The organism is Gracilibacillus oryzae, assembly GCF_009498735.1.
GTDB classification, from domain to species: Bacteria; Bacillota; Bacilli; order Bacillales; family Amphibacillaceae; genus Gracilibacillus; species Gracilibacillus oryzae.
In genome coordinates this window covers 458383-510350 of record NZ_ML762424.1, presented here as the reverse complement: position 1 = coordinate 510350, position 51968 = coordinate 458383, and the positions used below count along the sequence as shown (strand labels likewise).

55 protein-coding genes and 1 pseudogene are annotated in these 51968 nt (G+C 37.1%); 45 read left to right on the top strand and 11 right to left on the bottom strand.

All coding sequences use genetic code 11. From position 1 onward, the window contains the following. Positions 1-560 precede the first annotated feature (560 nt). From F9U64_RS02550 to F9U64_RS02485, 14 genes are all read left to right on the top strand, one after another. Positions 561-1094, top strand: a complete 534-nt coding sequence (locus tag F9U64_RS02550; protein ID WP_153401329.1) for an LOG family protein — start codon at positions 561-563, stop codon at positions 1092-1094. 323 nt (positions 1095-1417) lie between these two features. Continuing rightward, positions 1418-2488 carry an undecaprenyldiphospho-muramoylpentapeptide beta-N-acetylglucosaminyltransferase gene (locus tag F9U64_RS02545; protein ID WP_153401327.1) on the top strand — a complete coding sequence of 357 codons (1071 nt, stop codon included), beginning with the start codon at positions 1418-1420 and terminating at the stop codon, positions 2486-2488. Between the two features lie 90 nt (positions 2489-2578). Next, positions 2579-3409, top strand: a complete 831-nt coding sequence (locus F9U64_RS02540) for an aldo/keto reductase (RefSeq protein ID WP_153401325.1) — start codon at positions 2579-2581, stop codon at positions 3407-3409. 587 nt (positions 3410-3996) lie between these two features. Further along, the gene (gene cpaB / locus F9U64_RS02535) at positions 3997-4701 is read left to right on the top strand and encodes a Flp pilus assembly protein CpaB (protein ID WP_153401323.1); all 705 of its coding nucleotides are present in this window, start codon (positions 3997-3999) and stop codon (positions 4699-4701) included. 18 nt (positions 4702-4719) lie between these two features. Beyond that, positions 4720-5892 (top strand): CpaE/TadZ family protein, encoded by a 1173-nt coding sequence (locus F9U64_RS02530; protein WP_153401322.1) that lies wholly within the window; start codon positions 4720-4722, stop codon positions 5890-5892. 13 nt (positions 5893-5905) lie between these two features. Next, positions 5906-7276 (top strand): TadA family conjugal transfer-associated ATPase, encoded by a 1371-nt coding sequence (locus F9U64_RS02525; RefSeq protein ID WP_153401320.1) that lies wholly within the window; start codon positions 5906-5908, stop codon positions 7274-7276. Further along, positions 7254-8180, top strand: coding sequence for a type II secretion system F family protein (locus F9U64_RS02520; RefSeq protein WP_153401318.1), 927 nt, complete (start codon positions 7254-7256; stop codon positions 8178-8180). Before F9U64_RS02525 ends, F9U64_RS02520 begins: the two co-directional genes overlap by 23 nt. A gap of 4 nt (positions 8181-8184) precedes the next feature. Further along, positions 8185-9126, top strand: a complete 942-nt coding sequence (locus F9U64_RS02515; protein WP_153401316.1) for a type II secretion system F family protein — start codon at positions 8185-8187, stop codon at positions 9124-9126. A gap of 223 nt (positions 9127-9349) precedes the next feature. Beyond that, the gene (locus tag F9U64_RS02510; protein WP_153401314.1) at positions 9350-9580 is read left to right on the top strand and encodes a hypothetical protein; all 231 of its coding nucleotides are present in this window, start codon (positions 9350-9352) and stop codon (positions 9578-9580) included. Positions 9581-9784: 204 nt separating this feature from the next. Further along, complete coding sequence (locus F9U64_RS02505; RefSeq protein WP_194287257.1) at positions 9785-11155, top strand: vWA domain-containing protein; 1371 nt, start codon at positions 9785-9787, stop codon at positions 11153-11155. Between the two features lie 87 nt (positions 11156-11242). After that, on the top strand, positions 11243-11623 hold the full coding sequence (locus F9U64_RS02500) for a hypothetical protein (protein ID WP_153401310.1): 381 nt from the start codon (positions 11243-11245) through the stop codon (positions 11621-11623). After that, positions 11620-12276 (top strand): hypothetical protein, encoded by a 657-nt coding sequence (locus tag F9U64_RS02495; RefSeq protein ID WP_153401309.1) that lies wholly within the window; start codon positions 11620-11622, stop codon positions 12274-12276. The genes F9U64_RS02500 and F9U64_RS02495 overlap by 4 nt, the downstream gene beginning before the upstream one ends. Before the next feature lie 37 nt (positions 12277-12313). Beyond that, positions 12314-13627 carry a vWA domain-containing protein gene (locus tag F9U64_RS02490; protein WP_153401308.1) on the top strand — a complete coding sequence of 438 codons (1314 nt, stop codon included), beginning with the start codon at positions 12314-12316 and terminating at the stop codon, positions 13625-13627. A gap of 22 nt (positions 13628-13649) precedes the next feature. Continuing rightward, positions 13650-13973, top strand: coding sequence for a hypothetical protein (locus F9U64_RS02485; RefSeq protein ID WP_153401307.1), 324 nt, complete (start codon positions 13650-13652; stop codon positions 13971-13973). Between the two features lies 1 nt (position 13974). Here the strand turns inward: F9U64_RS02485 and F9U64_RS02480 are convergent, their stop codons facing one another. Then, positions 13975-14412, bottom strand: coding sequence for a prepilin peptidase (locus tag F9U64_RS02480; protein WP_153401306.1), 438 nt, complete (start codon positions 14410-14412; stop codon positions 13975-13977). A 97-nt stretch (positions 14413-14509) separates the two neighbouring features. Between F9U64_RS02480 and F9U64_RS02475 the strand changes: the two genes are divergently transcribed. The 3 genes from F9U64_RS02475 (at position 14510) to F9U64_RS02465 (ending at position 17557) form a co-directional block, all read left to right on the top strand. Continuing rightward, complete coding sequence (locus F9U64_RS02475) at positions 14510-14983, top strand: hypothetical protein (protein WP_153401304.1); 474 nt, start codon at positions 14510-14512, stop codon at positions 14981-14983. 33 nt (positions 14984-15016) lie between these two features. Beyond that, entirely contained in the window at positions 15017-15976 is a 960-nt protein-coding gene (locus F9U64_RS02470; protein WP_153401302.1) for a vWA domain-containing protein, read from the top strand. 123 nt (positions 15977-16099) lie between these two features. Then, the gene (locus tag F9U64_RS02465) at positions 16100-17557 is read left to right on the top strand and encodes a vWA domain-containing protein (RefSeq protein WP_153401300.1); all 1458 of its coding nucleotides are present in this window, start codon (positions 16100-16102) and stop codon (positions 17555-17557) included. Positions 17558-17858: 301 nt separating this feature from the next. Here F9U64_RS02465 and F9U64_RS02460 read toward each other — a convergent pair whose 3' ends face one another. Next, positions 17859-18407 (bottom strand): beta-class carbonic anhydrase, encoded by a 549-nt coding sequence (locus F9U64_RS02460; protein ID WP_153401440.1) that lies wholly within the window; start codon positions 18405-18407, stop codon positions 17859-17861. 117 nt (positions 18408-18524) lie between these two features. Between F9U64_RS02460 and F9U64_RS02455 the strand changes: the two genes are divergently transcribed. The 4 genes from F9U64_RS02455 to F9U64_RS02440 all read left to right on the top strand — a co-directional run bounded on the left by F9U64_RS02455 (position 18525) and on the right by F9U64_RS02440 (position 23149). Then, positions 18525-19340, top strand: coding sequence for a S1C family serine protease (locus tag F9U64_RS02455; RefSeq protein WP_153401298.1), 816 nt, complete (start codon positions 18525-18527; stop codon positions 19338-19340). A 345-nt stretch (positions 19341-19685) separates the two neighbouring features. Then, positions 19686-20417: an RNA polymerase sigma-I factor gene (gene sigI, locus F9U64_RS02450; protein WP_153401296.1), complete on the top strand. Its 732-nt coding sequence runs from the start codon at positions 19686-19688 to the stop codon at positions 20415-20417. After that, positions 20414-21544, top strand: a complete 1131-nt coding sequence (locus F9U64_RS02445; protein WP_153401292.1) for an anti-sigma-I factor RsgI family protein — start codon at positions 20414-20416, stop codon at positions 21542-21544. Before sigI ends, F9U64_RS02445 begins: the two co-directional genes overlap by 4 nt. Before the next feature lie 63 nt (positions 21545-21607). Next, complete coding sequence (locus F9U64_RS02440; protein WP_153401289.1) at positions 21608-23149, top strand: bifunctional GNAT family N-acetyltransferase/carbon-nitrogen hydrolase family protein; 1542 nt, start codon at positions 21608-21610, stop codon at positions 23147-23149. A gap of 86 nt (positions 23150-23235) precedes the next feature. Here F9U64_RS02440 and F9U64_RS02435 read toward each other — a convergent pair whose 3' ends face one another. Continuing rightward, entirely contained in the window at positions 23236-23460 is a 225-nt protein-coding gene (locus tag F9U64_RS02435) for a YhdB family protein (RefSeq protein ID WP_153401287.1), read from the bottom strand. A 203-nt stretch (positions 23461-23663) separates the two neighbouring features. On the opposite strand from F9U64_RS02435, the gene F9U64_RS02430 reads away from it, so the two are divergent. The 8 genes and pseudogenes from F9U64_RS02430 (at position 23664) to F9U64_RS02395 (ending at position 31301) form a co-directional block, all read left to right on the top strand. Beyond that, positions 23664-24371 carry a YhcN/YlaJ family sporulation lipoprotein gene (locus F9U64_RS02430; RefSeq protein ID WP_153401285.1) on the top strand — a complete coding sequence of 236 codons (708 nt, stop codon included), beginning with the start codon at positions 23664-23666 and terminating at the stop codon, positions 24369-24371. A gap of 211 nt (positions 24372-24582) precedes the next feature. Next, positions 24583-25050 (top strand): S-ribosylhomocysteine lyase, encoded by a 468-nt coding sequence (locus tag F9U64_RS02425; protein WP_153401283.1) that lies wholly within the window; start codon positions 24583-24585, stop codon positions 25048-25050. A gap of 592 nt (positions 25051-25642) precedes the next feature. Next, positions 25643-27013, top strand: coding sequence for a dipeptidase (locus tag F9U64_RS02420; RefSeq protein WP_153401281.1), 1371 nt, complete (start codon positions 25643-25645; stop codon positions 27011-27013). A gap of 48 nt (positions 27014-27061) precedes the next feature. After that, positions 27062-27433: a rhodanese-like domain-containing protein gene (locus tag F9U64_RS02415; protein WP_153401279.1), complete on the top strand. Its 372-nt coding sequence runs from the start codon at positions 27062-27064 to the stop codon at positions 27431-27433. 121 nt (positions 27434-27554) lie between these two features. Beyond that, a pseudogene (locus F9U64_RS02410) lies at positions 27555-28760 on the top strand (protoglobin domain-containing protein); the annotation flags it as partial. Between the two features lie 181 nt (positions 28761-28941). Further along, entirely contained in the window at positions 28942-30348 is a 1407-nt protein-coding gene (locus F9U64_RS02405; protein ID WP_153401275.1) for a SpoVR family protein, read from the top strand. A gap of 87 nt (positions 30349-30435) precedes the next feature. After that, positions 30436-30723, top strand: a complete 288-nt coding sequence (locus tag F9U64_RS02400; RefSeq protein ID WP_153401273.1) for a zinc ribbon domain-containing protein — start codon at positions 30436-30438, stop codon at positions 30721-30723. 167 nt (positions 30724-30890) lie between these two features. Further along, positions 30891-31301: a hypothetical protein gene (locus tag F9U64_RS02395; RefSeq protein WP_407647268.1), complete on the top strand. Its 411-nt coding sequence runs from the start codon at positions 30891-30893 to the stop codon at positions 31299-31301. A 56-nt stretch (positions 31302-31357) separates the two neighbouring features. Here the strand turns inward: F9U64_RS02395 and F9U64_RS02390 are convergent, their stop codons facing one another. The 6 genes from F9U64_RS02390 to F9U64_RS02365 all read right to left on the bottom strand — a co-directional run bounded on the left by F9U64_RS02390 (position 31358) and on the right by F9U64_RS02365 (position 36571). Then, on the bottom strand, positions 31358-31666 hold the full coding sequence (locus F9U64_RS02390; RefSeq protein WP_228275558.1) for an ArsR/SmtB family transcription factor: 309 nt from the start codon (positions 31664-31666) through the stop codon (positions 31358-31360). A gap of 11 nt (positions 31667-31677) precedes the next feature. Then, positions 31678-32607 carry a cation diffusion facilitator family transporter gene (locus F9U64_RS02385; RefSeq protein WP_153401267.1) on the bottom strand — a complete coding sequence of 310 codons (930 nt, stop codon included), beginning with the start codon at positions 32605-32607 and terminating at the stop codon, positions 31678-31680. A gap of 100 nt (positions 32608-32707) precedes the next feature. After that, the gene (locus tag F9U64_RS02380; RefSeq protein WP_266095231.1) at positions 32708-33697 is read right to left on the bottom strand and encodes a TIGR00341 family protein; all 990 of its coding nucleotides are present in this window, start codon (positions 33695-33697) and stop codon (positions 32708-32710) included. A 50-nt stretch (positions 33698-33747) separates the two neighbouring features. Next, positions 33748-34470, bottom strand: a complete 723-nt coding sequence (locus F9U64_RS02375; RefSeq protein ID WP_153401263.1) for an SDR family oxidoreductase — start codon at positions 34468-34470, stop codon at positions 33748-33750. A gap of 6 nt (positions 34471-34476) precedes the next feature. Further along, complete coding sequence (locus F9U64_RS02370; protein ID WP_153401262.1) at positions 34477-35877, bottom strand: sensor histidine kinase; 1401 nt, start codon at positions 35875-35877, stop codon at positions 34477-34479. Beyond that, positions 35864-36571, bottom strand: coding sequence for a response regulator transcription factor (locus F9U64_RS02365; RefSeq protein WP_228275557.1), 708 nt, complete (start codon positions 36569-36571; stop codon positions 35864-35866). The genes F9U64_RS02370 and F9U64_RS02365 overlap by 14 nt, the downstream gene beginning before the upstream one ends. Positions 36572-36825: 254 nt before the next feature. On the opposite strand from F9U64_RS02365, the gene qoxA reads away from it, so the two are divergent. Genes qoxA through qoxD form a run of 4 tightly spaced genes read left to right on the top strand, consistent with a single transcriptional unit; the run spans position 36826 to position 40680 of the window. Beyond that, the gene (qoxA, locus tag F9U64_RS02360; RefSeq protein WP_153401259.1) at positions 36826-37812 is read left to right on the top strand and encodes a cytochrome aa3 quinol oxidase subunit II; all 987 of its coding nucleotides are present in this window, start codon (positions 36826-36828) and stop codon (positions 37810-37812) included. Positions 37813-37830: 18 nt separating this feature from the next. Beyond that, the gene (qoxB, locus tag F9U64_RS02355) at positions 37831-39777 is read left to right on the top strand and encodes a cytochrome aa3 quinol oxidase subunit I (RefSeq protein ID WP_153401258.1); all 1947 of its coding nucleotides are present in this window, start codon (positions 37831-37833) and stop codon (positions 39775-39777) included. Further along, positions 39768-40370 (top strand): cytochrome aa3 quinol oxidase subunit III, encoded by a 603-nt coding sequence (gene qoxC, locus F9U64_RS02350; protein ID WP_407647267.1) that lies wholly within the window; start codon positions 39768-39770, stop codon positions 40368-40370. Before qoxB ends, qoxC begins: the two co-directional genes overlap by 10 nt. A 1-nt stretch (position 40371) precedes the next feature. Continuing rightward, positions 40372-40680 carry a cytochrome aa3 quinol oxidase subunit IV gene (gene qoxD, locus F9U64_RS02345; protein WP_153401256.1) on the top strand — a complete coding sequence of 103 codons (309 nt, stop codon included), beginning with the start codon at positions 40372-40374 and terminating at the stop codon, positions 40678-40680. A 96-nt stretch (positions 40681-40776) separates the two neighbouring features. Here qoxD and F9U64_RS02340 read toward each other — a convergent pair whose 3' ends face one another. Continuing rightward, entirely contained in the window at positions 40777-41325 is a 549-nt protein-coding gene (locus F9U64_RS02340) for an HAD family hydrolase (RefSeq protein WP_153401255.1), read from the bottom strand. An 84-nt stretch (positions 41326-41409) separates the two neighbouring features. Between F9U64_RS02340 and F9U64_RS02335 the strand changes: the two genes are divergently transcribed. The 8 genes from F9U64_RS02335 (at position 41410) to F9U64_RS02300 (ending at position 47711) form a co-directional block, all read left to right on the top strand. Continuing rightward, the gene (locus F9U64_RS02335) at positions 41410-42414 is read left to right on the top strand and encodes a hypothetical protein (RefSeq protein WP_153401254.1); all 1005 of its coding nucleotides are present in this window, start codon (positions 41410-41412) and stop codon (positions 42412-42414) included. 283 nt (positions 42415-42697) lie between these two features. Then, positions 42698-43540, top strand: a complete 843-nt coding sequence (locus F9U64_RS02330; RefSeq protein WP_153401253.1) for a DegV family protein — start codon at positions 42698-42700, stop codon at positions 43538-43540. Positions 43541-43706: 166 nt separating this feature from the next. Next, positions 43707-44786, top strand: a complete 1080-nt coding sequence (locus F9U64_RS02325) for a trans-sulfuration enzyme family protein (protein WP_153401251.1) — start codon at positions 43707-43709, stop codon at positions 44784-44786. Positions 44787-44798: 12 nt separating this feature from the next. Beyond that, positions 44799-45557 carry an SDR family NAD(P)-dependent oxidoreductase gene (locus F9U64_RS02320; protein WP_153401249.1) on the top strand — a complete coding sequence of 253 codons (759 nt, stop codon included), beginning with the start codon at positions 44799-44801 and terminating at the stop codon, positions 45555-45557. A gap of 87 nt (positions 45558-45644) precedes the next feature. Then, on the top strand, positions 45645-45752 hold the full coding sequence (locus F9U64_RS02315) for a YjcZ family sporulation protein (RefSeq protein ID WP_153401247.1): 108 nt from the start codon (positions 45645-45647) through the stop codon (positions 45750-45752). A 178-nt stretch (positions 45753-45930) separates the two neighbouring features. Beyond that, positions 45931-46695, top strand: a complete 765-nt coding sequence (gene map / locus F9U64_RS02310; protein ID WP_153401245.1) for a type I methionyl aminopeptidase — start codon at positions 45931-45933, stop codon at positions 46693-46695. 12 nt (positions 46696-46707) lie between these two features. Then, positions 46708-47421, top strand: coding sequence for an AzlC family ABC transporter permease (locus tag F9U64_RS02305; protein ID WP_153401244.1), 714 nt, complete (start codon positions 46708-46710; stop codon positions 47419-47421). Beyond that, positions 47418-47711, top strand: coding sequence for an AzlD domain-containing protein (locus F9U64_RS02300; protein ID WP_153401242.1), 294 nt, complete (start codon positions 47418-47420; stop codon positions 47709-47711). Before F9U64_RS02305 ends, F9U64_RS02300 begins: the two co-directional genes overlap by 4 nt. Before the next feature lie 271 nt (positions 47712-47982). On the opposite strand, the gene F9U64_RS02295 is transcribed toward F9U64_RS02300, so the two are convergent. Further along, on the bottom strand, positions 47983-48864 hold the full coding sequence (locus F9U64_RS02295; protein ID WP_153401240.1) for a cation diffusion facilitator family transporter: 882 nt from the start codon (positions 48862-48864) through the stop codon (positions 47983-47985). Between the two features lie 266 nt (positions 48865-49130). On the opposite strand from F9U64_RS02295, the gene F9U64_RS02290 reads away from it, so the two are divergent. From F9U64_RS02290 to F9U64_RS22780, 4 genes are all read left to right on the top strand, one after another. Beyond that, a complete protein-coding gene (locus tag F9U64_RS02290; protein WP_153401238.1) occupies positions 49131-49376 on the top strand; it encodes an IDEAL domain-containing protein in 246 nt (81 codons plus the stop codon). 99 nt (positions 49377-49475) lie between these two features. Further along, positions 49476-50450, top strand: coding sequence for a M15 family metallopeptidase (locus F9U64_RS02285; RefSeq protein WP_228275556.1), 975 nt, complete (start codon positions 49476-49478; stop codon positions 50448-50450). Positions 50451-50546: 96 nt separating this feature from the next. Then, positions 50547-51389, top strand: a complete 843-nt coding sequence (gene yabG / locus F9U64_RS02280) for a sporulation peptidase YabG (protein WP_228275571.1) — start codon at positions 50547-50549, stop codon at positions 51387-51389. Positions 51390-51540: 151 nt separating this feature from the next. Beyond that, the coding region (locus tag F9U64_RS22780; protein ID WP_266095234.1) for a lyase family protein at positions 51541-51968 on the top strand (428 nt) is incomplete at its 3' end.

The following is a 51968-nucleotide window of genomic DNA, read 5'->3' as shown; positions in this document are numbered from 1 at the left end:
GATAAAGCGGAAATCAAAGTGCACGGGGTCCGAGATTTCCCGTTAAACATGAGATAAAGCGGAAATCCAGTTGCACGGGGTCCGAGATTTCCCGTTAATCATGAGATAAAGTGGAAATCCAGGTGCACGGGAGCCGAGATTTCTTGTTAATCATGAGATAAAGCGGAAATCAAAGTGCACGAGAGCCGAGATTTCCTGTTAATCATGAGATAAAGCGGAAATCAAAGTGCACGGGGTCCGAGATTTCCCGTTAAACATGAGATAAAGCGGAAATCCAGTTGCACGAGAGCCGAGATTTCCCGTTAAACATGAGATAAAGCGGAAATCCAGTTGCACGGAAGCCCAGATTTCCCGTTAATCATGAGATAAAGCGGAAATCCAGATCCACCTGTCTCGAGATTCCCTTATTAAATATACATATTTACACCACTTCATATAAAAATTTCTAATCCCAATCGAAAAATATTAGCAATACACAAATTTTAAACCTGAGGTACCTTCCGGGTTTTTCTTTTGTGAAAATTTATATATAATGACAATAGATAGATGGGAGGATTTGTATGAAAGCAATCGCTGTTTATTGTGGTTCTAGTCTAGGCAATTCCGAAGAATATAAACGTGGCGCCATTAAGCTTGGAGAGGAACTAGCCAAGCGAAAGATTAAATTAATTTACGGTGGTTCCAGTGTCGGGCTTATGGGGGTAATTGCAGATACGGTGCTGGAAAATGGCGGAGAAGTAATTGGAGTGATTCCAACGGTATTAAGTGATAAAGAAATTGCTCATCAAAAATTAACACAACTTTATACAGTCAATTCCATGCATGAACGAAAAGCAAAAATGGCTGATTTAGCGGATGGGTTTATTGCAATGCCAGGTGGTGCCGGTACCCTTGAAGAATTATTTGAGATTATCACATGGGCTCAGATTGGCATTCACTCCAAGCCAATTGGATTATTGAATATACATAATTATTACGCACCTTTATCAACATTACTTGACCATATGGTAACAGAAGGATTTATTAAAGCACATTTTCGATCACTTACCATACTGGAAAGTGATCCAGGCACATTATTAAACAGCTTTTCTTGACCTTCGGGTGATTTCGTTGATAGTAGCAGTGGAATACATATAGAGCCAGCACCATATTCAGGAATGGGATTACAATTAAAATTGCTGGGGCAATCAGCTGGTTCAACTTCCCATGAAATATATTAGTGATGAACCTGCACAATCCAGTGTGATAAATTCGAAGATATGTTTCTGAAACATATCTTCGAATTTTTTTGGAATATAAAAGTGAATGACATACTTACTTGCATGAGCGGAATAGGTATAAGTATAATCATAAGTAGTCTTCATAAAAAGCCTATATCATTGGCAGAAGCTTGGATGAAAAAGAGAGGTAGGAATCTATGAAAAACAAACAAATCATATTTACCGGTGGAGGGACGGCGGGCCATGTGATGGTAAACCTTGCGATAATACCGGAATTTATCAGAGACGGCTGGACTGTCGATTATATTGGTTCCAAAAATGGAATAGAGAAAGAACTCATTTCAGGATTGAGTGGTGTAACGTATCATCCTATTTCGACAGGGAAATTACGCCGCTATTTTTCAAAAGAAAACTTTAAAGACCCGTTTAAAGTACTGAAAGGGACATTGCAAGCCTATCGCATTATTGGCAAAAAGAAACCTGCTGTTATTTTTTCCAAAGGAGGTTTTGTTTCTGTTCCTGTTTTAGTTGCAGCAAGGATGCGCGGGGTTTCGGCAGTTATTCATGAATCAGATTACACACCAGGTTTAGCAAACAAACTAGCCATCCCATTCGCCAAGAAAGTGCTGGCAACATTTCCTGAGACAATGAAATACTTACCAGAACAAAAATCTGAATATATCGGTGCAGTAGTTCGGGAAGAGTTATTTACAGGAAATCGAAAGAAAGGGTATGAATTAACTGGACTAAATGCAGAGAAAAATGTGCTGTTAATTATGGGAGGCAGCGGTGGTTCAAAGAAAATTAACCAGGCTGTAAGAGAAGGATTAGACACCTTGTTAAAAGACTTCCAGATTATTCATATTTGCGGGAAAGGAAATTATGATGAACAATATGATCGTCCAGGATATGTTCAATATGAATATGTGAAGGATGAGTTAAAAGACATGCTTGCTGTGACGGATCTTGTTTGTTCGAGAGCTGGATCAAATGCCATTTTTGAATTTTTAGCCTTACATAAACCAATGTTGCTTATCCCCTTATCACTTCAGGCGAGCAGAGGGGATCAGATAGTTAATGCACAATCATTTGAAAAACAGGGATATGCTCATATATTAGAAGAAGAACAACTGACAACAGAGTCACTTCACAAGTCTCTAATCAATTTAAAAAAAGCGAAAATAGATATGAAAGAGAATATGAATCAGTACAAATCAAGTGAAGCAAAAGAACAAGTGATCCAGTCGATCCTTAATGAGGCGAAGTAAATATAACCAGCAATAATCTATGTTTGATGATTTTCTGATAAGGTAATTATATTGGAGAGACAGTACATAAAGCATATGGAGGTAGATAAGATGAGTTTAACGACAACACGTACATTAAATAATGGAACCAAAATTCCTGCAATCGGTTTGGGAGTATATAAAGTTGAAGCAGGAGATGAAGCATATCAATCGGTAAAATCCGCTCTGGAGATCGGCTATCGCCATATTGATACTGCCTCCTTTTACGCAAATGAAGAAGATGTAGGAAAAGCGATTAAAGACAGCGGCATTCCCCGGGAAGATATCTTTGTTACAACAAAAGTATGGAATGATGAGCAAGGATATGAAGAGGCGAAAGCAGCAATTGACCGAAGCCTGGATCGTCTGGGAATGGAATATGTTGATCTTTATCTAATCCATTGGCCGGTACCAGGAAAGTTCACGGAAACATGGAAAGCATTAGAAGAGATCTATCAGAGCGGAAAAGCAAAAGCGATCGGTGTAAGCAACTTTTTGCCACATCATTTGGAAGAGTTACTTCAAGCAGCCGAGACCAAACCAATGGTAAATCAAATTGAACTGCACCCGCAATTGCAACAGGATGAAACAAGAACATTTTGCCAAGAGCATAACATATTGATAGAAGCATGGGCACCATTAGGAAAGGCAAGCTATTTTGATCATCCAGTATTGCAGGAACTTGCAGAAAAACATCAAAAAACACCTGCACAGATTATTGTCAGATGGCAATATCAGAGTGGTATTATCACGATTCCTAAATCAGTACACAAACATCGCCAGGAAGAAAATGTGGATATATTTGATTTCGAGCTGGAAACAGAAGATATGGACAAAATGACTGGTATGAATGAAGAGAAAAGGTTAGGAAAGCATCCAGATGAATTTGATTATGGAGTATAAATAAAATTCTAATAAAACAGGCACATGCTAAATGGCGTATGTGCCTGTTTTATTTTTAATTTTACATAATTTGCATAATGGGGGTCAGAAAATTCGCCAACATTCGGCTAAAATATGACTAACAACCTAAAAACATAAATAAATGGACTTATATAATAATGTTGATAATTGGATATATATCAAATTCTTTTGTAAAGAAATACATATTAATATTACAAGTATATTTCATTAATGTTAAAAATATTAAATTATAGTTATAAATACCTAATTATAAAAATGATTAATACGAATCATATGAAAATAATGTAAAGTAATTTTAATGAATTTTTCAAATTAATCTTTAAATCTCATCAAAAAGTTATATGAATCGACAAAAAAAGATAGCGTGAAACTAAAAAGTTTGAAATTGAATATATTGAATCCGAGATATATATCGACATTTTAGGTATAATTTACCTTTTTGCGGAATTATGCTTATTTTATCATAAAAAGTTTAGTAACATTATTACAGTATGTTACAACGAGTGAGTTTAATAGGCTCTATCAATAATTGAAGAGCAATAGAAAGAAAGAGGGATAAAAAACGAATGTTTGAATCAAAAAGAAGAGCACTCATATTTATTACATTATCTTTTATTCTAGCAATTCTTGCAGGTGTACTTTTTTACAACAATGTCAATGAGCTTAACGCAGATTTGGGTGAGATGTCAGAAGTATTTGTAGTAGAACAGAATATTAACTCGCGGGAACGGATATCTGCAGATCAAATAACCACAATTGAAATCCCCAATCGCTATGTAACAGATGCTCATGTGCTTTCAATGGAGCAAATTGAAGGTCAAGTTTCCATAATTCCCTTACAAGAAGGAGACTTTGTTACACAGAATATATTAAGGCCTTTTACTGAACTGACCGATGAAGGGAACCGGTTGGTGGAGTTATTAGAAGATAACAGCAAAGTTTTTTTTGATGACGAATTGCAGCATTTAGATCGGGTGGATATTGTCGTTTCTCAAAGTTTTGAAGAAGAACCAGTTACGGAAGTATTCATGTCAGATGTTCTTGTCCAAAAAGTTATTTCATCAGATACTGGGCAGGGAGTTGCTTTGGAAGTTTCGAAACAGCAGGCACCTGAACTAATTCATATGCAACATTATGCGGATAATATACATATTTTGAAATCAACGAATGGCAACAGTGAAGTGCCACAATCAGAAACCAAGGAAGAAGTAACCGAAGAAGCAGTGACTGAGGAAACAGAACAAGAACCAGATCAAAACAATGAGGCTTAAGACAGAGGAGGATTAGAAATGGAGCAAGTCAAAATGCTGCTGGTTTGTGATAATAAACAGCTGAAAAGTCAATTGCATGAAGAGCTTCTACCAGTGTATGGACAAGTGGAGACCATAACAAGCTCTGAGGTACGTAAAGAGATTGATCGAATATCTCCACAAATTATTATAATGACAGATGGAGAGAAGGATGAATCAAGTATTGAACTGATAGAGTATATCCAAGATGAGATCGGCGATGCTGAATTGCCGGTATTTATCTATCTATCTCATAAGGCAAATTTTCAGTTATTACGTGATTTAATTCGAATAGGTGTAAATGATTTCTTTGTTTTGCCTGAAGAATTGGCAAATTTCCTGGAAAGATTAGAAAGAATAATACTGACTGTTAAGGAAAGGCAGCATTCTGAGCTTCAGCCATTACCATCAAGTCAGGCAATGAAGAAAGGAAAAGGTGAAATCATCTCCTTTTACAGTGGAAAGGGAGGGGTTGGACGAACGTTATTGTCCACACTTTTTGCGCAAACAATTAAACTAGAATCAACTGCTTCAGTCTTATTTATTGATTTGAATTTACAATATGGTGGGGCAGAGAAGTATCTGGGGGTAGAAAGTGCACGCTCAATTGCGGATTTACTGCCGGTTATTGATGAATTAAATGAAAACCATGTCCACAATGTTGTAATGAAAGAAACCTATTCTAAAATGGATTTATTATTAAGCCCACGGGATGCAGAAATTGCTGAGACAATAACCGAAGAGCATATTGTTCGCCTGCTTCGGACGTGCAGAAGAGCTTACGATATGGTGGTAATCGATTTACCTATAAATATGGATCCGATCACCTTCAGTGCATTAGAAGAATCTGAAGTGATCCATTATGTATTAAGTTTAGATACACCTGCTATAAGCAATTATAAGCAAGTTACTAACCTGCTTAAACGCCTGCAAATGGATACAGAAGGACGGATGAAAGTAATCGTAAACCGGATGGATCGGAGCAGTGAATTGACAACAGCGGATGTTAAAGAATTTATCGTAGATCCTATTGTTGCGAAATTTAAGGAAGACCGAAAAGGGGTACAACCGCTGATTAATAAGGGAGAACCATTAAGAAAAGAAACAAAAGAAAAGAAAATACCAACATTATCTAAGCAAGTTCGTAAGTATGTGCTGACACAGTTAAAGTAAGGGGAGAAGTGAAATGGGTTTATTTAGTAAAAAACAGTTTCAAACAATAACTAAAGAAGCACCAACTTTTTCCGCTTATGATAATCCTTATGTCGAGGAATTAAGTGACCATTACAAAGCAAGATTACTTAATGAGACAAACCTTGATCGATTGACAAGTATGAAGCAAGAAGAAATGAGACAAGCAATTGAACGTATCATCACTCAATTCATGAGTGAAGAGAAAGTAGTAATCTCTCATCGGGACAAAGAACATTTGTTAACCCGAATTATAGATGAATCGGTTGGTTTTGGTCCATTAGAGCCTCTGCTGAATGATCTGGATATAACAGAAATTCTTATTAATGGACATGGGGAAGTATATATCGAAAAAAAAGGTCAATTGACGCAAACGAATTTAAAATTTAGAGACGAGCGACACGTTAGGCATATTATCGACAGAGTCGTTGCACCAATCGGACGTCGAATTGATGAAAGTTCTCCAATGGTTGATGCAAGGCTCCCGGACGGAAGTCGTGTCAATGCAGTAATTCCACCAATTAGTTTAAATGGAACATTAGTATCGATTCGTAAATTCTCCAAAGACCCTTTTACAATGAACAATCTCATCGAATTCAACTCGATGGATGAAGCAATGTCGTCTTACTTACAATCGATTGTTGCAGCAAAGATGAATGTGCTCATTTCAGGTGGTACTGGTAGTGGAAAGACCACTTTGTTAAACGCACTTTCACGGTCCATTCCACCAGGTGAACGGGTAATAACAATCGAGGATTCAGCCGAGTTAAAGCTAGATAGACCGAATGTGGTTGGGTTAGAAGCACGTCCACCAAACACGGAAGGAAAAGGTGCCATCACCATTCGCGACCTTGTTCGAAATGCTCTAAGGATGAGACCTGACCGGATTGTTGTCGGTGAGGTTCGTGGGGCAGAAGCATTTGATATGTTACAGGCGATGAATACAGGTCATGAAGGGTCATTAACAACCGTTCACGCCAACACACCTTTAGATGCAGTTAGACGTTTGGAAGGGATGATTATGATGGCAGGGATGGAATTGCCAAGTTCCATTATCCGGGAATATATTGTTGGTGCATTAGATTACATTGTCCAAATAGAACGTTTGCAAGATGGTCAGCGAAAGACAATGTCAATATCTGAAGTGGTTGTTGATACAAAGACAAAAGGTGTAAAGCTGCAGGAAATATTTAAATATCAACGGACAGGCCTGGGCAAGGATGGCAAAGTACAAGGGTTCTTCACTCCGACAGGAATTATTCCAAAAAATCAATATCGTTTACAAGTGTTTGGTCAAGATGTTCCAGATTCATTATTTGAGGCAGGTGAAGGAGTGAATACAGATGACAGCATCAGTCTTATTTAGTATATCGGCAATGTTCGGGATTTGGGGAGTATTCAGTTATTTGGATTACAGGCTTAACAAGCAAAAATGGAAAGGGAAGACGAGAACAGATTTTGAACATACACAAAACAGAAAGAGTTTTATTGTAATTTGGGGAGAGCGCTTTGACCGAACAGATTATGGAAAAAAACTCGAATTAAGGCTGAGGCGAGTTAATATTATTCTGACTCCATCAGAATTTTGCAGTATGTTATTCGTTGGAGGGTTAGGTTTGACCTTAGTTTTCAATATGCTGTTAAAGTTTAACCTGGCTATGAGTTTTATATTTGCGGTTATTGCTATTGCTGCCATTATTCAATTAATCTTCCTTATCCGGAAAAATAAATATCAAGAAAAATTAAACAATCAATTATCAGAAGTTTGTGTCACATTAGCCAATGCCACACGATCAGGTATGACACTTTCTCAGGGATTTCAATTAGTTGCCAGGGAATTAAGTGAACCTTCCAGAAGTGAGTTTAAACAATTATCTAATGAACTTAGTCTGGGATTGGATTTCGAAGATGCTTTACTTAAATTTCAGAAGAAAATCAAAGGCAGAGAGTATAAATTGTTTATCGTTACATTGCTAACGCAAAAGAAAGCTGGTGGAAATCTTCATGAAACACTGGAAGAAATGGCAAAGGTGCTTGATGAACGGAAATTCTTAGAGCAGGAGATTAAAACCTTAACATCAGAGCAGAAGTTTATTTCATATGTAATTCCATCCATTCCAATTGTTTTGATATTAGGTATTAATATGATGATGGAAGATTTCACCAAGGTGTTGTTTACAATACCAGGGATAATTATATTAATTATCTTTGCAATAGGTACCGTACTTTCATTTATCCTTGTTCAAAAAGTAACCAATATAAGGGTGTAATTATATGACGGATTTAATAACTTTAATAGCTATTCTTTCTATTCTTTTACTAGGGATTTCACTTAGTGCTTGGTATCGCTATATTGGCCAGAAAAATGAAGTGAAGGCGAAATTGCAAGAAACAAATTATGGTGGTAAAGAAGAAAAACAAAAGAAACAGAGGGTATTTCACAAAATCTTCACCAAAGTTCTAGTATTTGCTGATGACTTCTCTGAAATTGGAGAGCGATTTAATTTTTTCAGTGAAACAGATGATGTAGCAAAATGGTTAATACAAGCCAATCATCCATTTGGTTTAACAGTAAAGAGATTTCATGGTCTAAAAATAGTTTTAACATTAATTGGTTTCTTTTCAGGGATTATTGCATTTTTAATTGGATTTCCATTTCGGCAATTTTTAATTGTACTTTTACCTTTTGTCGGTTTCTTTGGTCCGATCATTTGGATTAAAAATAAAGCGAAGAAACGTCAGGATGAGCTAAGTTATGCCTTACCGGATTTTTTAGACATGGTCAGTGTGACATTAAAAGCTGGTGCAAGCTTGGATCAAGCATTTAGGGAAATATCGCGTTATTTTGAGGGACCGATTCAGGAGGAGTTTTCCCGATTTAATCACCGCGCTAATTTAGGAATACCAAGGGAAGAATTGTATTTGGAACTGATTAATAGAACCGATGTACCAGAGTTTCAAACAGTAATTAAATCATTGATTCGGGGAGCTGAGTTAGGAGTACCTGTTGCAACAACCTTTGAGATTCAGTCAGCAGAGATTAGAAAACTTAGGAAAGAAAAAGCAAAGGAACTTGCTGCTAAAGCTTCACCAAAAGTTACGATGGTAACAACGTTTGTTGTTATGCCAACTGCTTTTATTCTGATAGGTGGATTATTATTATTGAACATCGTTTATGATATTTTAGATAGCGGTATACTCGGGTCATTCAACTAATAAAAAAAGACCTTGAGCTGTCAAATGTATGGGCATCGCAGCACAGGTCTTTAGATAAAAACTATTTTAGGGAATAGATTTATCTTTTTTAATTATAATTTAAGGAGGTGGTTAGATTCAAGTAAATTGTTTGTCTGGTTTTAAGTTGTTGTCTCTACATGTTTATAGTTTTAGGGAATAGTTAGAACTAAAAATTTATCTATTATTTAGGAGGAATTTTATTATGACAAAAATAGGTCAGCAATTGTATGTGAAAGGTCAAACTGCAGTAAATCGTTTAAGAAAAGATGAAGAAGGTTCAACAGCTGTCGAATTTATGGGCATCGCAGCAGTAGCAGTAGTAATTATAATGATTGCTATGAATTTCTTTGATGGTGGACAAGGAGAAGGTTTAATTGATGGTTTACTTGGAAGTATTATAGAAGGCGTAACGGGATTATTTTCTTTTAGATAATTATATATAATTATTAATACAGAATAACAAATGAGGAAATTATTTTCCTCATTGTTATTCTACATTATTCTATATTACTTTAAATTATGCTGAGGAAAGTGGGTAGTTCTTATGAATCTTAGGAATATGAATAACTTCATAGTAGTCTTTTTCACTTTTTTTTGTTTTCTCATACTTTCAGGTTGTCTAAGTGGAGAGAAAGAAGTGGAGCAGGATGAACAGAGGGATGATCAGAAATCCCAAGGAATCACAACTGAAGATTCTGAGAGCCAGAATAATGAGGAGAATTCGGAACAAGAGCAAGAAGCGAATGAAGAAACAAGTGATCCTCTTGCAAACTTACTAGAACGAGTACCTGAAGAACCAAGCAATTTAGAGGAAATTATAGCTTATCCAGTTGGACCGCTAGCGGGTAACGGAAGCATCACTGGAAAAGAACCTGTCATGGAAACAGAAGAACTCGTGAATCGTGTAATGGAGGTATTACCACCAATTGAGGAACAACAGGATGAAACGTATTATGATCAATGGTGGCGTGCGTTGCGTTATTTATTTGCAGAGGACTATCCTGATCCAAGACAAGTTATCAAAGAATTGAATTATACCCACTTTGGGAATGATGCATTAGAAGATGAACGTTTTCGCTTTAAAGATCAGATCAACGTTTTGCTTGTTCTTGATGTCAGTGGAAGTATGGCGAATGAAGTGGACGGTAAATCGATGCTTCAAATAGCAAAAGACTCTATCTTGAATTTTGCTTCTGATATACCTGAGGATGCCAATGTTGGTGTTCGTATTTATGGTCATGAAGGAGCAAGTACGGGACTTACAAAAGAAGAATCATGCCAAGCTACTGATTTAATTTATGACTTTCAATCAGCAAATACTAGTGATATCCAAGAGGTAATTGATCCATTGTCACCAACAGGATGGACACCGATTGGCCTAAGTTTAGAAAAGGCGAGGGAGGACTTTTCCAGGTTTCCTGGAGAGAGTAACACAAATTTAATTTATATTGTCAGTGATGGAGCGGAGACATGTGAAGGAAACCCTGCAATGGTAGCAAAGGAGTTAGCAGAGTCCGATATTCAATCAATAGTAAATGTGATTGGCTTCAATGTAGGTATTGAAGGTCAGAATAACTTACGTGAAATAGCCGAAGCTGGTGGAGGAATTTACACCAATTCAGGTGATGAAGAAGAATTAAAAGAAGCGTTAGGGCAAGGAGAAGCATTAATTAAAAAATGGAATGAATGGAAACAAGGGGAAAAAGCTGATATTTATGAGCAGAGAAGAGAACAAGAGGTAAAAGCTATATCTGAAGAGAATGAGTGGCGCTATACAATTTCTGATGAATTTGAAAATCATCGGTCTGTACTTCATGCATTAGCTGAAGAAGGTTACATTAGTCAAGAGGCATATGATTATTTATATGATAGGATGATGGAAAAAAGAGATCTGTATATTGAAATTAGAGATACAAAGTATAAAGAATTATTAGATGAAATAGAAAAGAAATATGAGGAAACATTGGAAAGAATAAATAAGGAATATAATAAAAATATTGAAAGTTGAAACGCTGAATGTTAACTTTTACGGTTACCTTAGGAACTTTTCTCTTAGTTGTGAGAACCTAAAAATATAAACAAAGGAGGAATCCCGTTGAAAGCAAAACAATACCTGAAAGATGACAAAGGCTCCATAAATATTGAGTTTATGGGTCTGCTGCCGTTTATCATTATTATATTTGTCGTATTTGTTCAAGTACTCATTTCAGGGTATTCCATTCTGCTTGCCCAAAAAGCAGTCCATGAATCAGCTAAAGTTTATTCAATCACTGGTAATGAATCAGAGGCAAGGGATGTGTTGGATGAATTTACTTCTACAAGTCTTTTAGGTTATTCCGATTTTGATGTAAAAAATGAAGGAGATAATTATTTCACTGTTAATTTCACAGGGAAACACGGCATATTTATTGGACCAAGTTCATGGCGTGACCTATTTGAGTTACCACATTATACATATAGCAGGATGATAGAATGAGAGCAATAAATATATTAAAAGATGAAAAAGGCAATGCTTCAATTATTACTTTAGGAATTGTATGTTTTGGAATTATATTAATTTTCCTGTTCTTTAATTATGCCAAGATCTTTATCGTGGCGGAACGGTCGAACACATCAGCAGAACAGGCGAGCTTAGCTGCAACATCAGTTGTATATGACGAAATGTTGGATTTAATCAATACATTTCAATACGCCTGTGGAAATATCGCAGGGGTAGATGTGCCCTGCCCTTTGAAAGAAAAGTATGAATTAATGAAAGCGTCCAATCCATCTTTATCTGAACATGAGGCAATTGATAAATTTCTTTCAAACTCAGCAATTCTGTCATTAAGAAAAGCATACAGTGTTTACTTATTGGAATTTGAAGTCCAGCGCAGTTTACTTTCTGCTAGACCAGCAGTGGAAAATGCCGTACAAGAAGTTGTAGAAAAAAATAAAGGTAATGAAAATGACACGATAATTACTTACTTTAATAGCAACAATCGTATAGAAGTAGAGACATCTGCCGAGTATGAGAGTATGGAAGCAAGTTTCTTAGGGGAAATTAATGAAGATATCGAAAACGTTGGGATGGGTCTCGAAATAAAATTTTTAGACAGTTTAAATTTCTTTCCAAATCAAACCTTTTGATTTTCATTTTCACAATTGTCAGAGAGGAGGACGCTAATTGAAGCTAAATCATAAAATCATCCTGCTATTAACATCAATAACTTTCTTGATATTATCTACTGCATGCTCCTCTAATGATGTTCATGAAGTATTTGCGAAAGAAAAGGAATTGGTGGAAGAAATGCCTAAAGATTTGGTGGGAATATTAGAATACCCAAAGGGTTCCTTAGCCGAGCTTTCGTATGATGAAAATAAAGAATCAATGTTAGAAACGGTTAAATCCATCTTACCGCCAATTGATGAAGAGAAAGAGAAAGCGTATTTAGAAGATTGGTGGAATGTTTATTATTCCTTAGTCAAGGAAAACTATCCAGATCCTCGGAATATATATGTTGAACAACAACTAGAACCATTTACCCATCCATTATTACAAGAGAAAGAGACGATTCCACTTAAAGAACAAGTGAATGTACTTATCGTTATGGATGTAAGTGGAAGTATGAAGAAGAAAATTAATGGTAAGAGATTGATAGATATAGCTAGAGACTCTATTATACAGTTTACAGAAGAATTACAAGATGACGCTTATGTAGGACTAAGGGTATATGGTCATGAAGGAGATAGCAGTAAAGATAAAGAGAAGAAATCTTGTGAGAGCTCTGAGCTAGTCTATGAGTTGCAACCTTTAGATGAAGAGGAATTTTATGATGAGATCGAACGATATGAGCCGGCAGGATGGACTCCGCTTGCTTTAAGTATTCAGCAAGCTAGAGAAGATCTGGCAGAGTTCCCTTCCGAACATAACTCTAACATCATTTATGTAGTCAGTGATGGACTAGATACATGTGGAGGTAATCCTGCTGCCGTAGCAGAGTCCCTCCAGGACACCAATATAAAACCGATTATTAATGTAATTGGTCTCAATGTAGATCAGGCTGGACAAAGTGAACTGCAAAAAATTGCAAAGGCAGGACGAGGAGAATATACTGCAGCCGGAAATGAAGAAGAACTACAGAGAGCATTTAAACGGGCAGAACAAATGATTAGCGAGTGGAGGGATTGGCAACAGCTTGCAGGGAATAGGGCTGCCGAACATAAAATTGAACAGTTAGAGGAAGCAGATGCATTTTTAGAAAAGTGGAAAGAAGTGAATCAGCGTGAAGGAAGCAGTGTTTTTTCGATTATTAATGATTTAAGAAGCTCTGGCTATATTACAGACGCTGCCCATAGGTATTTCGCTATTAAACGAACGGAAAGATCCCATTTATTTAATGAAATTGGTGAAAATTCATACATTGAATTAAAAGAAGCAATTAATGGAAATTTCAAAGCCCAATTCGATTTAATCAACAAAGATATTGAGAATAATTAACCATATATTGGAGGGATTATCTTTGAAAACAAGTGTGTCAACCCTTTTTAAATGGATCACTGGAGGCTTGGAAGCGTTCTGGGGCATTCCCATTATTGGTGGTACGATTATTTTAGGATTTGCCTGGCTCCCCTTACTGGTCATGCTAATATTGCATATTGTTACATTAATTTTTTCTATTCAAGAAAAGAAGAGTTTTCACGGTAGTATTATTGGAATTGTTACCTCCTGTTTAGGCTGGATAATTTTCTTAGGTATGATTATGCATATTATTAGCGCAATTTTGCTTCTAATGGATGCTTACAAGAATCAGAAAGAACAAAAAGAGGTTGTAACAGAAATCTAGTCTACGCTATATAAACAATGAAGGTCCCTAGCGCGATAAACGGTGCCATAGGGATTTCTTTTATGTACATTTTATCAGGATTTATTTTCTTCAATATAAGAATAGGAACAGCAATAAATGCGGTTAATAAATAACTATATAATAAAATGTGAAAGCCAGGATCAATTCCAAAGGCTAAACCAAGCAGTGCCAATAATTTTATATCTCCCCCACCTAATGAATTCGTGAACATAGCAATAAGGAAACAAATACCTCCAACAAGTAAAAATCCTAGTATGTAAGCAAGAATTTCTTCAAGATTGAACACAAGATGGAAAAGGCTAAAATAGAGCATGCTTGGGAATGTTATCCAGTTGTATATTTTTTTGCTTTTTAAATCTGTATAAATAGAGATTACCAGAATAATAGCGATTGGAACAATAAATAGAGTAACTTCCATGTGTAAATACCTCCCATTTTATGAAAACATATACATAATTATACCATATTGTGAACACACTTCCTATAACTAAATTTTAAAGGAAGGAGTTAAATCCATGTTACATAGAAAAAATCTCTTATATATCCTCCTAATCTTCTTCCTTTTAGCGGCGTGCCAGGAAGAGGAACCTTCCGATGAATCAATAGAAGAAAGCACAAACCAGAATAGTGTGAATGAAAAAACGGTTAGTACCATTAGTGATTCAGAGAATGCTAATTTAGTTGATGAAGAAGATAATGACCTAGAAGAAGAAGACATTGATCCGCTAGCTGACCTTTTAGAGCGAGCACCAGAAGAGCCCGCTAATCTAGAAGAAATCATCGCCTATCCTGTTGGTCCACTAGCTGGGAATGGAGCGAGAACTGGCATTGAACCGGTAATGAGAGAAGAGGAAATGGCAGAATATGTCATGGAAGTGTTACCGCTAATTAAGGAAGAACAACAAGATGAAGCCTATTTCGATCAATGGTGGCGTGCTTTTCGTTATTTATTTGCAGAAGAATATCCTGATCCTAGACAGATCATTTAGGAATTAAATTATACCCATTTTGGTAATGCTGTGTTGGAAGATGAGCGATTTCGCTTTAAAGACCAGATCAATGTATTGCTTGTCCTTGATGTTAGTGGAAGTATGGCGAATGAGGTCGATGGTAAAACGATGCTCCAAATGGCTAAAGATTCAATTTACAATTTTACGTCCGACCTTCCGGATGAGGCAAATATCGGTGTCCGGGTATACGGCCATGAAGGAAAAAGTACGGGACATACAAAAGAAGAGTCATGCCGAGCTACTGATTTAATCTATGACTTTCAATCAGCCAATACAAGTGATATTCAAGATCTGATTGATCCATTGTCACCAACAGGATGGACACCGATTGGACAAAGTCTAGAACAAGCGAAGGAGGATTTCACTGCATTTCCTGGAGAGAATAATACGAATTTAGTCTATGTAGTCAGTGATGGAGCAGAGACGTGTGATGGAGACCCTGTAACTGCTGCCAAGGAGTTAGCGGATTCGAATATCCAATCAATTGTCAATGTGATTGGATTTAATGTAGGAATCGAAGGCCAAGCCCACTTACGGGAAATTGCCGAAGCGGGAGGTGGGATTTATACAAATGCAGGGAATGAAGAAGAATTAAAAGAAGCACTGGGAAGAGGTGAAGCATTAATTCAACAGTGGAAGGAATGGAAAGAGGGAGAGCGATCGAGTGCCTATGAACAAATGAGTGATCAGCGTTTACAAGCTACAGAAGATAGAAATGAATGGAGTTACATATTGCGAGATGAGTTCTCTAATCATCTAGCGGTTTTGAGGAAACTCCATTATGACGAAGATTATATAAATAGGGATGCCTATGATTATATGTGGACAAAAATGAATGAAAAAAAAGATTTCTATGATGAAGTTAGAAAGACAGCATTTGAGCAACTAAAGAATGATATTGAGAAAAACTATGAATCGCATCTTGAGGAAATAAACAAAGAATACGAACAATTATATGATGAAGAGTTGTAGTCAGCAGATTCTCTTCATTATATCAATAAGGGTTTTTCCAAAGCTTGTAGAATTAATTCAGTACCCTTATTATAATAATTTCAATTTACCTGGTATCTCATTTTAAACGAAGGAGTTCATTATATGTTATTGAAAAAGAATCTCGTATCTGTCCTTATCATTCTATTACTCTTAGTTGCATGCCAAGCAGAGGAACTTTCTGATAAATCGATAGAAGAAAACACAGATCATAATAGTGAGGAAGAAAAGGTAAGTCCAACCGATACAAGCAGTGAAAAAGATGATAGCAACATAGCTGATGAAGAAGAGATGGAGAATTTTAGTGAAGAAGATAGTGACCCATTAAAGAACCTGATAAAACGTGCACCGGAAGAGCCTGCAACTTTAGATGAAATCATCGCATATCCTGTTGGTCCATTAGCTGGGAATGGAAGAATTACAGGGGAGGCTCCATTAATGCCTGTTCATGAGATGGCAGACTATGTGATGGAACAATTACCAGCTCTATCAGAAGAAGCAAGTGAAGAGGAATTGGATCAATGGTTCAAGGCTTATCGTTCATTATTTGCTGAAGACTATCCCGATCCTAATCAAATACTAACGGAGATCCAAGTGGACCAATCCGATTTACCTCAAATAGGTGATCAATCAATATCATTTAAGGACCAATTCAATGTATTAGTAATATTAGATGTAAGCAAAAGTATGATCAATGAGATAGATGGAGAACCAATGATAGATATTGCTAAAAGCTCGATTCACGATTTTGTTACTCAATTGCCGGAAGAAGCAAATGTAGGGTTAAGAGTATATGGACATGAAGGAGAAAATACAGCGGAAATGAAGGCACAATCTTGTCAGGCGTCCGAACTGGTATACTCGCTTCAGCCGCTGGATCAGAGTGCTTTTGGAAATGTACTGGACAGTTTTCAACCAGCTGGCTGGACACCGATAGCCTTAAGTCTCGAACAGGCAAAACAAGATTTTAAGGGCTTTTCAAGTGAGACGAACAACAATTTGGTTTATGTGGTAAGTGATGGTGTGGAAACATGTGATGGAGATCCAGTACAAGTAGCGAAGGAATTAGTAGATTCGAATATTGAACCGATTATTAATGTAATTGGTCTTAATGTAGATGCGGAAGGTGAGCAAGAACTACAGACATTAGCAGAAGCAGGAGAAGGAAGTTATACGGCAGTTGGTAATGAAGATGAGCTCAAGCGTGTGTTTGAAGAAGCGAAGGAACTATTACTGCAATGGAAGAAGTGGAAAAGCTCTGCAGAAGTAGGAGCATATCAGGATAGAGGAGATGTAAGGGGCAAAGTTCTCGAATTGCGAAGCGAATGGCGTTACCTGGCATCTGATGAAAAAAATATAATGGAGAGAGTGTTAATGCAACTTGAGGATGATTACCTTGGCGGGAATTATTCCTACTTGTTTGGTAATATAAACGCATTATCGTCTGTGATAGGGGATTATGGTGATGAGGCGCAACGTTATTTGGAAGAAAAACTCGAAAATAATTATGAAGAAGCAATTGATGAAATTTATGAACAATACAATGATAATGTAGTTAATTAGGATAACTGGGAGTGTAAGGTGGTATGAAACTTTACGCAATTCCTGCTAACAAAGTTTATTACACTCCCTAAAAATGAGGCTCAATTCCTATTGAATGATAAATCAGGCTCTATGTAGGATTATGATAATTTCGAATAAAGGTGATGGTTATTTTACTATGAAAAACGAGATGAAATATGAGGCAATGATGGAGAGGCCTTAATCAAGCATATATAGAACATATAGACGAATAGATATAAAAAATACCTCATCCCGGAGATTTTAACGTCCGGGATGGGGTATTTTCAGAATCAAATACCTGTTAATATCCTTTTTTCACTAAATCCAGTTTACCTGTTGCCGGGTCAATTACCAGTCCATGAACAGGAATACCTTCTGGTAAAAGAGGGTGGTTTTCGATAATCTGTACTGATTTTTCTACAGATTTCGCCGGATCATCAAAGCCGACCAGCCATTTTTCTGCATCTACTTCCATATTATCAATCTCTTTTTGATTGATTCCTCTTTCTTTCATTAAATCAATAAATCCTTGCGTGTCGAAATGATTCATTCCACAGCTGTGATGTGCAATAACAAATACCTCATCTGCTTGTAAAGCATAGATAGCAACGAGAATACTTTTCATAGTACTATCATAAGGATCATTTAAAATGGCACCAGCATTCTTCACCATTTTAACATCACCGTTTTTTAGGTTTAATGCATTTGGCAAGAGCTCGATTAATCTTGTGTCCATACAAGTGAAAATGACAGCCCGCTTATTTGGGAACTTATCTGTTTCGAATACTTGATAGTCTCTATTTTCCACAAACTGCTGGTTAAATGTCAAAATTTCGTCTAATAACATAATTCCCACTCCTTTTCTTGTCTAAATATATAATAAAACAAGTTTGTCGATCAGGCAATGAAAGAAAATGTTAATATGCTATAATAAACAAGAGGATAGTCTGCATTAGTGAGGTGTGGCATGCGAAAATCAGAGGAAGAAAAAGAGCTGGATATTATTGATAAAGATCTCTATGAAGAGATTGATCAAGAGGAAATGTATGAACTTGTGCAGCAGGAAAAACAAAAATTAAAACAAAAACAGCAAGAGGAAGAAAAGCAGAACAAAAGACCATTTCCCAAATGGTTAGGATGGGTTATTGCGATAGCGATGATTATTCAGGTTTTAGCGATTCTGCCACAAACATTTTCCATTCCGGCAATCGAATTTCTAAAAACATCTGCCGCATTATTGCAAAATGATGAAGTGAAAGATTACCGCAAAGCCGTTGTTGTTATTGAAGGTGATGATAACAAGGGGACAGGGTTTGCTATTTCGGAAGATGGCTATATTCTGACAAACCATCATGTTATTGAAGATCAATTCCAACTGACTGTTGCATTTCAAGAGGAAGGATTATTCAGCGGCAAAGTTATCGAGGAATATCCGGATATAGACCTAGCATTAATAAAAGTCGATGGAGACAATCTGCCGCATTTGAAATTGAAAGAGCTACCAACAGACTCCAGTGTAAAAGATGTCCTGTTCATTGGAAACCCGCTGCGTTTTAACGGGATTGCCAATCAGGGAGATCTGATCGGGGAGACACAGCTTGATAGTTGGGCTAAACCAGTATATATGCTGGAAGCACCTGTTTATCGGGGCAACAGCGGCAGTCCTGTCATGAATTCAGAAGGTGAAGTGATTGCTGTCATTTTTGCTACTCAAAGAAATGAGCAGCACGGCAAAGTAGGGCTGGCAGTACCAATTGATTATTTTCATCAATATATGGAATAGAAAGGAGAATGAAACCCATTTTCTCTTTCTATTTCATTTTTTTTATAAAAAGAGGTTTATTTATACGAAGTTTAGGGTATTTATGCAAAATGTGCTGCAACTTATGATATAGCTAAATTTTAAGAAAATATAATCATAGTAGATATATAGAACTATAATTTGAAAATAAATCTTAATTATTTGTAATCATTATATGGTAGATAAATAGTATTGATTCGTATATTCTGAATAAAGTGAAAAATGATAACTGGTGAAAAAGAATAAATAAAATGAAAATTATATTAAATGATACTGACAAAAATAGAGAATATCATACGAATAATATAAGGACTGGTGGTGCAGAAAATGATGGAAAGCAAGTTAATGGATAGAAAATATACATTAGAAGAGCAAATTGAAATTATTCAGCGAGGTGATGAGCAATTACAAGATGAAATAATTAAAGCATACCAGCCATTCATCGCCAAATGTGTATCAGAAGTTTGCAAGAGGTACATAGAGAAAGAGAATGATGAATTCAGTGTCGGGCTCATAGCATTTCATGAAGCAATCCAAGGATTCTCAAGAGAGAAAGGATCGTCTTTCTTATCGTTTGCTCAGGTTATTATTAAGAGAAGAGTCATTGACTATATTCGAAAAGAACAACGTCAAAATGTCTATCAATCATTGGATTCCCATGATAGTGATGAAATTGGAGAAAATCCGCTGGAAGCTTCTGAGGCAAAAAAAGTTTTCCAATTGGAGGAAGATACATGGCATCGGAAACAAGAAATTATCGATCTTTCCCAAAAGCTGGCAGAGTATAAAATTACTTTTCAGGAATTAACCGAGATCTCACCTAAGCATCGTGATGCGAGAGAATCAGCGGTGTTTGCGGCGAAACAATTAGTGGAAGACACAGAATTAAGAGAATACGTAATGGAAAAGAAAAGAGTCCCGATTAAGAAATTACTGAAGCTGGTTTCAGTTAGTAAGAAAACACTTGAACGAAATCGTAAATATATCTTAACGATTTTCATTATCCTAACAGGTGATTATATGTATTTAAGAGAATACCTCGAGGGGGTAGACTTGTGAAAAAAGGAATAGTTGTTGAACGTAAACGCGGCTATATGATTGTTGTTGATCGTCAAGGGATATTCCATAAAGCAAAAACAGTGAAAGAAAGTGAAATTGGTGCGGAAGTAATATTCGAAGAAAAGGAAGGTAAGTGGTCGTCTTTTTTATTGTGGAGTCACAAAAGGAACTTTAGACTTACAGCAATGGTGATACTCTGTCTATCTCTGGTCACACCTTTTTTTTTATGGTCAAATACGAATGAGGCATATGCCATTGTAAGTCTTGATATCAATCCGAGCGTAAATATTGAGATTGATGAAAATTATCGTATTATCGATATTCAGCCAATGAATGAGGATGCTAAAACATTATTAAAAAGCATAAAGGTAGAAAATAAGACATTAACTGAGGTATCAGAAGAAATTATTCAATATTCTCATGAGCAATTAGAATTAAAGAATAATTCCCCTATTTTAATGGCCGTAAGTTATTATAATGATACAAATAATCAAAAACAGGTCGTTCAAAATCTGGAAGAGTACTATATGGAAAAACAATATCCTGTAGCCATATATGAGGTATCCAGATCATTAAGAACAAAGGCTGAAAAAGAAAATATATCCTTAAATAAAATGATGGCAAAAGAGATAGAGGATGAGAGAACTGTCGTGATCTCAGCAGATAATAGTTCAAATAAAGCAGATGAATCCAGAGAAGAGCTTCCGGAATTAAATGAAAAGGAAAGAGAACTAATTTATAATTTTTATTATCCATCTCAACCTGAACAGGAAGAAGCTTCTGAAACAGAGGAATCATCAACAAAAAATCCAACAGCTCCGAGCAGTATAAAGACGGAAGTAAAACAAAGTGTTCAAAATGAGCCAGTAATTAAAACAAAGCCAGCTTTACCCGAACAGGCCAGTGATGTTGCCAAAGAAAACAGAAGGAAGCATTCTGTACAATCCAAGAACGAACATGTAGTCGACAAGCATGCTGAAAAAAAGGATAAAGCTGATAAAAAACATCCAAATAAATCTGATAAGAAGAATGACAAGAACAAAAGGAATAAAGATAAAGGACATGGGCCGGAAAAATCCCCGAATCATCCATCAAATAATCATCCGAATGGAAAAGAAAAGAAGTAAATGGTTAGCCTTTTCCCATTTTGTTCAATATAATCTAGTTAGAAAACAGAAAGGATGAACAACATGTCGAAAATTGAGCTATCTCATTTTGAAAAAAAAATCATTGTGCGGAACATTACATATGATGATTTTGATCAAATTATTGCATTGCAAAAGGTTTGTTTTCCACATATGGAACCATGGAAAATCGAACACTTAGTAAGCCATCTGAAATTATTCCCTGAAGGTCAGTTCTGTGTTGAATATGATGGAGAGATTATTGGAAGTTGTTCTTCTTTAATCATTAATTTTGATGAATATGATGATAAACATACATGGGATGATATAACGGATAAAGGATATATAACCAATCATAATCCGGATGGGTATAATCTCTACGGAATCGAAGTGATGGTTCACCCTGAATACCAGGGAATGAAAATTGGAAAACGTCTTTATGAAGCCAGAAAAGATTTAGCACGACAATTAAATTTAAAAAGTATCATTATTGGCGGCAGAATTCCAAATTATCATAAATATGAAAGTGAACTGTCACCAAGAGAATATGTTGAAGAAGTAACAAATAAAAATATTTTTGATCCTGTTTTGACATTTCAAATAATGAACGGTTTCTCTGTGATGAGAATTAATCCAGGCTACTTGCCAGATGATAAAGCATCAGCCAAGTATGCTACATTAATGGAATGGAACAATATAGATTACCGCCCAACATCCAAGCGCCACTTTAAGACTTCTTATCCTGTACGAATTACGGTTATTCAGTATATGATGAAACAGATTGATTCTTTTGAAGAATTTGCCAAACAGGTAGAATATTATGTTGATGTTGCCTATGATTTTGATTCGGATTTTGCTGTTTTTCCAGAAATTTTCACAACACAGTTAATGTCATTCTTAGATGAAAAGGTACCGTCCAAAGCTATTCGTAAACTGGCAGAATATACAGAAGATTATATTGAACTGTTTACTGATTTAGCTGTTAAATATAATGTCAACATTATTGGTGGATCACACTTCGTGGAAGAAGATGATCATGTATACAATATATCCTATTTATTCAGACGCGACGGTACAATAGAAAAGCAATATAAAATTCATGTAACTCCAAATGAGCGAAAATGGTGGGGAATCCAGCCGGGTGACTTAGTCAATGTTTTTGACACGGATTGTGGCAAAATTGCAATTCAAATTTGTTATGATATTCAGTTTCCGGAACTTACACGCTATGCTGTTGACCAAGGGGCAAATATTATTTTTGTTCCGTTCTGTACGGATGATCGCCAAGGCTATCTGAGGGTTAGATATTGTGCTCAGGCGCGTGCTGTGGAGAATCAGGTGTATACAGTAATCGCCGGAACGGTCGGAAACCTGACACAAGTAGAAAATATGGATATCCAATACGCACAATCTGGTATTTTCACCCCGTCTGACTTTGAATTTGCACGCGACGGTATTATTGGTGAATGTAATCCAAATATTGAGACAGTGGTTGTAGGAGATGTTGACTTAGAAATTCTGCGAAGACAACGCAAGTCAGGAACTGTTAGACAATTAAGAGACCGAAGAAAAGATCTGTTTGAAATAAAATATAACAGGATTGAATGAGAAGAAGCAAGTGGAGCCCAGAAGCTCTGCTTGCTTCTTAAATTGTCATCATTTCTGAGTGTTATGGTGGAGAGACGGTTGTCCATCTACGTATAGAATTCATTAACAAGAGCATGGTCAATATAATGCAGTAATGCGTCATGTGAATTATGGAGCCATTCTCGTGAGATCGGATAATGATAAGCGTGGAGAAAATGTTCAATTTTTTTTGCCAAAATGTCATCCTTCGTACGCACCATTAAAACTAATAAGTCATCCCACTGTCCCCATAAAGTAAAGTATAAGGCTTTATCATAATCAATACTTCTCACCTTTTTTCCCCCTTTTTTTTAGTAAGTAGTGGAGGAGATTTCTCTTTACTTTTGCCATCCTATTTTGAGCGGATTTTATCATTTTTACACTGTTTGTTTTGTGGTGAAATTGCCAATTATTTAGCCATTGATAAGAAGGATAATCCTAAATGAGTTCCTCATACTATAACTGTATCGCCTTATTTTAAGAAGGAGGAATTCAAATGAAGCTTAGAAACCCAGTGATCGTCGTTTCTTTAGCAGCAGCACTATCATTGACTGCTTGCGGCAATAATGAATACGGTCAGGGAGACCAGAGAGACGGTACAAACAATGTTCGTCCTATCGGATATAATCAAACATCTAATCAACCGATGACCGATCGAAATAATAATCGAATGAATAATATCGATCGAGATACTCGCTTAGATGATAATAACCAATATATGTTTGAACGAGGCATGAATGATAATGACGCGACACGGGATATGGCCAATACAGAGGGCAATAACGCTGCACTAAGAGGCAACAATCAGGGTAATAACAACAACACAACGCAAGGGAATACTGAAAATGGCGAATATGAAATAGCAGACAAAGCTCAGGAACAAATCAAAAAAGATATCCCTGAAATCAACAATGTATATGTTTTAACAACAGAGAACAATGCCTATGTTGCAGCATCATGGGACAAAAATAAAAATACAGAGACAAATGAAAATGAATTATCAGATGCGGTCCGCCAGAGAATTGTACAATCTGTTAAGTCAGTAAATAATAAAATTGATAATGTGTATGTATCAACAAATCCTGATTTCCTTGATTTAGTTAACCGCTATTCAGAGGATGTGGAATCAGGTGAACCAGTCGAAGGCATGTTTAATCGAATGGGGAATATGATTGAACGAGTTTTCCCGAACAATGAATCATAAAATACTCTCCTCGCTATTTTTAGCGGGGATTTTTACATAGTTAATGTCTACAGGGGTGCTATTTCGTGACCTCGAGGCATTTATTACCTTAACGCTTGAAAGAAGCGCCCATACCTGCACTCAACAGAAGGCAAATATGTTATACTATATATAGTTTATGTTAACCATTCCGATGATAAATTTTAGAATAGATGCAGGAGAGTGAGCTATTATGGTAAAAAAGATGAATGTGGAAAGCTTTAATTTAGATCACACGAAAGTAGCAGCGCCATATATACGACTAGTTGGTGTGACTACAGGTCAAAATGGGGATAAAGTTTACAAATATGATATTCGTTTCTGTCAGCCAAATAAAGATCATATGGAAATGGCTGGACTTCATTCCATTGAGCATTTAATGGCGGAGAATATTCGTAATCACATGGACAACGTCTTAGATATTAGTCCAATGGGTTGTCAGACAGGCTTTTATTTAGCTATTTTAAATAATGACAGTTTCGATGATGTGGCCGAAGCCCTTGATAAAACATTAAATGACGTATTGAACGCAACAGAAGTACCAGCGTGTAACGAAGTACAGTGCGGCTGGGCAGCCAATCACAGCCTTGAAGGTGCCAAACAAATCGCCAAGGAAATGTTAGCAGGAAAAGACCAATGGCACATCGTATTTGCCGAATAAACAAACCAAACCTATAGCGTAAACAAGTTCTTTAGTTTACGCTATAGGTTTTTTGTTATGATTTATTATGTACTAATAATAAGAGCTTTGCAGCCGCTGATATAGAATAATCGCTTTTCCATCGGGATCTTCAGCTCACGCTATTCTTACTATAGTATTGTCAATAATTCGATGCTCATAGTTTAACCCCTGTAATATCAGCATTTGCAATTTGCAGAGCTGAATTTTAAGCGCAGTTAATTTACGGAACGACATTTTAGCGCTATTTTAATTAGTCAATGATCCTATTTAAGGGAAAACCGCAAACTATTCGTTCCTCTTATCTGTGAAGGACACAATAACTAGCTGGGGAAAAACATGAGACTTCTGTGGGAACAGCGCGAGCTGAAGATCCACTTGTTAAAGTGGGTTTCTTTAACAAGTTAGCTGAAGCCGTGCCCACGAAAAGCGAATGTTTTTCCCCAGCGGCTGCGTTCCCCCATCTGAATTAGTACATTAGTAAGTAGCCAAGCAAAACAAAAATGATGAATATATATACGGTTCCATGTTAAACTATAAAATGGTTAGAAAAGGAAAGGAACGTGAGTATGACATGGATAAAGTATTTCAATATTTAAACGATAATAAACAGGCTAATCTTGATCAGTTACAGCAATTTTTAAAGATACCGAGTGTTAGCACTGATTCTACATATAAAAAAGATGTAAAAAAAGCAGCAGATTTCGTTGCCGATTATTTGAGAGAAGCAGGGTTCAAGCATGTGGAAGTGGAAGAAACAAAAGGTCATCCACTTGTTTTTGCTGAGTGGTTAGAAGCTGGCGAACAGGCACCTACTGTTTTGTTTTATGGACATTATGATGTACAGCCTGCAGAGCCGCTGCATGAATGGAAAAGTGAACCCTTTAATCCGGAAATCAGAGATAATAGAATATATGCCCGTGGTGCAAGTGATGATAAAGGCCAAGTGTTCATGCATCTGGCAGTATTTAAAGCATTTTTACAGACAACTGGCGAGCTTCCTGTCAATATGAAGGTTTGCATTGAAGGAGAAGAAGAAATAGGCAGTGCAAATCTTTATGAATTATTACAAAGCAATAAAGAAAAGTATCAAGCGGATTTTGCGGTTATTTCTGATTCAGGAATGGTAGCAAATGATCAGCCAACAATATTGTACGGCTTAAAAGGATTTACTGGTTTAGAATTTACTATCAAAGGACCGGATAATGATTTGCATTCAGGGATGTATGGTGGTGCCATCCGTAATCCAGCAATGGCAATGGCGCATATACTAACTTCGATGAAGAATGAAGAGGAAGTAGTATTAGTCGATGGTTTTTATGATGATGTAGAGGATATAACAGAGGAAGAGCGTGAACTTATCCGCCAGGCACCGAGTGAAGACTTTGCTGTATCAACTGGTGCAAAGGAGACGGTTTCAGAACAAGGGTATACAGCAAAAGAGCATACTATGGCACGTCCTACCCTGGAAATTAATGGTCTATACAGCGGTTACCAGGGAGAAGGGACGAAAACCATCATCCCTTCCACAGCTACTGCCAAACTAACGTGCCGTTTGGTGCCAGGGCAAGATCCTGATGCCATTCAGCAGCTGTTAGTTAAACATATTGAGGATCATTTACCAAAAGGTGTGACAGTGTCGATTAAGAAGGAGCCACTATCAGCTAAAGCATACCGCGTCGACCCAGACCACCCATTAATAAAAAAAGCTGCTGAAAGTTTTGAGGAGACATTTAATAAAGAGGTCGTTTATGTCAGGATGGGAGGCTCCATTCCTGTTGTAGAATGGTTAGATAGTATTTATCAAGTTCCAGTTGTATTGTTGGGCTTTGGTACACCAGATGACCGTCTTCATTCACCAAATGAGAGTTTTCCACTTGACCATTTTGAAAAAGGGATGCAAACAATTGCGAATTATTGGAATAAAGTGAGTACGAACAGCTAAAGTTTCAACATATGGGCACCATCCACCTTTACTAATGGAGGAAAAATAATGCTATTATTAATTATTGCTGGTTTGGCGATTTTAGCTTTGAGTATACAATTAGTATATGTGAGATATGTTCCAATCAAAGGCATACCATGTCTAGAATCCACAAATAATTCAGATCAGGAGATTGTTACATTAGACATTCGGGATTATCAGTATTCCTTCAGTGATGAAATTGCTCATGCTATCGTAATTCCAGTTCCATATTTAAAGAGATATTATCATGAAATCCCTGCAAGGAAAGTTCATATCGTTGCAACAGATCATTTAGAAAAAAATATCGCTATCCGCTTTCTAAAAAATAAAGGTTTTGAAGTAATAGGCTATACCATAACGAATTGTAAGTGTAAAAAGAAAATAGAGAATTATGCTTAAGAAAATGGAAAAGACTTTGCAAACGATTATGTTTGTAAAGTCTTTTTTTTACCTTTTCTTATGGTATATTAGTAAAAAGGGACTATTATATACATTTAATAGAAAAAAGTGGGGTATTTATATGGGAAGCATCTTTAACAAGAAGAAAAAGGAAAAGAAAATTTTCCGTCCAACAACAGAAGGCAGCAATGTTTATATCAAAGTAGATGCTGGTGGTTCTTTTGATAAACAGATCAAAATGGTGAATTTAATAGAAAATGATTTGATTATACTTAGAACAATTAAACCGTTTGTTACAGAGAATATCGACGAAATTGTCAGCCAATTTTATAAGAATCTGGAGCATGAATGCAGTCTGATGCAGATTATAGAACAGAACAGTTCCGTAGATCGACTGAAACAAACATTGACAAGACACATACAGGAGATGTTTGACGGGCAGATTGATCAGGACTTTTATAACAAAAGAATCAGAATTGCTCATATTCATTTTCAAATCGGTTTAGAACCGAAATGGTATATGTGTGCCTTTCAAGATTTACTCAATTCCTTAATTGAAATATTAAATAGAGTAATAGAGGAAAAAAGCGAATTTTTTCAATCCATTTCTTCTGCAACGAAAATATTGAATCTGGAACAGCAATTAGTGCTCGATGCTTATCATCAGGAAGTCAATCGTGTACACAAACAGCAGGAAGACAGTAAAAATGAGTTGCATCGTCAAATTAAATTAACATCAGAACAATTAGCGGAAATCATTCAGCAATCCGTTGACAATACTTGTTCCCTCGTCAGCCAATTGGACAATATTTTAGCGAATGCTCATAATGGGACAAAGACTTCAGAAGCTGTAGAAAAATCATCAATAGAAAGAAAGAGTGAATTACAGCTTCAAGAGGAGCAGATGATCCAAATGGATAAGAAAATGAAAGGAATCAAAGAAGAAAGTCAAAGCCTTGCAGAAATCTCTGGCAAAATAGAATCAATTGTCAGTATGGTGACAGAGATTGCTGAACAAACGAATCTGCTGGCATTAAATGCTGCTATAGAAGCAGCCAGAGCTGGGGAAGAAGGGAAAGGTTTCGCAGTCGTAGCAGATGAAGTACGAAAACTGGCCGAGCAGACGAAAAGCTCTGTTAGTAATGTGACAGGATTAATTGAGCAAACAAATTCCCAGGTTACAAAGGTAACCACATATGTCGCTGATGTTCAGCAATCTGTGAGAAGTAGTACGGATCAAATGACGGTAATTTCCCAATTCTTTGAAGAGCTTGTCCAGCAAATGAAAGATTCAAAAGGACATAATACAAAAGTGGAGTCAGAAATCAGTGTGTTTTTTAACAATTTAGATGGAATGAACCAATCAATGCAGCAAATCTCGAAGATAATAGATGATTTGGTGGAAATGACCAACAGATAGATTTGTTAGGGCATCTGATAATCGGATGTCCTTTTTTTTATATTCTTTCATATACTATACCAATCCGTATGGTGGAGGTGTAGAAGCATTGCGACGTGAAGATAGTGAGAAATTAGAATATGCAATAAAAGAAATTACCGAAGTGGCGGAAGGCTTTGGACTGGATTTTTATCCAATGAGATATGAAATCTGCCCACCAGAGATCATCTACACATTTGGTGCTTATGGAATGCCGACAAGATTCTCCCATTGGAGTTTTGGGAAGCAATTTCACAGGATGAAGCTGCAGTACGACTTAGGCTTAAGTAAAATTTATGAACTTGTTATTAATTCAGATCCTTGTTATGCTTTTTTACTGAATTCCAATTCTCTTATCCAAAATAAATTAATTGTTGCCCATGTTCTGGCCCATTGTGATTTCTTCAAAAACAATGTCCGTTTTCAGAATACCAAAAGAGATATGGTGGAAAGTATGTCAGCAACAGCTGATCGTATTGCAAGTTATGAGAAGAAATACGGAATTAAAGAAGTGGAAGAATTTCTTGATGCCGTACTTGCTATTCAGGAACATATTGATCCGACCATTTTAAAGCCAAAGTTGAATTGGGATAAAGAAGAAGATGAAGAGAAGCCGCCTAAACGTAGCGAGTTTGATGATTTATGGGAATTAGATGATAAAAACGAGAAGAAACCGGAAAAAGTGAAACGGAAAAAAGCTTTTCCACCAAGCCCGGAAAAAGATATTCTGTTATTTATTGAAGAACATAGTAAAGAATTAGAAGATTGGCAGCGTGATATTTTAACAATGATGCGGGAAGAAATGCTTTACTTCTGGCCACAACTAGAAACAAAAATAATGAATGAAGGCTGGGCATCCTATTGGCATCAGCGAATTCTGCGTGAGTTAGACTTAACGAGTGATGAAATGATTGAATTTGCCTCCCTTAACGCCGGCGTAGTTCAACCAGCCAAAACGCATATAAATCCCTATTATTTAGGTGTAAAGATGTTCGAGGATATTGAAGAACGATATAATCATCCAACCGAAGAAATGAAGCGATTTGGTGCAGAAGAAGGAACCGGGAGAGAGAAGATGTTTGAAGTAAGGGAATTAGAATCAGATATCTCTTTTATGCGAAATTACTTAACAAAAGATTTAGTGGAACGAGAGGATTTGTATATTTTCCAGAAGAAAGGCAACCAATATGAAGTAACGAACAAGAATTGGGAAGAAGTCCGAGATCAATTAATTTCCAGCAGATTAAATGGAGGGTTTCCTTATTTAACAGTAGATAATGGGGATTATCTGCGAAATGGTGAGCTGTATATACATCATCATTTTGAAGGGATAGAACTTGATTTAAAATATTTAGAGAAAACATTGCCATATATCCATCAACTATGGGGACGCGAAGTTCATATTGAGACAATTTTAGATGATAAACCTTGTCTGTTCTCCTCTGATGGTACAAAAGTTGTTAAAAAATATTTATAAGCAGAAGGGCATTTGTATATTTTATCGAAATAAGTAATAAGCAATTTTGCTTGTTGCTTATTTTTTTGAAGAAAGGAGTATGTAATCTTGCCAATATTTTTAAATTTGGTCGCAGGACTATTCTTTCTTACGCTTGCCATTCTCGGTTTGTTAAGCGGTAGTTTTATAACATTTTTGCTTCACATTATCTTTGGATTGACAGGTTCTGCAATATTGTTAGGACTTGCCCATACAATAATAGGACAAGATTGGATTATGTCACAAATTTACAAAGTGGAGGAAAAAGGACCAAAGGAATTTATCCCATGTCCGCAGTGTGGAAAAAAGTTTGAATCAGATAGAAAAAACTGTCCGTTTTGTGCATACAGACCGTAAAGAACACTGGTTATGATAAAGAAATGCTGAAGAATTGTGTGTTTGCCTATTTTCTTTTGGACAAATTACCCAAATAGGCGCACATCATATAGTGGTATGGATAGGAGGTTGTAAAATTGGAATACATTTATCCATCCAACACAGAGTATTATGATTATTATGGCAATATGTATGATGAGCGCCAGTTTCCGTTTTTCCCATTTTTTCAAGGAGGATTTCCAGGTACAGGCGGAGGCTTTCCCCCAGGGCAGGGACCAGGACCTGGACAGCAAGGCTTCCCGCCGTTTGGGCCACCACAGCAGGGACAGCAAGGTGGTGCACCGCTAGGACCGCCGCCACAGCAAATTCCACAGCAACCATTACAGGCACAAGGTGCACAAGTGAAGGCAGTGGACCCAGGTTCCATAAGAGGTTGCATGTATCGTTACACGTATGTTTGGTTAAGCAGATTTAATGCATTTTGGTTCTACCCGACATTTGTAGGCAGAAGATCTGTTGCAGGATACCGCTGGACAGGATTTAACTGGGTATATTTCGGAATCGACCTTGATCGAATCCAATCATTTACCTGTGTATAAAAAATAGCCATAAGGATATTTCCGTTATCCTTATGGCTTATTTAATCTTCTTGCACTTAATGATGGCTCGCATGGTCGATGGATTGCTGCAGGATTTTCATAACATGCTCATCATCTTGCGAATAATAGATCGTTTTCCCATCACGACGGTATTTTACCAGCCTGAGATTTTTTAGAAAACGTAATTGATGAGAAACATTAGACTGGTTCAAATCCAATGTTTCTGCAATATTGGAGACACTTAGTTCGCCATTAAACAATAGATGGAGAATACGAATACGTGTCGGATCTGCCAGGGCCTTGAATGTTTGAGAAACTAAAAAGAGTGTTTCTTCATCCAGTTCTGCAATTTTGTTCTCTTCCACAATGATTCCTCCTAATTACAGCAATCTTCATCCTTCTCAATATTTGCATGAATCCCTTCAATTTGAATTGTCGAGTGATGGATCGAAAATTCATCATGAAGTAGTTTGGCGGCCTGTTTCAATATCATATCACGGTCTGTATTTTCTGAAACAACCATGTGACAGCTGAATGCAGGAAAATTAGATGTAATTGTCCATGCATGTAAATCATGAATACCTACAACACCATCTAACTGCACCAGTCTGCTTTCCAGTTCTTCAAACGACAAGTTGTCAGGTGTTCCTTCCATTAAGATGTGAATGGAATCCTTTGTAACACGGTAACCGCTGATCAGTATCAAAATGGCAACTATAATACTTGCAATCGGGTCGGCTATATTCCAGTCAAATAAAAGGATTAATATCCCGGCAACTATCGCACCAACTGAACCAAGTAAATCGCCAAGCACATGTAGTAACGCACTGCGCATATTAAGATTATCTTCGGTATCTCCACTAAACATTAAAATCAGTGCAACGATAATGTTTACGATAAAGCCAATAACAGCAATCCACAGCATTGTGCCACTAACATTAGGCGGTTCTAAAAAGCGGTGATATGCTTCCCAGAAGATATATAAGGATATCGCAATAAGGCTAATCCCGTTAATAAATGCTGCTAATATTTCAAACCGTTTATAGCCAAATGTCTTTTCGCCATTTGCAACCTTTTCACTAAGTTTAAATGCGAATAAGCTCAAACCAAGTGCAAAGGCATCACTAAACATATGACCGGCATCTGATAATAATGCAAGACTGTTTGTAAATATTCCTCCGATTATCTCAATCACCATGAAAGCTGTAATAAACAGAAAACTGATAAAAAGCGCTTTTTTATTGTTTGTGTGATGATGATGGTGGCCGTGGCTGTGTCCATGGTCATGAGAATGTGAGTGTCCCATGCTGAATCCCCCTCATTAAATATATATGAACATATATTCATATTATAATAATAAGCTGCAATATGTGCAAGCTATTTTCCAAAAAGTTAAGGGTACTTATTTAAAAATTAATGAGATAAATCATGACAGCCAAAATAATAATAACACCAGAAACAGAGAGTAGTGCATAGGTTTTGGAAGTGTTGGCAACTTGAATCTCACTCCAATTCACAGGCTGAATTCCGCTTGTCCAAAACACAATAATAGCAGAAAGTAAAATCGCGCTAATATTGACAAGCAACAAAAGAAGCGGTGTAACTGCTGCGGCGAATTCCATCGCACCAATCATCATGCCCAGCACGACTGCAGGAGGTAACAGAGCAACAGATACCATAACACCAACCAATGTTTCAGATACTCGTTTGGCAAAAGACATGGCTCCCGCTGTCCCTGCAGCGATCGCGACAACAATATCCATTAATTCAATGTTCGTTCTTGCCAGAAATTCATGGCTATTAATTGGCAATGGGAAAAGAAATCCGAAGATAACGGCAATTCCGATTGGTACAGCAAGTCCAAATAAAGAAGTCAGCACAGATCTTCTCATTAATTTATAGTCACCTAATATGGCGGAAAATGACAACGCCGTAAAAGGTCCAATTAAAGGAGCAATCACCATTGCTCCAATTACAATAGCGGCACTGTCCTTTACAATGCCTGCTGTCGCCACAATCGCTGAAAGGATAAGCAGCCATGTAAAATTTATACTAGCTTTGCTCGATGTCTGCACAACATTATAGAGTTCATGCCTGCTGGCTCTGGTGATTTCTTTCTGCTTTTCTTCCTCATCGAGTTCCTTATCTTCTTCTTCTGGTTCTATTCGCGGTAAGTATGTCGAAATATTGTAAAGCAGTGCCCGTATTTCTTTTGGGTTTCTATTGTTTATTTCAAGAAAATCTAGGATTTCTTCTGTATTTTTTTTATCAATTAATATTTTCACAAGCTGTTCCTCATCGGATACTTTAGAGTGCCATTTCGCTAGTATGCTGTATTCTTCAATCTCTTTTTGAAAGGCAGTAAATCTGTCAGTAGGAATGTATACTTCGATCAATTGAAGCTCCATGCGTCTCTGTTCCTTCCTCAGGTGCTAGAAACAAAAGATTAGTGTTCATAAATCATTTTCTTTGTCATGCCACCATCAATAGTCAGGTTCTCACCATTAATAAAATTATTACTCGAATTTGTTAAAAATAAACATGCTTTTGCAATATCTTCTGGATTACCGACGCGATTGGAAGGATGCTGCTCATGGTCAATGGATCGCAGCTGATCATAATTAGTTGTCTCGATCCAGCCAGGACTTATCGAATTACTCGTGATACGATCCTCCTGTAATGTCATGGCAAGTGCATGTGTTAAGGCATAGATACCACCTTTGCTTGCTGCATAACTTTCTGTATCAGGTTCTGACATGAATGCACGAGTGGAGGCAATATGAACAAGGCTACCCCCGTTTTTATTGTTCCGCATCCTTCTTGCTGCTGCTTGGGAACATAGAAAAACAGATCTCAGGTTAGTGTTTATTACTTGATCCCATTCTTCTACAGTCAGATCGTAGAAGGAGGAAAATCTTGAGATTCCAGCATTGTTAATTAAAATATCAATTTGATTGAATTGGTTGTCTATTTGTGAAAAGAGTTGCTCAATATCATTCGGGTTACTAACATCTGTTTTAATATAGTACAGATTGGCATGATGGAAAGCTGGCTCCTCTTTATCTGCGTTGATAACAAATGCCCCTTCAGCCAGATATGCTTTGACTACAGCTTCGCCAATCCCATTGGATCCCCCTGTTACAATTACTGCTTTGTTCTGAAACGACATTGCCTGTTAATCCTCCTTTTCAAACTTTGGGAATGTTAGTTTCACTGTTGTTCCTTTATTTAGCTCACTATCAAATTTTATGCTGCCTTCATGAAGTTCCACAAGGTTTTTGACAATCGATAACCCTAATCCAGTACCTCCATTTGCACGTGACCTTGATTTATCTACACGATAAAAGCGTTCGAATAAAAAAGGAATGTCTTCTTTTTTTATTCCTATTCCCGTATCTTGCACAAATACTTCTACATTTTTATCATTTTCTGAAATTTCGACCCTTATCTCACCATTTTCCGTATAACGGACAGCATTTTCGACTAAATTAGTCAGAATCTGTTCCATTCTGCTTTTGTCTGCCATCATCTTAACAGGATGAGGAGGGGTGACTGCATATAAATCCAATCCTTTTTGAGTCGCCCTGATATGAGATCTTCTGACCATTTCCTCCGCAAGATTATTTATATCAAAGCTTTCCTTATTTAAATCAATCTTGCCTTCTTCAATTTTGGAAAGATCCATAAGGTCATCCATCAAATTACTAATATGGTCGGCTTCATTCTCAATAATCTCCAAGAATTCATCCTTCTCACTTTCCGACTGATACATTTCATGTCTGACAGCATTCGCATATCCTTTCACATAGGTTAATGGTGTTTTCAATTCATGCGTAATATTAGAAAAGAATTCATTACGATTCGTCTGATATCGTTCTAATGTTTGAGAAAGGTGATTCACTGCCGTCGCTAAAGAACCAATTTCGTCATTAGCTTTGTAGTCTACTCTTAGGGAGAAATCTTTTTTCTCAGCAATTTGTTTGGCCACTTTTTCCATTGCGATAAGTGGTGCTCCCAGTTTCTTGGAAATGAAAATAGTAAAACCAATGGCAAGTGCGACGGCACCAAGGCTTGCTAAAATTACCAGTATGACAATATTATGGATCGAACTGCTGATTAAACCAAAGGAAGAGAAAAGAACAACACTTGCTCTTTCGCCAGAGTCATCAGAAATAGGCTGAGCCACTTTTAAATACGTGCTGCCATTATTTGTATATTCCTCGATAACGGTGTTCCCATCAGCTAATTGTTGTTTCTGATTAGTTGTTAAGATCTGATCAGTGATACTTTGATCCCAATTTGTTTCAAAAATCATCTCGCCATTTTGATCGATTATGACAGCACTTGTATCTGTCATATCTGTCAGGTGATCCAACAGCTGCAGGTTTTCAGGATCATCAAGATGATGGACTTGTGTTGCATACTTTTCCGATAACTTGACGAGCTGTGACTCCGTTTGGTTAACCGAATAATTTAATAACAATTGCAAAATAATGTATCCTAACGGAATGAGGATAATTAGTTGTAAAAAAAGGATCGTAGCACCTAATTTGAAAATAACACTATTTAACTTCATTGGCACCCTCCCTTGTGAATTTATATCCGACACCCCAAATTGTCTCAATTGGCTGATGGTTAATTCCTGCTTTCTTTAACTTGTCACGAACATACCGGACATGTGAATCAACTGTCCGTATATCAACAACCTCGTCAATTCCCCAGATATTGTCCAATAACTGATCTCTTGTAAATACCCTGTTTGGATTAGAGGCAAATAAATAAAGCAGGTCGAATTCTTTTGGGCTGTATTTTAATTCCTTCCCGTTTGCAATGACTGTTCTTGAGTCAGCATCAATAAACCAGTCCGCAAAACTTAATTTATGGAAGCTTTCTTTGCTGGTATTTGAAAAATGGCGCAGCTGTACACGGATTCTTGCGAGCAGTTCTTCAGGTTCAAACGGCTTCACAATATAATCGTCAGCCCCTATTGAAAGTCCTTCCACTTTATCTGATGTATTATTTAAAGCTGTTAACAAAATAATTGGAATATTTGGTTTTCTTTCTTTGATTTGTTTACATGCTTCGATACCGTCTAAAACAGGCATCATAATATCTAACAAAATAATATCAATATCTTCTTTCATCACCAGATCAATTGCTTCTCTTCCATTAACTGCTTCCATTATATGAAAATCATTTCTCAGATAAAGTTTAAGCATTGTCCGCATTTGGATTTCATCATCAACAATTAAAACAGTTTTTTCCGTCATAATATCACTCTCGTTCATCAATTTTGTTCTCTATTCAAATAGTATAGAAAATCACTAAAATAGTAAAGGATAGCCGTTTGTCAATTGTTGTGTTTGATAGTACGTGAATTTTTGAACTTTTTGTGAAGTAAGTGATTTCATCATAATTTCATCATATTTACATGTAAAAATAAACAATGATGTTGAAAGTTCATTGACTTTTTCATACTAAAAGGTATCTTTACTATAGAAAAGGTTGGAGAGGGGTACGTGATATGAAGGCATTAAAAAGAGGAATGTTATTGTTAACAATGTTAGCCATTCCACTATTTTTAGCTGGATGTGATAGACTGATTGTTTTTGACCCTAAGGGGCCGATTGCAAGAAGTTTAACAGATTTAATCGTTTATTCAATTATTTTTATGCTAGTTATCGTTGTTGTTATATTTGTACTATTCGGCTATATTGTCTGGAAATACCGGGCAAGAAAAGACGATGGTGACTTCGAACCGAAAGAAGAAAAAGGGAATCACACACTTGAGATTATCTGGTTCGCTATTCCTATTGTTATTGTTATTGCACTAATGATTCCAACAACGAAGACGATCTATGAAGTAGAAGATGTGCCTCAGGGATATGAAGAGGAGGAACCTCTTGTTATCCATGTTACATCAGCTGACTGGAAATGGATCTTCAGTTATCCTGACCAGGATATTGAAACAGTCAATTATGTCAATATTCCGGCAGATCACCCAGTACAATTTAAAATGACATCAGCAGGAACAATGCAGTCATTCTGGGTACCTGAACTGGCTGGCCAGAAATATACGATGGCAAATATGCAGACTAAATTGTATATGGTCGCTGATAATCCAGGGTCTTACTATGGACGAAATACGAACTTCAATGGTCGCGGATATGCCCATATGGATTTTGAAGTTCAGGCATTAGAGAGAGACGACTTTAATGAGTGGGTTCAGGAAGTAAAAGATACGGCAAATCAATTAACAGAAGATGAGTATGCAGAGTTATTAAAACCGACCATTATTGGACGGAAAACCTATAATCAGACACACTTGCAATGGATTGATCATGCTCATGGCGGGTCTGAAAAGTATTTAAATCCTGAACTGTATGAGATTCATCACGGTGGGGAAGAACCCGCTGCAGATGAACAGACAGAGAATACTGAGCAAGAGCAGGTAGAGACGGAAGAAAACGCAAGTGAATCTTCCAGTCATGAAGGACATTCACATCATTAATAAAAGGCGGTGAAGAACATGTCATTAGATGAATTTTTTGTCACAGGCGACCCATTGATCCTTGGATCACAAATAGCAATTGGATTGACAATGGTAGGGCTTGTCGCGTTAATCACATATTTAAAAAGATGGAAATGGTTGTGGAGAGAATGGTTCACAACAGTTGACCATAAGAAAATCGGTATCATGTACATCTTAGCAGGTGTATTGATGTTCTTTAGAGGTGGCGTTGACGGTCTCCTTATGAAAGCACAAACGTCAAGACCTGAATTAGGTTTCCTTGATGCCCAGCACTATGATGAGATATTTACAACACACGGTGTTATCATGATTCTGTTCATGGCAATGCCGCTGTTAATCGGAATTATGAACGTTGTTGTCCCACTGCAAATCGGGGCACGTGACGTTGCTTTTCCAAAGTTAAATGCGCTAAGTTTCTGGTTATTCTTTGTCGGAGCAATGTTATTTAACATCTCCTTCGTTATTGGCGGTTCACCTGATGCAGGCTGGACTTCGTACTTCCCGCTAGCAGGGAAAGAGTTTACACCAGGTGTCGGGAATAACTATTATGCTATTGCATTACAGATAGCAGGTATTGGTACACTTGCAACAGGTATTAACTTTGTTGTGACAATTATTAAAATGCGTGCACCAGGTATGTCATGGATGAAAATGCCGATCTTTACATGGACATCATTCGTTACATCCATACTTATTGTTGCAGCATTCCCAATTTTTACTGTAGCATTAGCTTTTATGTCATTAGACCGCTTGTTTGGTACACATTTCTTTACAGTAGCAGCTGGCGGAGATCCAATGTTATGGCTTAACTTATTCTGGTTATGGGGACACCCTGAGGTTTACATTGTAGTATTACCAGCTTTCGGTATGTTCTCAGAAGTTATTGCAACATTTTCCCGCAAGAATCTATTCGGTTATAAATCGATGGTATATGCAGTTGCAGGTATTGCATTCTTAAGTATGCTTGTATGGGTTCACCACTTCTATACAATGGGGAACAGTGCGGCAGTTAACTCTATCTTCTCATTAACAACAATTATGATAGCCATACCGACTGGTGTGAAGATCTTTAACTGGCTGTTCACGATGAGAAAAGGACGAATTGAATTCTCGAATGCCATGCTCTGGTCATTAGCATTTATCCCATGTTTCACTATCGGTGGGGTAACAGGGGTTATGCTTGCAATGGCAGCAGCGGATTATCAGTATCATAATACAATGTTCTTAGTGGCACACTTCCACTATGTATTAATTCCAGGTGTAGTATTCGCTGTATTTGCTGGACTATACTACTGGTGGCCAAAAATGTTTGGCTTTAAATTGAATGAGAAAATTGGTAAATGGCATTTCTGGTTATTCGTAATTGGATTCAATATGACATTTATGCCAATGTTCTTTGTCGGCTTAGACGGTATGTCTCGTCGTATGTACACTTATTCAGAAAGCACAGGCTGGGCTCCATGGTTAGGATTCTCAGCAGTAGGTTCAGTAGTTATGGCGGCAGGTTTTGCTGCATTATGTTATAACATTTACTGGAGCTTCCGTTATGCATCAAGAGATGTAGGAAGTGACCCATGGAATGGTCGTACACTTGAGTGGGCTACAGCTTCACCAGCACCACATTATAATTTTGCGGTAGTTCCTGAAGTGGACCGTATAGATGATTTCTGGTATAAGAAAAAAGAAGGAAAAACAGGGATTAAGAAATCTGATTTAAAACCTGTTCATATGCCAAGCAATAGCTGGACACCAATATTCCTGGGTGTTGCCTTCGGTATTGTTGGTTTCTTCCTTGTATTCGAATGGTTTACATTGGCGGTAATTTCATCGATCTTAATTGTCATTGGTTTAGTTGCCAACAGTTTTGATTATGATGATGGTTACCACATTCCAGTGGATGAATTAGAAGAAGAAGAACGAGAGTGGAGAGGTGAATTGAAATGACACAAGCGAATACGCCGTTAGAATACCGCTCACATCAGAGTCAAATGAATATATTAGGTTTCTGGATATTCCTGGGTGCTGAAATTGTGCTTTTCTCCACATTGTTTGCTTCCTACTTTGTGTTGGAACACAATACAGCAGGAGGTCCTGCAGGTCAAGACATCTTTATTTTGAAGGATGTCTTGATCGAAACCTTCCTGTTATTAACAAGCAGTTTTACGGCAGGCCTTGCAATCCATTTTATGAGAAACAACGCTAAAAATGATATGATCGTATGGACTATCGTTACTTTGTTATTAGGTGCCGGGTTCCTTTATATGGAGATTAACGAATTTATTCATTATGTCCATGAAGGTGCAACAATCCAAACAAGTGGATTTACAGCTGCATTCTTCACACTATTGGGAACACACGGAGCTCACGTAACGTTTGGAATTATCTGGATTAGTTTATTGCTGTTCCAAATAGCAAAACGCGGGATTACAGAAAAGACTTCTAGTAAATTCTTTATTGCAAGTCTATACTGGCACTTCTTGGATGTTGTATGGATTTTCATTTTTACATTCGTGTATTTGAAAGGAATGGTGGGATAAAATGAGCAGTACACACAGCAGTCGTTTTCCGTGGAACCATTTAATTGGCTTTATCCTTTCGATCGCACTAACATTGTTAGCAGTGTTTGTTAAATTCTATACGAGCTTTTCAGATAGTATCGTTGTTTGGATTATCGGTACATTAGCTATTTTCCAGGCATTGATTCAGCTGTTTATGTTTATGCACGTTACAGAAGGTAAAGAAGGCTGGATAAATGTTGTGAACATGATCTACAGTGTATTTCTGGCACTTGTCATTGTGTTCGGATCTATCTGGGTATTAACATCAGGTCATGCTGCAATGCATTAAGAATATAAGTTTATTTAAAAAAGCAGGGGCAACCCTGCTTTTTTTATATAAGAGGAAAAGAATGTTAGCTGATTAGGGCACTCTCCACTTTTGTGATCACTGGTTGCTGGAATCAGCGAGTATTGTCTGCCAGCCGATTTTTCTTGCAGGAACAAGGTTTTCCATCTTATTATCAACAAAAATGACAGGATGTTTGTCACCAATTTGATCCATACATAATTTATAAATCCGTTTGTCGGGTTTTCCAACTCCAGCTTCTGAAGAGATGGTAATACTTGAAAGCAAATGTTTAAATGGCTGAAGAAGTGGGTAAATCCATTCTGCACGGTGGTTACTCAGTATATGAATATCAGCATTACTTGCCCAGCGGTTAAGATAGTTTATTGCTTCTAAAGGAGTTAAACAATTCATTAAACACTCTTTTAAATAATCTTCGTTAATTTTGGGAAAAGTAGTGGTAAGCCATGTCCAAAACTCAGGTTCTGTAATATTTCCACGCCATAAGTCCTGTCTGATTTCTACCTTGTAAATGGACCGAACTTCTTCTAATGGAAGTCTCGCTTCATTAGACAATGTATACCAGAAATCGTCCAGGTCAGTAGCTAATACACCACCTATATCAAGAACAAGTTGGGTTTTGTTCATTAATTATCAAGTCCTTTCACTTAGAAAATTGGTTAGCGCTCTGATAAGTATCAGCATTAATCCTGCATATAAAAGGAGAATAAAATGAAACAAACGAACAAAGGTTTACTGTCCATATTCATAGCATTCACCATCACAGCGCCAATAACTACTTATGCTCATGTAAAGTGGTTTGCTGAAGTAGAGCCAGAGAAAGTCTCTGTGGAACAAATACTAAGTCCATTTTTCATTACGTTTGCACTGATTGTAGCTATCATATTAGCAATATTACCACAAATTATGGGATATTTATTAAAGATTCCGTATGCAAATAAGTTAGATCATTTTTTGAACGGCTTTCGTAAATACTCCCGTTACATTCTTAAATACGGTACGGCATTAGCATTTATTATTCAGTTTTTTTCAGGAACAATGTTTGCACCAGAATTTATTATAACGGATACTTGGCAAACCGTTATGATGGTACTTATCATTGTGGCACTGCTTATACCAATTCATTACAGTACAAAAGTTGCTGCAATATTAATGTCCGTGTTATTTATTACAGTATGGGCTGATTTTGGCTGGTTTTACATGCTGGATTACGGGTTTTATTTAGCCATTATCTTTGTATTACTTATAGGCAGTACAAGATTTGAGAATTGGGGATTTCCCTTTCTTTATCTGGGAACAGGGCTAAGTTTATGCTGGGTAGCTGTGGAAAAATGGGTTTATCCTGGTATGACATTAGATATTGTGATGAATCATAATGTACCTACATTTGGTTTTGACCCGGAGATTTTTATTGTAATGGCAGCATTTGTTGAATTTGTTGTCGGCTATTTATTAGTTGTCGGTATCTTAAATCGTATACTGGGGTTAGTAGTAACAGTCATTTTCATTTTAACAAGTATGTTGTTCGGGATGACAGAAATTGTTGGTCATGCCATGATTCATATTGTGTTATTAATCTTTATAATTGAAGGGGTTTCTTTCTATCACCCGCCAATCAGAATTCATAAAACAAAAGTAGATCAGTTTATTTTTGTCTTTTTAAACTTTCTCTTTGTTTTAGCAACATTTATATTAATATATTATCGATTCGCATAAAGTGAGACTTTGATCAGTGGGGTTGTTTCCACTGATCATTAGCGAAACTTATCAGGATGCATAGAGTCAGTTATGCCCCCAATTACTTTCTATATATAATCGAAATAAAAAGCGGGGGAATTACTGACACTTAGCGCTGTGATAAAGTGAGACTTTGATCAGTGGGGTTGTTTCGATCCTTTGTGAATAATTGTCGAAATCATTTTACTTCCTAATATGCATCCGTTAAAATTAATTCATACACATATAGAGGCACAATTGTGCAGGAAATGGGGCAAGGTCGTTGAAGAAGATTGCATGGATTACAGATAGCTCATCAGGACTTTCAAAAGAGTTTGCAGAGGAAAATGATATTTATATACTACCTTTAAATGTAATTATTGGTGGCAAAACATATAAAGAAGACGTTGATCTATCAAAAGATGAATTTTATCATTTACTTCAGACACATGGCAATAATGCAAAAACAAGTCAGCCTGCTTATGGTGATTTTATTACACTATATGAGAAATTAAAGGAAGAATACGACTGTGGGATTGCACTGCATGCGTCAAGCCAGCTAACAGGAACATATCAAAGTTCTGTTTCAGCATCAGAAATGGTGGGTTTTCCTGTTGAGGTGATTGATTCAAAAATTGGAGATTATGCACTTGGAAAAATGATCGAAAACGGAATTAACATGGCAAAAGATGGTCGTGAACTGGAAGACGTAGTAAAAGTGCTGCAATCCTATACAGATAAAGCGCAAATGTATTTAATGCCACAGAGTTTTGAACAGTTAAGAAGAAGTGGAAGAGTAAGCGCTGCACAGTCTATTTTTGCATCCTTATTAAAGATTCACTTAATATTAGGTTTTGATAATGGCAAAGTAGTTGTAAAGGATAAAGTAAGAATTAAGAAACGGGCAAAACAGAGAATGTTTCAATTGTTTGATGAGGCAATGGATAATTATCATCTAAAAGAGGTATGTATTTTACATGCAGGTGTTAAGGAACATGCACAACAGTGGAAAGAAGAGCTTGAAAAGAAACATCAACAGCTTAAAATCAAAATTCAAACATTAGTCCCTGTTGCAGGGGTCCATACAGGTCATGGAACATTATGTTTAACATGGCTTAGAGATTAGTAAGTTAGCCGGAGAATTGGTATTTTTAAATTTTTCGGCTTTTTTTCCGTTATATTAATAGATATAATAAATAATGGACTCCTGCAAAGGACATTGAAGTCTTTTCATATAAATACAGTTGAATTACGACAAAGTATACTGAGAGAACATAGAAAGGGAGATTAGAATGGGACAAGGGTTTGATACGAAGTCTGTACATATTACAATGAAACGAAATGACCTGGAGGATATTGAAAATTTCTATACAGGTGAGCGGGATTACTTATATACGAGAGTAGGGAACCCAAATACTGATGAATTAGGACAGGCTGTAGCTGATCTTGAAGAGGCACCGGCAGGGATAGCAACTTCTTCTGGCTTATCTGCAATCATGGCAGGAATTTTATCAATAGTAAAGTCTGGTGACCATGTATTAGCTTCACATGATTTATATGGAGGTACATATGAATTATTAGCGAATGAATTAACAGGGTTCGGAATTGAAGTGAGCTTTGTATCATTTGAAGAGGATCTCGAGCAACATATCCAATCTAACACGGTCTTGTTATATACAGAATCTATTACCAATCCATTATTGCGCGTGGAGAATTTGACTAAAGTTATAGAAATCGCTAAAAAATATCAGTTAAAAACAATGGTTGATAATACATTTGCAACACCATATTTAGTTCGTCCCTATACATTAGGTATCGATTTAGTCGTTCACAGTGCAACCAAATATATTGGCGGCCATAGTGATATTACAGCAGGAGTACTGGTTGGAAATGATGACTTAATCGCAAAGGCACGTCAAAAGTGTGTTAATCTTGGCAGCAATTTAAGTCCATTTGAAGCATGGCTTACTGTAAGAGGTTTAAAGACGTTAGCAGTACGAATGGAACGCCATGTTCGGAATGCAGAGAAAGTTGCTAAAGCGTTAGAGGCTCACCCTGCTGTTGATAGAGTCTATTATCCAGAATATGTATCAGAGCAAGGGAAAGGAGCCATTGTTACGATTGATATAACTGAAAATGCAGATATTAAGACATTTCTGCAATCATTAGGCTGGATTAAGATTGTGGCAACATTGGCAGGAGTGGAAACAACGGTATCCTACCCGCTTGGTACATCCCACCGCAGTTTACCGAAGAAAACGCAGGAAAAGCTTGGCATCACCGAAGGGCTGATCCGTATTTCCATTGGTATTGAAGATGTGGAAGACATTATTTCAACATTAAACCACGCATTAGATAATGCAAAAAAGTAGAGGTGAAAAGGAATGAAATATGCTGTCGTAACTGGTACATCTAAAGGATTAGGAGCATCTATTGCAAAGCTTCTGATGGAGGCTTCCTGTCATGTTATTGGTATAGCAAGAAATAATAATCAATCACTCACTGACGCTGAACTTCCCGGTACCTATTCTTATTATCAAGCAGACTTATCAGACCTATCCCAAACGGAGAATATCTTTAAATCAATTATTGATGATGTAAAAGAAAAGGGAGATATGGAGTCATTATTATTAGTACAGAATGCAGCTTTAGTAACACCGATTGAGCAAGCAGGAAAACAAAACACAGGTCAGCTGGTCAATCATGTGCATGTTAATCTTCTTTCTCCGATGATCATAACAAACTTATGGCTGGATTCCTTTCGGGACAGTAATTTTCCATTAGTGATAGCAAATGTAACTTCAGGTGCAGCCAATAGATCTGTTTACGGCTGGAATGCTTATGGCAGTACAAAAGCTGGTCTGGATCGTTATACTGCCACTGTGGCGTTAGAACAGGATGAACTGAATACAGGTAATAAAGTATTTTTATTTGATCCCAGTATTATGGATACAGAGATGCAGGGAGAAATCCGTTCAGCAGACAAAACGCAATTTGCTGATGTAGAGAAATTTAAGGCATATAAGACAAATAACAGCTTACGTGATACTGATGTTGTTGCACAGGTTCTTGTTGATCGTCTGTTAGATGCAGATAATATAAAGAACGGTGAATATTATAGTGTGAAAGATATTTTTAAGTAGGTAAGTACCCATTTTCATGAAATTAATGGACCATTTATCCTCATCCTACATACGTTATAAGTGTACGAAATAAAGGAGGGATAAATGATGGGTGCACAAGCGTGTGGTGGATACGGCTCAGGTTTTGCTTTAATCGTCGTATTATTCATTCTATTAATTATTATCGGTGCTTCTTGGGGTTACGGCGGTTACTAAGCAATTCAACATAAGAGCGATTCAGAAACTGGCGAAGGCAACTGTCCTTCGTCAGTTTTTCCATTCAATCGGTTCATAAAGTTTGCAGGAATACAAGTTAGTCTTGCTTCTCCATCTAAAGGAAATATGATAAACTTGTTAGAAGTGTGAAAAGAAGTGGTAAGAAAGGAAGTTATGAATGATTACAAGAAAAAGCAAACGTGAAATAGAAATGATGCATGAAGCAGGTAAAGTATTAGCAAAGTGTCATAAAGAAATTGCTAAAATGATGAAGCCAGGCATTACGACAAAGGAAATTGATCAATTTGTTGAGAAATTTCTGAAACAGCATGGGGCAACACCTGAACAAAAAGGATATAACGGATATGAATATGCAACGTGTGCCTCCATTAATGATGAGATTTGCCACGGGTTTCCTCGTAATGAGAAATTAGTTCAAGGTGATCTTGTAACAATTGATATGGTGGTAAACCTGAATGGCGGTTTAGCAGACTCTGCCTGGACTTATGTGGTTGGGGAAGCTGATGAAAAGACAGAGAAATTATTAGAAGTGACAAAAACTTCTTTATATAAAGGAATTGAACAAGCGATCCATGGTAACAGAATTGGCGATATCGGCCATGCCATTCAGCAATATGCTGAAGGGGAAGGTTTTTCTGTTGTGAGAGATTTTACGGGTCATGGAATTGGCCGTACTATTCATGAAGAGCCTCATATCCCGCACTATGGACTCCCAGGTAAAGGACCGCGCCTGAAAGAAGGAATGGTTGTAACGATTGAGCCAATGATTAATGAAGGTGACTGGAAAAGCAAAATGGATGACAATGGGTGGACTGCCAGAACCATTGATGGCGGAAGATCTGCTCAGTTTGAACATACCATTGTTATCACGAAGGAAGGTCCGGTTATTTTAACGGATCAAGATACAGAAGAATCAATTTAACGGAGAATGGTTATGGACACAGAAAGAAAACAATTAATAAAAAGCCAGATAAGGGATGGGATGATTGCAGGTGTTCCCATTGCTGTTGGGTATTTACCGATTGCCCTGGCTTATGGTGTACTTGCAAAGCAATCTGGGATGACATTGGCAGAATTAACAGGAATGAGCTTGTTTGTTTATGCTGGTGCATCTCAATTTATGGGAGCGAATATGATTGGACTTGGTGTAAGTGCTGCCGAAATTATTGTCGCCACATTTGTCTTAAATTTAAGGCATTTTATTATGAGTCTTTCTTTTATCAATCAAATAAAAAGGTACAGGATGAGATGGAAGTTTCCACTAGCATTAGGTTTAACAGATGAAACATTTTCGGTAGCTTCCATTTTCCATAAACAAGTTGATAACAAATATGGTTATTATTTCTATGGAACACTGATGCTCACTTCTTATCTGTCCTGGGTTTTAGGATCATTGTTAGGGGGAGTGTTAGGTGATATTATTCCTGCTGTTTTAAGCCAGAGTATGGGAGTTGCTCTCTATGCCATGTTTATCGGACTTTTAATACCATCCATTAAAAAATACCATCGAATTGCTGTTATCAGTATTGTCGCGATGCTTGTAAATTATATTCTTAGTCCTGTTATTGGACAAGGATGGGGCATTGTTGCTGGAACCATAATAGGTGGTTTAGCAGGTGTATTTGTCTTAGAGGAGGAAAGAATATGATCTGGGTGATTATCATTGGGATGGCACTTGTGACAATTATCCCCAGAATAATTCCACCATTTATTGTCGATTACATACGTTTTCCCAAATGGATGAATAAATGGCTTCAGGCAATCCCCTACGCTGCATTAGGAGCATTAGTTTTTCCGGGGATTATGACAGTAGTGCCCGAAAAGCCATACATTGGTTTGATTGCAGGAGCTGTTGCTATCATATTGGCATGGTTGAGAGTCCATATCATCCTCGTTGTCCTAAGTTCCATAATGACTGTTTTGGTATTAACCATTTAACAGTGTATACACAACTAATTCATCGGAAGATTTCGTTTTTGAATGGATATTAATGCGAAATCTTCTTGGTTTTTAAGGAGGTTTTCGTTCTACTCCAGATATTCAATGCAACATTAACGTGCATCCACTTATAAGAAGTACGAATCCTCAAAGAACTTGACCCTCCCCATAAGATTAATTGCTTATAATCACTGAGAATTGATTATAAGGAAACAAAAAATCCGAAATGATCAGATCATTCGGATAATTATACCAGTTTATCCCCATACTCCTAATCAAACCTATTCTGCTCATATGGTTCTATATGAATATGGGCACTTGGAATGTCATGTTCTTCCTTTAATTTCTCTTCAATATCATCTGTAATATGATGGCTTTCTTCTACTGTCAGTTGGGGATCAACAAATATTGTTGCTTCTATCAGTGACTGATTTCCATGAATCCGGCCTTTGACATCTTTTATTTCTAATACATTTGGATGGGAATGAATACTCTTTTTTATTTTCGTTAACTCCTTAGGTTGGAATCCGTCCGTTAATGTATGAGTAGCATCCCGGAATATTTGCCAGGCTGTCTTGCATATAATGAATCCAACAACTGCTCCTGCAAGAGGATCTAACCAGTATAATTCAAATTGAGCGCCAGTTATCCCAATAAAGGCACCTACACTGACTAACGCATCTGATTTGTTGTCTTGTGCTGCAGCGTTCAGTGAAGAACTGTTTATCCGTCTGCTTAAATTCCGATTGTAAAAATATACACCGAACATAACAATCGCAGAACCTAGCGCCACCCATGCAGTTAATAGCTCAGGTTCGCTGAATTCCTGAAGTATAATTGACTTTCCTGTTCCAACTAACACTTGGATGCCGATTGTGATCATAATAAATGCTGCTATCAGAGAAGCAATCATCTCAGCTCGAAAATGCCCGTAATGATGATCTTCATCAGGCGGTTTTCTGGAAATTCTCAACCCAATAAGTACAGCGACAGAGGCGACTATATCTGTTGAATTGTTCAGGCCATCTGCACGCAATGCTGTTGAATTTCCGTATGCAGCAGCTATCAGTTTAATACTGGCAAGAATTAAATAGGCGAATATACTAATCCAGGCACCTTTTTCTCCCTCTTTATATTTATCATATTGATCCATGATTTGTCCCCCGCACTTTCTAAAGAATAGAGACTGAATGTTTGTACTATAAGCTTATCAAATACTGATAGAGGATGTCCAAAAACCGACTTCTTGAACACACACTGAAATGAAAAGTCTAGATATAGTCTGTCCAATTGCAGAAAAAAACACATGAAATAAGTGAACTTGAAATAAATGACAGGCTTTTCAATTAAACATAGGTTTAGACAGGCACCAAAATGGGAATTGCTTAATAAACATATAGTTAAAAGGAGGCGTGCTCCATGAAAAAACAAAAGATTAGTTACCGATTGATTTCGTTTGAAAGAAACCGTAAAAAAGCTATATTAGCAAGAAGGGAAATATCTTATGAAATTAAGCTTGCTTCACAGTTAATGCTAGATGATCTTTGTTTTAACTGGAACAAAGCACGCTTAGAAGAGCAAATCAATCTAGCGATAGATCGCAATGACAAGCCAGCATTTGAGACCCTTAGTAAACAATATAAGCAGTATATCTGGGAAGCTTAATTATAAACCTCGTCTGAAAGTAAAGGACGGGGTTTATTAATTTTTGGCGGAATTTATGATATATTAGAATGAGTAATGAATAGAGAGGATTTTATAGAGATGAGAAAAACAATATATCTTTTGATATTGATGGGGATTATCTTAATCGGCTGTCAGAACGAAACATCAGAACAGCCGGCAGAGGAATCGAGTAATGATGAACAAGTGACTGAAGAGAATACGGAAGATGCTGGTAAAGCAGAGCCGGAACAGGAAACAACAGAGGAAACGGACAAACAATCGGAAGACAATGCGGAAATCCCAGAGACACCAGAATTGGAAGAAGATTCAGAAGCAGACACAACAACTGAAAAACAAGAGGCTGACAAAGAATCCGAATCAAAGGAGACGGAAACTTCAGAGCAAAATAATGATGAAAATCAGTCAGAAGAAAAAGCAGATGAAGCGGTAGCTGTTCCAGACAATAAAACAACTATCGAGAATACACTGACTGTAGTTGAAGATCCGGATAGTGTGGAAGTTATCGTTAATAAACAAAGGAAATTGCCTGATGGATATAAACCAGCTGACTTAGTGGAACCAAATGTATCATTTTATGCGGCAGAAGGGGATCCGAAACGTCTTATGCGACAAGTTGCAGCAACTGCATTGGAGCAATTATTTGCAGATGCCAAACAAAGCGGGTTAGAATTTGTTGCGGTTTCCGGTTATCGTTCATATGATCGCCAAAAAGTCATTTATGAAAATAATGTGGCAAAAAATGGACAGGAACATGCAGATCGATATTCTGCGAGACCAGGTACGAGTGAACATCAAACAGGACTGGCGATGGATGTAGCCTCAGCAGCATTAGTTGCAGTACTTGAACCAGGTTTTATTCAAACAGATGAAGGCCAGTGGCTTGCTGAGAATGCACATAATTACGGCTTTATTATAAGATACCTGGAAGGGAAAGAAAGTATTACTGGGTATAGCTATGAACCATGGCATGTTCGATATGTCGGGAAAGAATTAGCAACAGAAGTATATGAACAGCAAACAACACTGGAAGAGTTTTTCGGACTTTATCCTTAAATAATAAATAAATTTCACAGAATCACCATCCTGATCATAGCCTAGTATTAGAAGGTTATGAAGGTTGGTGATTTGGTGAAAAAACTGACAACAGGAATGCTGGTTACCCGTTACTCCCACGAACATGATATCGTATTCCGTATTAAGAAGATTACAGGGGAAACGGTAATTTTACATGGAGAAGATTTGCGATTAGAAGCAGATGCACCAATTGATGATGTTAGGGAATTGCCTGAAGATCTCTTAAGGGAAAGGCAAGAGGAAATGAAGGATAAGGAAGAGTATTCTTACCGTCTTTTTCGCCAGGATTATCAATTAATGAAAGATAAAAAAGAATATGAACATAGAAAAAATGAACCGAGAGACATTCAGCGATTTCAGTTGCCTGTAAAAGTACTGCACATTGACGGTGACCGACTCTACTTAAAAAAGTGTATTGATTTATATCAAAGGCTGGGATTGCAAGTTCATGGAGTCTATTTACAGGAAAATGAATTTCCATTAGAAATTGATGACATTATACGAAAGATTCAGCCGGAGATTTTAGTGGTGACAGGTCATGACGCTTATTCAGAGGCGAAAGGATCGAAAAAAGAGTTAGCTGCCTATCGTAACTCCAAGTATTATGTAGAAACAGTCAGAAAGGCTAGGAATTGGGAGCCGAATCTTGATCAGTTAATTATTTTTGCTGGTGCTTGTCAATCACACTTTGAGTCGATTATCCGGGCAGGCGCAAACTTTGCAAGTTCCCCAGACCGTGTCAATATTCATGCATTAGATCCAGTCTATGTTGTGGCAAAAGTAGCCTACACTCCGTTTATGGAGAAAGTGAATGTTTATGAAGTGTTAAAAAATACCCTGACAGGTGAAAAAGGGCTGGGCGGAATGGAAACAAAAGGTCTTTTCCGCACAGGCCTGCCATATGTAGAGACAAAATAGCGACAAATTGTCGCTATTTTTTATTGTAAGAAACAGGCGAGTTTGAATGAGTCTGACATAATTGTTTGCACATAAGTATTATTTTTATTACTACTTTGCCCGCATTTTTTGATACAATATAGGGGAAATCAGATTAAAGGGGGAGACTGTGATGGATTATCGTATCGAACGTGATACTATAGGTGAAATAAAAGTAGCAAATGACAAATACTGGGGGGCGCAAACACAGCGCAGTAAAGAAAATTTTCCAATTGGAAATGAATTAATGCCGGCAGAAATTATTGAAGGATTTGCCATTCTAAAGAGAAGTGCAGCAATTGTAAACAGCGAACTAGGATTAATGGAAAAAGAAAAAGCTGATGCCATTACCTATGCAGCTGACCAGATTCTGGCAGGGGAACTTTTTGACCACTTTCCATTAGTAGTATGGCAAACTGGCAGTGGTACGCAATCTAATATGAATGTCAATGAAGTAATCGCCTATGCAGGAAACAAGTGGCTGGAAGAAAAAGATAGTGAACTTCGATTACATCCTAATGATGATGTGAACAAGTCTCAGAGTTCCAATGATACATATCC

Bases quoted from the DNA above. Each gene is read 5' to 3' on its own strand.
- F9U64_RS02550 (WP_153401329.1), top strand. From the start codon at position 561: ATGAAAGCAATCGCTGTTTATTGTGGTTCTAGTCTAGGCAATTCCGAA.
- F9U64_RS02545 (WP_153401327.1), top strand. From the start codon at position 1,418: ATGAAAAACAAACAAATCATATTTACCGGTGGAGGGACGGCGGGCCAT.
- F9U64_RS02540 (WP_153401325.1), top strand. From the start codon at position 2,579: ATGAGTTTAACGACAACACGTACATTAAATAATGGAACCAAAATTCCT.
- cpaB (WP_153401323.1), top strand. From the start codon at position 3,997: ATGTTTGAATCAAAAAGAAGAGCACTCATATTTATTACATTATCTTTT.
- F9U64_RS02530 (WP_153401322.1), top strand. From the start codon at position 4,720: ATGGAGCAAGTCAAAATGCTGCTGGTTTGTGATAATAAACAGCTGAAA.
- F9U64_RS02525 (WP_153401320.1), top strand. From the start codon at position 5,906: ATGGGTTTATTTAGTAAAAAACAGTTTCAAACAATAACTAAAGAAGCA.
- F9U64_RS02520 (WP_153401318.1), top strand. From the start codon at position 7,254: ATGACAGCATCAGTCTTATTTAGTATATCGGCAATGTTCGGGATTTGG.
- F9U64_RS02515 (WP_153401316.1), top strand. From the start codon at position 8,185: ATGACGGATTTAATAACTTTAATAGCTATTCTTTCTATTCTTTTACTA.
- F9U64_RS02510 (WP_153401314.1), top strand. From the start codon at position 9,350: ATGACAAAAATAGGTCAGCAATTGTATGTGAAAGGTCAAACTGCAGTA.
- F9U64_RS02495 (WP_153401309.1), top strand. From the start codon at position 11,620: ATGAGAGCAATAAATATATTAAAAGATGAAAAAGGCAATGCTTCAATT.
- F9U64_RS02480 (WP_153401306.1), bottom strand. From the start codon at position 14,412: ATGGAAGTTACTCTATTTATTGTTCCAATCGCTATTATTCTGGTAATC.
- F9U64_RS02475 (WP_153401304.1), top strand. From the start codon at position 14,510: ATGTTACATAGAAAAAATCTCTTATATATCCTCCTAATCTTCTTCCTT.
- F9U64_RS02465 (WP_153401300.1), top strand. From the start codon at position 16,100: ATGTTATTGAAAAAGAATCTCGTATCTGTCCTTATCATTCTATTACTC.
- F9U64_RS02455 (WP_153401298.1), top strand. From the start codon at position 18,525: ATGCGAAAATCAGAGGAAGAAAAAGAGCTGGATATTATTGATAAAGAT.
- sigI (WP_153401296.1), top strand. From the start codon at position 19,686: ATGATGGAAAGCAAGTTAATGGATAGAAAATATACATTAGAAGAGCAA.
- F9U64_RS02440 (WP_153401289.1), top strand. From the start codon at position 21,608: ATGTCGAAAATTGAGCTATCTCATTTTGAAAAAAAAATCATTGTGCGG.
- F9U64_RS02430 (WP_153401285.1), top strand. From the start codon at position 23,664: ATGAAGCTTAGAAACCCAGTGATCGTCGTTTCTTTAGCAGCAGCACTA.
- F9U64_RS02425 (WP_153401283.1), top strand. From the start codon at position 24,583: ATGGTAAAAAAGATGAATGTGGAAAGCTTTAATTTAGATCACACGAAA.
- F9U64_RS02420 (WP_153401281.1), top strand. From the start codon at position 25,643: ATGGATAAAGTATTTCAATATTTAAACGATAATAAACAGGCTAATCTT.
- F9U64_RS02415 (WP_153401279.1), top strand. From the start codon at position 27,062: ATGCTATTATTAATTATTGCTGGTTTGGCGATTTTAGCTTTGAGTATA.
- F9U64_RS02395 (WP_407647268.1), top strand. From the start codon at position 30,891: ATGTATGATGAGCGCCAGTTTCCGTTTTTCCCATTTTTTCAAGGAGGA.
- F9U64_RS02385 (WP_153401267.1), bottom strand. From the start codon at position 32,607: ATGGGACACTCACATTCTCATGACCATGGACACAGCCACGGCCACCAT.
- F9U64_RS02375 (WP_153401263.1), bottom strand. From the start codon at position 34,470: ATGTCGTTTCAGAACAAAGCAGTAATTGTAACAGGGGGATCCAATGGG.
- F9U64_RS02370 (WP_153401262.1), bottom strand. From the start codon at position 35,877: ATGAAGTTAAATAGTGTTATTTTCAAATTAGGTGCTACGATCCTTTTT.
- F9U64_RS02365 (WP_228275557.1), bottom strand. From the start codon at position 36,571: ATGACGGAAAAAACTGTTTTAATTGTTGATGATGAAATCCAAATGCGG.
- qoxA (WP_153401259.1), top strand. From the start codon at position 36,826: ATGAAGGCATTAAAAAGAGGAATGTTATTGTTAACAATGTTAGCCATT.
- qoxB (WP_153401258.1), top strand. From the start codon at position 37,831: ATGTCATTAGATGAATTTTTTGTCACAGGCGACCCATTGATCCTTGGA.
- qoxD (WP_153401256.1), top strand. From the start codon at position 40,372: ATGAGCAGTACACACAGCAGTCGTTTTCCGTGGAACCATTTAATTGGC.
- F9U64_RS02340 (WP_153401255.1), bottom strand. From the start codon at position 41,325: ATGAACAAAACCCAACTTGTTCTTGATATAGGTGGTGTATTAGCTACT.
- F9U64_RS02335 (WP_153401254.1), top strand. From the start codon at position 41,410: ATGAAACAAACGAACAAAGGTTTACTGTCCATATTCATAGCATTCACC.
- F9U64_RS02325 (WP_153401251.1), top strand. From the start codon at position 43,707: ATGGGACAAGGGTTTGATACGAAGTCTGTACATATTACAATGAAACGA.
- F9U64_RS02320 (WP_153401249.1), top strand. From the start codon at position 44,799: ATGAAATATGCTGTCGTAACTGGTACATCTAAAGGATTAGGAGCATCT.
- F9U64_RS02315 (WP_153401247.1), top strand. From the start codon at position 45,645: ATGGGTGCACAAGCGTGTGGTGGATACGGCTCAGGTTTTGCTTTAATC.
- map (WP_153401245.1), top strand. From the start codon at position 45,931: ATGATTACAAGAAAAAGCAAACGTGAAATAGAAATGATGCATGAAGCA.
- F9U64_RS02305 (WP_153401244.1), top strand. From the start codon at position 46,708: ATGGACACAGAAAGAAAACAATTAATAAAAAGCCAGATAAGGGATGGG.
- F9U64_RS02300 (WP_153401242.1), top strand. From the start codon at position 47,418: ATGATCTGGGTGATTATCATTGGGATGGCACTTGTGACAATTATCCCC.
- F9U64_RS02295 (WP_153401240.1), bottom strand. From the start codon at position 48,864: ATGGATCAATATGATAAATATAAAGAGGGAGAAAAAGGTGCCTGGATT.
- F9U64_RS02290 (WP_153401238.1), top strand. From the start codon at position 49,131: ATGAAAAAACAAAAGATTAGTTACCGATTGATTTCGTTTGAAAGAAAC.
- F9U64_RS02285 (WP_228275556.1), top strand. From the start codon at position 49,476: ATGAGAAAAACAATATATCTTTTGATATTGATGGGGATTATCTTAATC.
- yabG (WP_228275571.1), top strand. From the start codon at position 50,547: ATGCTGGTTACCCGTTACTCCCACGAACATGATATCGTATTCCGTATT.